Consider the following 57,671-nt stretch of genomic DNA (forward strand, 5'->3'; position numbering starts at 1 on the left):
ATCACCATGGGTAAAGGATGTTAAAAAGTGTTCACCATGTCCCCGAACACCTGTCTACCATGTCCCCGGACTGTACACAGGGAGAGGGTCGGGCTGATGCCTTCACCCATTCACAATCGCCAGCGTAAACCCATCCCATCCCTTAACCCCCACCGTTTGCAGTGCGGTGGCGGTTAAGCGTGGGTTATCCCCCGTCATCTCTATAAAACGCCGCACGCCCAGCACGCGCGCGTCGTCGCTTTGCCCGTTAATGACCTCGCCGTCGCGGACCACGTTATCGCCGATAATCACCGTGCCGGGACGGGAATAGTGCAGCGCCCACTCCAGATAGCCGGGATTGTTTGGCTTATCGGCATCAATAAAGATCAGGTCGAACGGCGGAACGTCACCGAAATTCTCCAGCGAGTTCAGCGCCGGGCCTTCTATTAATTCAATACGATCGTTCAGCCCCGCGAGGCGAATATTCTGGCGGGCAACATCGGCATGCGTTGGGTCCGCCTCGAGCGTAATCAGCTTTCCGTCCGGCGGCAGGGCGCGCGCCATCCAGATAGAGCTAAAGGCACCCAGCGTACCGATCTCAAGAATGCGTCTTGCCTGCGTCATGCGCACGAACAGCGCCAGCAGCTGTCCCTGATTGGCCGCAACATCGTGTTCGGGTAGCCCGGCGCGTTTGTTGTTCTCAAGAACCTTCTGTAGAACCTCATCCTCAGGGATAAGCGAAGAAATCATGTAATTATCTACTGCAGACCATTGTTGTTGCATAGATTGACTCCTTTAGAGGGATTGCCGGGTGGCGGCTACGCCTTACCCGGCCTACGGGTGCGAAATGCAGGTCCGGTAAGCAAAGCGCCACCGGGCAGGTTTTCAGGCACTGACCCATCCTCCGCCCAGCGCTTTATACAAATCAATCTGCGCCAGCAGCAGGTTATTTTTGACCTGCACCACGCTGGTCTGGACCGAGTACAGCGTGCGCTGCGCGTCCAGCACGTCAAGATAGGATGAATAACCGTTGCGATAGCGGTTCTGCGCAATGCGCAGCGTCTCCCGGGCCACATCCTGCTGGGCAAGCAGCTCCGTCAGCTGTTCCTGATAGCGCGTAATGGCATCAAGGCTGTTGTTCACTTCGGCAAACGCGTTACGCACGGTTTTTTCATACGCATACAGCGCCTGGTTACGCTGGGACTGGGAAATATCCACCTGCGCGTTCAGCGCCTGGCGGTTCAGCAGCGGGGCGAGAATGCTGCCGCCTGCGCTCCAGAGCTGGAGCGGGTTGTCCAGCAGGCCGGAAAGGGTGCGATCCTGGATCGATCCGGTTGCGGTCAGGTTGATCGACGGCAGCAGGCTGGCGCGTGACGCGGCAAGCGAGGCATCAGCCGCAACCAGCTGTCGCTCAGCCTGCACGATATCCGGCCGACGATTCAGGAGCGTGGAGGGCAGCTGTGACGGCAGCGTGAGCGGCGTCAGCGTCGCAAAGCTTTCGCTACGCGCTACCGCACCGGGATTGCTTCCCAGCAGCAGGCTCAGGGCATTCTCCTGCTGCGCAATCTGATGCCGCAGCACGGGCACCTGCGCTCGCGTTGAGCGAAGCTCGGAATCCGACTGCATCAGCTCCAGGCGCGAACTGTAGCCCGTCTCAAGCTGGCGTTTGGCAAGATTAAACGCCTCTTCGCGTGATTTCAGCGTGGATTCGGTCACGCGCAGCTGTTCATCAAGCGAGAGCAGGGTGACGTACCCGGAGGCAACGGACGAGGCGACGGTGAGATCCGCAGCCGCGGCGGCGGCTTTTTGCGCCTCCAGCGAGGCTTCGGCGGCATTGGACGTGCTGCGGTTGACGCCCCAGATATCAACGTCATAGCTCGCCGTCAGGCTGCCTCTGTACAGCGTGCTGTAAACCGGAAGCCCAGTGGCGGCGGATTGAGAACGGGCGCGCGTCCCGGTTACGCCCGCGTCGAGCGAAGGAAACAGGCTGCCGTCGGCGGCAAAGACCCGCGCCTGATACTCGTTAATTCGTTCCCGCGCGATCAGCACGTCGCTGTTGTTTTTTAGCGCCTGGTCCACATAGCGGTTGAGGTTGTTGTCATGAAAATTGCGCCACCAGAGCTGTTCCGTCGGGCTGGTTGGCCCTGAGACGGCGCGCCATTGAGCCGGAATTTGCAGGGTCGGCTGCGCCGGCTTGACGTCAACGGACTGGCATCCGGCCAGCATGAGCGCCCCCACCAGCGCGGCTATCGGGCGAAGGATCATCACTTCGCCTCCCGCGTATCAATCGTCACCTGTACCGACATACCCGGACGCAGCAGCGCAGACTCTTCAGGCTTACCGAGCACCTCAATGCGCACCGGAATACGCTGGGCGATTTTGACAAAGTTGCCGGTGGCGTTGTCCGGCGTGATAGCGCTGAATTCAACCCCGGTCGCCGGCGAGATGCTCTCTACGCGGCCCTGATACGCTTTGTTGTTTAAGGCATCGACGGTAAACTTCACCGGCTGACCGACGCGCAGCTCCGCCAACTGGGTCTCTTTGATGTTGGCAATCACCCAGTGCTGCGGCGGCACCAGCGTAGTGAGGTGCGTTCCGGCGGTCACGTACGCGCCGAGACGCACGGCAATCTGGCCGAGCTGGCCGTCGCGCGGGGCGATAATGCGGGTGTTTTGCAGGTCAATCTGCGCCAGCTCCAGCGCCGCTTTGGCGTTTTCAACATCTGCCTCCAGCGCGCCGCGGTTCACAATCACCGTCTGCAGATCCTGACGCGACATCTCAAGCGTGGCTTTCGCCTGGTCGATATCTGCGCTGCCCTGAGCCGCACTGGCCAGCGCGGCATCGCGCTCCCGAATGGAAAGCGAACCATCCGCCGTCAGATCCTTCACGCGCTTTAAATCCGCCTGGGTTTTCAGGCTCTGGGCGCGGGCATTTTTCAGCGCGGCTTCATTTTTGGCAATGGTCGCTTCGGCGCTTTTCCGCTGCTGCAGGTTGTTATTCAGCGCGGCAATTTTCATCGCCAGCTGCGCCTCGGCCTGATGGACGCGCTGGCGATAGATGCGGTCATCGATCTGCAGCAGCAGATCGCCTTTTTTGACCTGCACAAAGTCCTGAACCTTCACCTCGGTGATATAGCCGTTAACCTGGGGGCTAATGAACGTCGTCTGGCCGCGCACGTAGGCGTTGTCGGTAAACTGCGCGTGGCGGGTAAACGGCGGCAGCTGCCAGGCGTAAAGAATGACCAGCACGCCGACAATACCGATGGCAGCGGCGGTGAAAACGGAAACAATGCGCACATTTTTGCGGGTGTTGGCCTGCTCTTTGGCGGCATCCTGCTGACTCATAAACTCTCCAGAAATATTACAATTATTTGTTGCCGGTGGCGTTCTTCAGCGCCATACGGGCAGTAATGCGCAGGCGCAGCAAGCGCCATAAAATCCAGACCAGCGTGGCGGCAGCGATGCTTGCCGTCAGCAGATAAGTATCGTTGTAGGCCAGAATATTTGCCTCAAGGCTGGTCACCGTCTGTAGCTGGGTAATGGCCTGCGTTCCCAGCAGCGTACTGTCGCCAATCAGGCTTTTATACATCTGGGTATAAAGCTGAATCCGCTCGTTGACCAGCGGGTTAAGCGTGGTGAGCTGATCCGCCAGCAGGCTGGAGTGGTATTTCTCGCGCCAGGTCTGGAAGGTGCCGAGAATCGCCGATCCCAGCAGGCCGCCGAGGTTCTGGCTCATGCCAAACATGACCGAAAAGCTGACCAGGTTACGCGGGTCGGCAATTACCCCGCCAATGGCGGCCAGCATGGCGGGCGCCAGGAAGAAGGCGCTGCCGAAGCCCAGCAGGAATTGGCTGACCATCAGCTGATCCGGGCGGGTCAGGTTATTGGACTGGCTGTCCAGCAGCGAGGCAACAATCATCAGCGCCAGAGAGGTGATAATCGGCCACGCCAGCTTTGTGGGCTTGATGGTGAGGCAGCTGGTGACGATCCCGCAGACGATCCCGGCGAAAATGGACCACGCCAGATGGGTCATCTGCTCATTCTGTAACCCCACGTACTGCAGCCAGCCGATGACGCCGGTATTTTGCTCCGCCAGCACGATGCGGATCAACAGCATGATCAGCCCCAGGCGAACGATGCTGCCGCTCGACAGCCAGCGGGTGTTCAGCAGCGGGTTGGCGCGGTTATGTTCAAACACGATAGCGGAAACAATCAGCACCAGCGATAGCGCCAGCGACCAGCCGATCCACGGCGCCTCAAACCACCAGTCAAGACGGCCTAAAGAGAGCACGGCGCAGAGCAGGGCCATTCCGGGAGCCAGTAAAAAGAAGGTGACAAAGTCTTTCTTCTCGAAGACCTTGCGTCGGTCACCCGGCGGCAGTTTTAAGGCGATTACGCAGGCCAGGGAGATCAGCGCCAGCCCCAGTTCAAAGAAATAGAGCCCGCGCCACTCGTCCAGCTGGAGAAGCTCAGTGGAAAACAGACGCGCCAGCGGAATAGCGAGCGACGATCCGGTGATCCCGATGGTAAGCGCCTTCAGGCGATGCTTCGCAGGCCAGGCCTGGATTTGGTAGTAAATCCCCAGCGAGCTGAGCGCGGCGGCCACCATCCCGTGCGCGGCGCGTACCATCAGCGCGGAGCTGAGGTCGTTAACGAACAGGTGGAAAAAGGTGACCAGCACGTAGAGCACCAGAAAACCTTCCGTAAAGGCGCGCAGGCCGTACTGTTGACGAAATTTGACCAGCAGCAGGTTAATGGAGATGTTGGTCATCACATAGACTGCGGGCAGCCAGGCGATTTCGGTCGACCAGGCCCCGAAGGTCCCCTGCAGGTTTTGCAGGTTGGCGGTGACCACCGCATTGCCCAGCGCCCCCGTCAGGCAAACCAGCAGCCCAACGACGCCATAGGCGACGCGTTTTGGCGTACTGTGCTCGGGAGTGGAAGGCGAACCCAGCAGGGCGGGTTTCTCATGGGGCTGCCACTCGCGAGGAGCATAAGGGTCGCGTTCGGGCAGGCGCATAACGTCATTACCTTAGAAATGATTGAATAATTAGCGGGCTAGCGATTCTACGTCTGCCGCAAATGATAATTCAAGTGAATATGATTTGCGCATGTTAATCAAATGTACGAAAGAAATTTAAGGAAAAAGAGCGGCCCGATGTCGCCGTTGTGTTGAGAACCTGAAGTCGCTACCCTGCAGGGATAGCGAGAAGGAGTTCATCATGGAACAGACCCATTTTCCCATCCTGCCGGATGCCACGCTGGCGGCCATTAATACTGTCGGTGAATGGCTGGCGCAGGATGACCTGAGCGACAGCCGCCTGTACCCGGACGTCGATGCGGTAATTCTGGCAGGGAACGCGGTGATCCCGACCATTGATGCAGCCTGCCGTATTGCCGCGCAGCGAGAAATCCCGCTCCTGATTAGCGGAGGTATTGGTCATTCAACCGCGTTTTTATATTCAGCTATCGGAAATCATCCGCGTTATCACACCTTACAAGTCGAAGGGCGGGCCGAAGCAAGCATTCTTGCCGACGTTGCGCGGGCGTTCTGGCAGATCCCCGAGGCGCGCGTGTGGGTTGAAGATCGCTCCACCAACTGCGGTGAAAACGCGCGCTTTAGCTGGAACATGCTGAAAGAGCGTCAGCGGACAAGCGGGCGCGTGCTGGTGGTGCAGGACCCAACGATGCAGCGCCGCACGATGGCGACGTTTGCCCGCGTGTGCCGCGATGAACCCGCATCACCGCAGTGGATCAGCCATCCCGGGTTTACGCCAGTGCTGCAAAACGGCACAGAGGGCGTGGAGTTTAGTGGGGTCAACGCCGGGCTGTGGCCCGTTGACCGGTATCTGTCGCTGGTTCTGGGTGAACTACCGCGGCTGTATGATGACGCCAACGGCTATGGCCCGGCCGGGCGGGATTTTATCGCCCACGTTGAATTCCCTGAAACCGTCACCGCCGCATGGAGACAGCTTCAACAGGACCCAGTCCTGAAGGTGGCGCGTAAAATCATCTAATCCCCTCGCCCCATTGGGGAGAGGGTTAGGGTGAGGGGAGAATCACAGCGCCGCAAACTTATCCAGCGTCCGCACCAGCTGCGTCACAAACCCATACTCGTTGTCATACCAGGCAACGGCTTTCACCAGCTGCAGGTCTCCCGCTTCTGACACCTCCGTCTGCGTGGCGTCAAACACCGAACCATAGTGCGAGCCAATCACATCTGACGACACGATCTCGTCATCGGTATACCCGAACGATTTATTCCCCTGGGTCGCCTTTTTCAACGCGGCGTTGATCTCCTCGACCGTCACCTTTTTACCCAGAATCGCTACCAGCTCGGTTACCGATCCGGTTTTCACCGGCACGCGCTGGGCGTGACCCTTTAGTTTGCCGCTGAGCGCGGGGATCACCAGGCCGATGGCTTTCGCCGCACCGGTGGTATGCGGAATAATATTTTCTGCCGCCGCCCGCGAGGCGCGCAAATCTTTCCCGCGCGGGCCATCCACCAGCGCCTGGGTGCCGGTATAGGCATGAATGGTGGTCATGGTGCCCACTTTAATTTCAAACGCGTCGTTCAGGGCTTTTGCCAGCGGGGCGAGGCAGTTGGTGGTGCAGGACGCGACGGAAATAATAGTATCACTGGCGTCAATGGTATCGTCATTCACGCTATAGACGATGGTCTTCATCTCACCCGCGGGCGCCGAAATCAGAACTTTCTTCGCACCGGCGTCCAGGTGCGCCCGCGATTTTTCTTCTGAGGTATAAAAGCCGGTGCACTCCACGACGATATCCACGCCCGCGGCTTTCCACGGAATGTGCTTTGCCTCCTTTTCGGCGTACACCGCGATGGTTTTACCGTCGACAATCAGCGCATCCTCGGTGAAGTCCACGCTCCAGGGGAAGCCACCGTAGTTGGAATCATGCCTGAGCAGGTAGGCCAGGACTTTCGGGGAGGTGAGGTCGTTGATGGCGACGACGGTATTGCTGTCCTGGGTTTCAAGAAGGCGGCGCAGCACAAGGCGTCCAATGCGTCCAAATCCATTAATGCCAATTTTACTCATGGTGTTCTCCTGTGAACGTGTCGATACGACAGTTTGAACTCATCCAGGCTTAGACCATCACGGGCAGGGCAGCAATTGAAGATGCTTCATGCGAGGGGAAGTATTTGAAAAACCATACAGAAAAGTTAATGAATTTTTAAGGAAAGGAGATTATGTTGGCGCGGTGACTGTTTATTTCAGGAAATCCCATGCGCACTAAATATACAAGCCTTCAAATCACGATTCACTGGCTGGTGTTTTTGTTAATCGTTGTCGCCTACTGCGCGATGGAATTCAGAGGCTTTTTCCCGCGTTCCGATCGACCGCTTATTAACATGATCCACGTCTCCTGCGGCATCTCGGTTCTGGTGCTGATGGTGGCGAGATTGCTGATCCGCCTGAAGTTTCCCGCACCGCCCATTCAGCCTAAACCCAAAGCGATGATTACCGGTATGTCCCACCTTGGGCATCTGATCGTCTATCTGCTGTTTATTGCGCTTCCGCTGATTGGCATTGTAATGATGTATAACCGTGGAAACGACTGGTTCGCCTTTGGTCTGGCGATGCCTCACGCGGCGGAGGGGAATTTTGACCTGGTGGATGTGCTGAAGGAGTGGCACGTTACGCTGGCAAATCTGGGCTATTTCGTGATTGGTCTGCACGCCTTTGCGGCGCTGATGCACCACTATTTCTGGAAAGATAATACTCTTTTGCGCATGATGCCGAATAAGCGTCAGTAGTCTTAAACTCGTGCCGGGCGGCGCAGCGCCACCCGGCTTGTTTTTTAACCCACAAGAACACGCTCTTCATCAGTTAACGCCAGCGTCTGCGTTGACCCCGTCTCTGACGATTTCACCGCCGCTTCCAGAACAGCCATGACCGCTAACGCCTCGACAGGATGAACGGGATTGGCGATCTTCCCGAGCATCGCATCCCGCACGTTGATGTAGTACTGCCGCTGATCGCCCTTTGGCGTGGCAATCGTTTGGGGTTCACCATCAGCTCCGAAGAACACCATGCTGTCGTCGTCTTCGCCCCAGGCGTCGCTGCCGGGGATTACGCCAGCCAGCAGCTGCGCTTCCTGGCGATCGATTCTGGCTTTCACCACGCTGCCTTTGTCCCCGTGAACGGTAAAGCGCGCCGTACCGCCAGCCACCAGCATGCTGGCGTGCAGAACCACCTTATGATCCGGGTAATTGAGGACCACGTGCGCCCAGTCGTTAACCTCTGCGCCGTCGCGCAGCGTGGCAATATTTCCCTGAACAGACTCTGGCAGGCCAAACAGCTGAAGCGTCTGGTCGATCAGGTGAGGGCCCAGGTCAAACCACAGACCGCTGCCGGGGACGTTCTGCTCGCGCCAGCGCACGCGCACTTCCGGGCGGAAGCGGTCAATATGCGACTCCAGATGTTTAACCTTGCCAACCGTGCCTTGCTCAATAATCTGCTTAATGCCGAGGAAATCACTGTCCCAGCGGCGGTTGTGGAAAACGGAGAGCAGAAGCTGCTTTTCATCCGCCAGGGCAATCAGGTCCCGGGCTTCCTGCAAATCCAGAGTGAAAGGCTTATCCACGACCACGTGTTTTCCCGAGTTCAGGGCCAGCGTCGCCAGCGGCGCGTGGGTGGCGTTAGGGGAGGCAATAACCACCAGGTCAACATCAGGATGTTGAATGGCTTCTTCGGGCGTGGCTACCACCAGCACATCCGGAAGATCGCGCTTCACTTTCTCTTCATCACGGGAAGAGACCACCGCCAGCTTGAGCCCGTCCACGGACTGGATCAGCGGGGCATGGAAGGTTTTACCGACAAAACCATACCCGATCAGCGCAATGTTGATTGTTTGAACTTTACTCATGACCTTCTCCACGTTATTGCGCGCACACCGTGACCCGTAATGCGCCAGGGTCCCCAAGCTCAGGCCAGGGACGATCTAAAAAGAGTTGATGAATATCGGTGAGCCCGGAGACCAGATACGGCTCGCAGCGGTTAACTTTCAGGTGATCGGCAACAATCCAGTGCGCATGGCTTGCGGCGAGCATCGCGCGTTTCACCTCGGCATCCGCTTCTTTACCGGCACTCAAACCGAGTTCGGCATGAAGGGCGCACGCCCCAAGAATGGCGATATCGGCCCGATAGCGTGACAGCAGGGACAACGTGGCGCTGCCGGCAAACAGGCGCTGCTTCGGGTCCCATTTTCCACCGAGCAGAATAAGCTCAATGTCTTCCCGGTCGCTAAAATGCTGGGCGATATCCAGCGAGGTAGTGATCACGGTGTGAGGTCCCTGCAGAAAAGTAGCGACGGCCATCACCGTACTGCCGGCATCCAGAAACAGGGTGGAACCCGGCGGAACCGCCTGCGCAACCTGTTTCCCCAAGCGCTGCTTGGTTTCCGGCAACAGGGTATTGCGGCCCTGACGATTCATGGCCGAAAGATTCAGAGCAATAGCCCCGCCGTGATTCTTCTGGGCAAGCCCCTGATTTTCCAGATCGGTCAGATCCCGACGAACGGTATCCGCCGAAACCTGCAGCTTTTCTGCCAGCTCGGTGATGCTGGCCTGACCTTGTTCACTGAGAATATCAAGGACATAGCGTTGACGTGCGGTTTTGTGCATGGGCAGCAATCCTGCAAAATGTCGCAATAAATCGCATAATACAGCATTTTGACGCAGAAGGAAGGAGTATCGTAAACCAGGTTGATGTTTAATTATTGGAATTATATTAAGCGGATATCATTAAGCCGTTCTGAATGTTAACCACAGTGTTAATGTTATGTTTTAATCAACGATTTGGGTTATGTAACCAACGCATTGTCATTAACTGGTGGAATATGCTGATATGTAATTAAAATAAAGCATTTAATGTCTGATTTATGTTTTTTATTAGAATTATTTTTCAACAAATCGATGGCTCTTACTTAAGTTGACACTTCTTTGAAAATCTTTGTGTCTGACCCACTCAGAAATTAACGCAAAAATGTGCGCAGAGGAGATTAAGAATTTTCCTTAAATTACAGTGTGTTTTGATGTTTCATCTGAAAGGCTACTTTCGGAGTTTTGTCCAGAAACCCCATGTTTTTTCTTATATGTAACACCGCATTAACATTGTGGGTGTAGTGGCCTATACCACATTTTGTTATGCTGCAAATCAACTTATGAAATAAGTAATTTCTTAAATTTAATAAGACAAAGGCGGATCTCATCTCCATCGGAAATGGGTATGGGGAGCTTTACCTGAAATTTAGCGAGGAAGTTAAATAAGATATTTGTCTAATTATCTGTACCTCTTTTTGGGTAATTGCTTGAGTATCACTCAGAGTCAGGGAGATAAAATGACGATATTACGCAAGCCTGTTTCACGCCAATTTATAGCTACGCTGGCGTTAATTTCATTAGCCCTAAATACGGCTTATGCCAATAGTGGCGCGGTAGGTATTGCCCCGATGGCAACGACGACCTTAAAGGAAAGTATTCTTTTCGCTATCGATCGCGATCCGTCAATTAGCCAGCAGGCCGCGCAGTTAGGTATTGGTCAGGCGCAAATAGACGAGGCGCGCAGCGGCTGGATGCCGCAAATAGCGTTGAACGGGAGTACGGGGCATAGCCAGACCACCGATTCCAGCGGTTCGCTGAAGAATTCTGCGGCCTGGGGGGTGAGCCTGACCCAGCTGATATACGATTTTGGCAAGACCAACAACAGCATCAGCCAGTCTTCCGCACAGCGCGATAGCTACCGCTACCAGCTGATGAGCACGCTTTCTGACGTGGCGGAAAAAACGGCGCTCGGCTACGTGGAGGTCAAACGTTATTCCGACCTGCTACAGGCGGCAAAAGAGAATGTTCAGGCACTGAAAAACGTGGAGCAGCTGGCAAAACTGCGCGCCGATGCGGGCGTGAGTTCCACCTCCGATGAACTCCAGACCCGCACGCGTATTGCCGGCATGCAGGCGACGGTGGCGCAGTATAACGCCGCGTTGAACAGCGCCCGCGCAAGGCTCGCGGTATTAACCGGAATGCAGGCAGATCATTATTCGCCGGTACCCGCAAACCTCGCCGTTGAGCCGGATTCGCTCAACCGCATTGATTATTCGTTAATACCGGCGGTAATGGCCGCGCAGAATATGGAACGTTCGGCCCAGTATGGTGTTGAAACGGCGAAGTCCCAGCACTGGCCAACCCTGAGCCTGAAGGGGGGACGCACGCGTTACGAGTCGGACAACCGCTCATACTGGGACGACCAGATCCAGCTCAATATTGACGCACCGCTTTATCAGGGCGGCGCGGTATCCGCACGCGTGCGTCAGGCTGAGGGTGCACGGGCGATGGCGTCATCTCAGGTCGATCAGGCGCGTTTCGACGTGCTGCAAAAGGCCTCCGTCGCGCAAGCTGACTGGACCGGCGCACGGGGAAGAATGGAGGCCGGGAAGCGGCAGCTGGAAAATGCGCTGCGGGCCCGCGAGGTTTATAAAAATGAATACACCCTGAGCAAGCGGAGCATTAATGATTTGCTCAGCGTTGAGCAGGATGTCTGGCAGGCCACGTCGGCGAAAATAATTGCCGAGTATGATGGCTGGAGTTCGGCAATTAATTATGCTTCCGCGGTTGATAATTTAATGCCGCTTATTGGAATAGAGAAAAACGCTGCCGCAAAATTACCCGATTTGAGTTAACAAAAGCCACGCATAGCTGCACGAAATAAGTCTGAAAATAATGGGTGTTTTTTCCCAGGGATAGCTACATCCGTCTGGTGGATATATCCACAGGGATCCGTACACCTGCAAGGAGAGGAATATGAGTAACGTAAAGGTTGTTGATGTCATCATTCGCAAAACGGCGGAGAAAACGAAATTAACCGGCGAAGGAAATCTGTCGGTCTCTATTTCATCGCCGAGCGTGATTGAAATTCAGGGCTCTGCTCAGGACGTGGTGCGTTATGTCCGCCAGGGTAAAGACCTTCTCATTTATATGAAGGACGGCAGCGTTATTCGCTGCAATAACTATTTTGTTGAAGATCCTGAAACCCAACATCAGTCAGAGCTGGTGTTCAACGACGGGCAGGAACTGACTCATCTCTCTTTTGCCGATGCCGGGGAAGCATCAGGCGTTGCCGCTACTGAATTAACCGCGCAGGCCACACCCATTAGCAGCATTGAACCCTTCCTGGAGCAGGGAAGCGCCCTGAGCGATGCCCCGTGGGGCTGGATTGCAGGGGCGGCGTTAGGCGGCGGTGCTATCGGCGCACTGCTGGCCCACGGCGGTGACGGCGAAACCAAAACGAAAGTCATTGATAACACAAAAGAAGTGGAAAGCGCCACGCCGACCTTCCTGCTGTCGGACAAGGTGGGCGACAAGCAGGGAGTGCTGAGCGCAAACGCCCTCACGGACGATAACGCGCCGACCTTCAGCGGTACCGGTCAGCCGGGCGCGACCATCCAGATTAAAGACGGCAGCGGCAGCACCATCGCCAGCGCGATGGTCGGTAAAGACGGCACCTGGACGGTAAAACTCCCGACCCAGGCCGACGGAGAGCACACCTGGTCGGTGGTGCAGATCGACGGCAGTAAAACCACGTCAGCGGGCAACATCACCGTGACCGTCTCTACGTCCGAGGCCACGCTTACGCTGGCGACAACGGCGGGTGACAACGTGATTAACGCCAGCGAAAAGTCCGCAGGCTTTACGCTGTCCGGCAGCAGCCAGCATCTGGCGCAGGGAACCGACGTTTCCGTAACGCTGAACGGCAAAACCTACACCGCTCAGGTGGGAGCAGACGGCGCGTGGAGCGTTAACGTGCCTGCGGCAGACGCGCAGGCGCTCAGCGACGGTACCTGGACCGTCAGCGTCAGCGGCAAAGACGCGGCGGGTAACACCGTGAGCGTAAGCCAGACGATTGGCGTGGATACCGCTGCGCCAACGCTCTCCGTCGATACGCTCGCGCAGGACAACATCATTAATGCCGCTGAGCACAACCAGCCGCTGACGCTGAGTGGTAAAACCAACGCGGAAGCCGGGCAGATTGTGACCGTGACGCTGAACGGCAAAAATTATAACGCCACGGTGGGCAGCGACGGCACCTGGTCCGTCACGCTGGCGGCCAGCGAGGTGCAGGCCCTTAATGAGGGTCACCACAGCCTGACGGTGAACGTCAGCGACAAAGCAGGCAACGGCTCGTCCGTGACCACGGATTTCACGGTAGATACCAACGCGCCGGTCGTCATCATCAACACCGTCGCGGGCGACGATATCCTCAACACCAGCGAGCAGGGACAGGCGCAGATTATTTCCGGGCAGGCGAGCGGCGCGGCGGCAGGCGATGTCGTCACCGTGACCGTTGGCGGCCAGACCTTCACCGGCGTCGTACAGGCAGACGGCAGCTGGAGCGTGGGCGTTCCTGCCTCCGTCGTCGGCGCGCTGGGTGAGGGCAACCACACCATTGCCGTCTCCGTCACCGACGCAGCGGGGAACACCGGTAGCGCCACGCACGGCATTGCGCTGAGCGGTAACCCACCGGAATTTACGATTGACGCCATCAGCCAGGACAACGTGCTGAATGCCCGGGAGGCAATGCAGCCGCTGAGCCTGAGCGGCACCAGCAACCTGCCGGACGGCAGCGCCGTTACCGTGACGCTGAACAACGTCAGCTATCAGGCGACCGTCGAAAACGGTATCTGGGCGGTTCAGGTGCCGGTATCCGACGTCCTGAATCTGGCGAACACCCTTTATAGCGTCAGCGTCAGCGGCACCGACAGCGTGGGTAACAGCGGCTCCGCAGAGGCGAATCTGCTGGTCGATACCGTGCTGCCGAAGGTGATCATTAACACCTTTGCGGGGGATAACCTGGTTAATAACGCCGAAGCGGGCGTGGACCAAACCCTCAGTGGCCGCGTTACCGGCGCGGCGGCGGGCGATACGGTGTCTGTTAGCGTCGGCGGTAAGAGCTACAGCGCCACGGTGGGCAGCGATCTGACCTGGAACGTCACAATCCCTTCAGCGGATCTTCAGGCGTTTGGCGACGGGGATTTGACCTTTACCGCCTCCGTGACCAACGGGCACGGTAATACCGGCACCGGCGAGCGCGATATCAATATCAACGCGGAACTGCCGGGTCTGCGCGTAAACACCATTTCCGGCGATGACGTAATCAACGCCATCGAGCAGCAGCAGGATCTGACCGTCACCGGCGCCAGCACCCATCTGGCCGCAGGTACGCCGATTGTCGTCACCATCAACAACGTCGACTATCAGGCCGTGGTGACCGCCAGCGGCGGCTGGAGCATTGGCGTTCCTGCTGCGGATTTGCAGGCCTGGACGGCCGGAGGTATGACGGTCAGCGTCAGCGCAGAAGATGCCTGGGGCAACACCGTTGCGGCTGAACACCCGATTGAACTCGATCTCAACGCCGTGGCGGTCACCATTGATACCGTCTCCGGCGATGACCTGCTGAACGCGGCAGAAAAAGGGAGCGATTTAACCCTTTCCGGCCAGACGCAGGGCGTGGAGGCAGGGCAAACCGTGGTGGTGAAATTTGCCGACCAGACTTTTACCGCGCAGGTGCAGCAGGATGGCTCCTGGAGCCTGACCGTCCCGGCGAACGCCATGGAAACGCTGATTGACGGGCGGGCGCAGGTAAGCGTCAGCGTGACCAACGTCAGCGGCAACAGCGCGGACGCCTCACGCGTGGTGACCGTCGATACGCAGCCGCCGACCATTACGCTCGATAATCTGACCGACGACAACATCATCAATGCGGCAGAAGCGCAGCAGGATCTGGTGCTCAGCGGCAGCACAACCGCTGAAGCGGGCCAGACGGTCACCGTGACGCTGAACGGCAAAAACTATCAAACTACCGTGCAATCTGACGGCACCTGGACGCTGAACGTGCCTGCCGCCGACGTTGGCGCGCTGGCAGACGGCACTGTTACCGTGACGGCCTCCGTCAGCGACGTGGCAGGTAACAGCAGCAGTGCGGACCGCGTTGGGCTGGTGGATGCCACCGTGCCGCAGGTGACCATTAATGACTTTGTTACCGACACCAACACCGTTAACCAGCTGGCCCATTCTCAGGCGCAGATCCTGAGCGGCTCCGTCACCGGCGCGGCGGCGGGCGATTTGGTCACCATCACTATTAATAACGTGGACTACACCACCGCGGTGGACGCGGCGGGCAACTGGAGCCTCGGCCTGCCTGCATCCGTCGTTCAGGGGCTGACGGACGGCACCTGGACCATTAACGTCTCCGTGACCGATCGCTCCGGCAACACCGGCAGCAGTTCTCTGGATGTGGTGGTGAATACCGTGACGCCTGTTATCGGTATTAACACCCTGGCCGTAGATGACGTGATCAATGCGGCAGAGAAGGGTGAAGATCTGCTGCTTTCCGGTACCAGCAACCAGCCGGAAGGGACCACAATCACCGTAAACCTGAACGGTATCAACTACACCGCCACCACTAACGCCAGCGGCAGCTGGAGCGTAACCGTGCCTGCCTCTGCGGTGAGCGCGCTGGGCGAAGCCAATTACACCGTGACGGCGAGCGTTACCGATAATGTGGGCAACAGCGCCTCAACCTCGCACGATGTGCTGGTGGACAGCGCGTTGCCGGTAGTCACTATCAACACTTTCGCGACCGACAATATCGTCAACGCGGCGGAAGTCACCGCAGGGCAAACCCTGACCGGGAAGGTCTTTAACGCGGCATCGGGCGATACCGTCACGATTATCCTCGGCGGTCAAACATACACCGCTACCGTGCAGGACGATCTCTCATGGAGCCTGCCGTTAACCGAGAGCCAGTTAACCGCGCTCGGCAACGGCGAACTGACCGTATCGGCCAGCGTCACCAACGCACACGGCAACACCGGTTCGTCTTCGCTGGACTTTACCATCGACGCCCAACTGCCGGGCCTGCGTATTGATACCGTGGCGGGTGATGACGTCATAAACGTCATTGAGCACGCTCAGAACCTGATTGTTTCCGGTTCAAGCACCGATCTGGCAGCGGGCAGCACCGTCACGGTGACCATTAACGGTAAGATCTATTCCGCAACCATACTGGCGGACGGTACCTGGCAGGCGGCGGTTCCGGCAGCGGACGTGTCCCAGTGGGCGGACGGTTCGCTGGATATCAAGGCAAGCGCGCAGGACCCTTCCGGCAACCCGGTGACTATCGGCACCGTCGTGGACGTCGATCTCGCGCCGGTCGCCGTCAGCATCAACAGCGTGACCGCGGACAACGTGCTCAACGCGGCAGAAAAAGGTCAGGATCTGGTGCTTTCCGGCTCCTCCGCAAACGTAGAAGCGGGCCAGACCGTCACCATCACCTTTGCGGGTAAAACCTACACCACGACGGTGAACGCCAACGGCGACTGGACGTACACCGTACCGGCAGCCGATTTGAGCGGCCTGAAGGACGGCGACGCCAGCGTGCAGGTCAGCGTGAGCAACGTGAACGGCAACGCGGCGTCGTCTGCGCAGGAGTTCAGCGTCGATACCGCCGCGCCAACGGTGACCATCAATACCATCAGCGGCGATAACATGCTGAACGCGGCTGAGGCAGCGCAGGATCTGACCCTGAGCGGGACGTCCACTGCCGAAGCAGGCCAGACGGTCACCGTAACCTTCAACGGCAACCAGTACACCGCGCAGGTGCAGGCCGACGGCAGCTGGACGCTGGACGTGCCGGCAGCCGATCTGGCGGGCATTACCGACGGTAACGCCACGGTCACGGCTTCCGTATCCGACAAAGCCGGCAACCCGGCCAGCGCGGATGCCTCCGTGCTGGTGGATACCACCGTGCCGCAGATTAGTTTTAACATCGTTGCGGGCGACGACATCGTGAATATTGCCGAGCACGGCCAGGCGCTGATCGTCTCCGGCAAGGTCACGGGCGCGCAGGCGGGTGACGTCATTACCGTCACCCTGAACGGCAAAGACTACACCGCGATGCTGGACGCGTCCGGAAGCTGGAGCGTGGGCGTTCCGGCGGCAGACGTGGGCGCGCTGCCTAACGGCGAGCAGACGATTTCCGCGATCCTCACCGACAAAGCGGGTAACAGCACCACCGCCACGCATGAATTTGACGTCTCCCTGGCCGCGCCGGAGATTGCCATCAATACCCTGGCGCTTAACGACGTGATTAACGCGGTCGAGAAAGGCCAGGATCTGCTGATTTCGGGCACCAGCAACCAGCCGGAAGGTACAGCCATTACGGTGATCCTGAACGGCATCAGCTACGCCGCGACCACCAACGCCAGCGGCGGTTGGAGCGTGACCGTTCCGGCGGCGAACGTCTCTGCGCTGGGCGAAGCGACCTATACCGTCACGGCAAGCGTGACCGATAGCGCAGGCAACGGCGCGAACGCCAGCCACAGCGTGCTGGTCGACAGCGCGCTGCCGCAGGTTACCATTAACGCAATCGCCATCGATGACGTGATTAACGCGGCGGAAGTCGCTTCCGGACAAACCCTGAGCGGGAAGGTGAGCGGCGCTGCGAGCGGTGACACTGTCACCCTTTCAATCGGCGGCAATACGTATACCGCGACGGTTCAGGACGATCTGAGCTGGTCGGTCAACGTGCCTTCCGCGGTCTTAACCGCTATCGGTAACGGCGATCTGACGGTGTCAGCCAGCGTCACTAACGGCCACGGCAACACCGGCTTCGGCGAGCGCGACATCACCATCGACGCCAATCTGCCGGGCCTGCGCATCGATACCGTGGCGGGCGACGACGTGATTAACAGCATTGAGCATGCGCAGAACCTGATTATTACCGGCTCCAGCGACGGCCTGGCAGCGGGCGCGGCGCTGAGCGTGATCGTCAACGGCAAAACCTACGCGGCCACGGTGCTGGCAGACGGTACCTGGACGGCGGCCATTCCGGCGGCAGACGTCAGCGCGCTCGGCGCAGGCACGGTCACCGTGAAGGTCGAGGGAAATAGCGCGGCAGGCAACCCGGTCTCCATCAGCCACGACGTGAAGGTCGATCTGGCGACGGTTGCTATCAGCATTGACGCGATTGCCACCGACGACGTGATTAATGCGGCAGAAAAAGGCGCAGATCTGGTGCTTTCAGGTTCCACCAGCAACGTGGAAGAGAACCAGACGGTTTACATCACGTTCGGCGGCAAGTCCTACACGGCGAAAGTGGATGCCAGCGGCAACTGGACGGCGACCGTGCCGTCGGCAGATCTGGCTGGCCTGAAGGATGGCGACGCCAGCGTGCAGGTGAGCGTCACCAACGTAAACGGCAACAGCGCCTCGGCGGGACGCGAGTACGGCGTGGACGCCACCGCGCCGACGGTCTCCATCGAAATCGTCAGCGACAACAACATCATCAATGCCGCCGAAGCGCAGCAGGATCTGGTCGTCAACGGCGTCTCTAACGCCGAAGCGGGCCAGACCGTGACCGTCACGCTGAACGGCGTGGATTACACCACCACCGTGCAGGCAAACGGCAGCTGGAGCGTGACCGTGCCTTCTGCGGATGTGGGCGCGATTACCGACGGGAACTATACCGTCAGCGCCGCCGTGTCGGACAAAGCGGGCAACCCGGCCTCCGCTGCTCGCGATGTGCTGGTCGATACCACCGTGCCACAGCTGACCATCAACACCGTTTCCGATGACGACGTGATCAACAGCGCCGAGCATGGGCAGGCTCTGATCGTCACCGGCTCAGTGACCGGCGCGGCGGCGGGCGACGTGGTGACCGTCACCATCAATAACAAAGATTACACGGCGACGCTGGATGCGTCCGGCAACTGGAGCGTGGGCGTGCCTGCGGCGGACGTCGGTGCCCTGACCGCCGGGGATTACACCATCACCGCGGCGCTGACCGACAAAGCCGGAAACAGCAACAGCGCGACGCGCAAGGTGGAAGTCAACCTGAGCGCGCCGGTGCTGACCATCGACACCGTCTCCGGTGACGATGTGATCAACAGCAGCGAGAAAACGCAGGATCTGACCATCACCGGTACGGCTTCCGGACTGGCGGCGGGCGCGGTGGTGACCGTGATGCTCAACGGCAAAGCCTACAGCGCCACGGTTGAGGCCAACGGTAAATGGTCCACGACGGTTCCGGCGAGCGAAGTGGGTCAGTTGGGTGAAGCGCTTTACACCGTCACTGCCTCGGCAACGGACAGCGTCGGCAACGGCACCAGCACCTCGCACACCGTCAACGTGGAGTCCGTTCTGCCGGGGGTGATTATCAACACCGTCGCCGGTGACGACGTGATTAACGCGGCGGAGCTGGCTGCTGGCCAGACCATTAGCGGTAAGGTGGTGAATGCCGAGGCGGGCAACACCGTGACCGTAACGATTGGCGGCAACAGCTACACCGCAACGGTACAGAGCGATCTGACCTGGTCCGTCGATGTACCGGAATCGGTCCTGACGGCGCTGGGCAACGGCGATCTGACTGTAACCGCCAGCGTGACGAACGGCGTGGGCAACAGCGGCAGCGGCGAGCGTGAGATCGCGATAGACGCCAGCCTGCCGGGCCTGCGCGTGGACACCGTGGCGGGCGACGACGTGATCAACAGCATCGAACACGGACAGAACCTGATTATTACCGGTTCCAGCAATGGTCTGAGCGCAGGCACGGCGCTGACCGTTACCGTCAACGGCAAAACCTATCCCGCGACGGTACTGGCGGATGGTACATGGAGCGCGGCTCTCCCTTCTGCGGACGTAAGTGCCCTGGCAGCGGGCACGGTCACCGTGACCGTTGAGGGCCAGAGCAGCGCGGGCAATCCGGTTTCCATCAGCCACGATGTGACGGTGGATCTGGCGAACGTCGCTATCAGCATCGACGCCATTGCCACCGACGACGTGATTAACGCGGCGGAGAAAGGGGCGGATCTGGTGCTCTCCGGCACCACCTCAAACGTGGAGGAAAATCAAACCGTCACCATCACCTTCGGCGGCAAGAACTACACCGCCACGGTGGACGCGGCGGGTAAGTGGACCGCCACGGTGCCGGCTGCGGATCTGGCGGGCCTGAAGGACGGCGACGCCAGCGTGCAGGTAAGCGTCACCAACGTCAACGGCAACAGCGCCTCTGCGGGCCGCGAGTACAGCGTGGATGCCACCGCGCCGTCCGTCACCATTAATACGATTGCGACTGACGACATCCTGAACGCCACGGAAGCGCAGTCTGACCTGGCGATTTCCGGCAGCAGCACCGCCGAAGCGGGCCAGACCGTGACCGTGACGCTGAACGGCAAGGACTACACCACAACCGTCGGCGCGGACGGCAGCTGGACGCTAAACGTTCCGGCGGCGGATCTGGCGGCGCTTAATGACGGCAGCGTCACCGTTACCGCGAGCGTGAGCGACAAGGCGGGCAACCCGGCATCCGTAAACCATAACCTGACGGTGGACGTGACCGTCCCTGCGGTCACCATCAACGCCGTGGCGGGCGACGACGTGATTAACGTCGCCGAACACGGTCAGGCGCAGATTATCAGCGGCACCGCCACCGGCGCGGCAGCGGGCGATAAGGTCACCGTTACCATCGGCGGCCAGACTTACACCACCATACTGGACGCGGCGGGTAACTGGAGCGTGGGCGTCCCGGCCAGCGTGATTTCCGGCCTCAGCGACGGCACCGTGACCGTCACTGCGTCTGTTACCGACGCGGCGGGCAACACCGGCAGCGGCACCCATAACGTGACCGTCGATACCGGGCTGCCGTCCGTGGGCTTTAACGCCATCAGCGGCGACAACGTTCTGAATGCGGTGGAAAAAGGTCAGGATCTGAGCGTCAGCGGCACCAGCGCCAACCTGGCGGAAGGCACCGTGGTGACCGTGACCCTGAACGGTAAAAACTACACCGCAACGACCGCTGCGGACGGCACCTGGAGCCTGACGGTTCCGGCTGCGGATCTGGCCGGTCTCGGTCAGGCCAGTTACACCCTCAATGCGACCGCCACCAACGGCGTGGGCAACAGCGTGAGCAGCGCTGCGAACCTGCTGGTCGACACCGCGCTGCCGACCGTCACCATCAACACCGTGGCGGGCGATAACGTTATCAACGCGGCGGAAGTGGCGGCAGGCCAGACCCTGAGCGGTACCGTGGCGAATGCCGAAGCGGGCAACACCGTAACCGTGACCGTTGGCGGCAACAGCTATACCGCAACGGTGCAGAACGATCTGAGCTGGTCCGTGAACGTGCCGTCTGATGTGCTGACCGCACTCGGCAACGGCAGCCTGAGCGTGACGGCAACCGTCACCAACGGCCACGGCAACACCGGCACCGGTGAGCGCGATATTACGATCGACGCTAACCTGCCGGGCCTGCGCGTGAACACCGTGGCGGGCGACGACGTGGTCAACAGCATTGAGCATGCGCAGAACCTGATCGTTTCCGGCTCCAGCGACGGGCTGGCGGCGGGCACTACGCTGACCGTTACCGTGAACGGCAAAGACTATTCGGCGACGGTGCTGGCGGACGGCACCTGGAGCGCGGCGGTTCCGTCTGCGGACGTGAGCGCGTGGCCGGAAGGCACAGTAAAAATCAGCGTCACCGGCGACAGCGCGGCGGGTAACCCGATCACCATCAGCCACGACGTGACCGTGGATCTGGCTACCGTTGCCATCAGCATCAACGCCATTGCCACCGACGACGTGATCAACGCGGCGGAGAAAGGGGCGGATCTGGTGCTGTCCGGCGCGACCACCAACGTGGAAGCCGGGCAGACCGTCACCCTGAGCCTGAACGGTAAAATCTACACCACTACCGTAGAAGCAGACGGCAACTGGACCTATACCGTGCCGGCTGCGGATCTGGCGGGCCTGAAGGACGGCGACGCCAGCGTGCAGGTGAGCGTCACCAACGTGAACGGCAACAGCGCTTCGGCGGGCCGCGAGTACAGCGTGGATGCCACCGCGCCGTCCGTCACCATTAATACGATGGCGACTGACGACATCCTGAACGCCACGGAAGCGCAGTCTGACCTGACGGTTTCCGGCACCAGCACCGCCGAAGCGGGCCAGACCGTGACCGTGTCGCTGAACGGCAAGGACTACACCACAACCGTCAGCGCGGACGGCAGCTGGACGCTGAACGTTCCGGCAGCGGATCTGGCGTCGCTCAGCGACGGCAGCGTCACCGTGACCGCGAGCGTAAGCGACAAGGCGGGCAACCCGGCATCCGTAAACCATAACCTGACGGTGGACGTGACCGTCCCTGCGGTGACCATCAACACCGTGGCGGGCGATGACGTGATTAACCTCGCTGAGCACGCGCAGGCGCAAATCATCAGCGGCACCGCCACCGGCGCAGCAGCGGGCGATAAGGTCACCGTCACGATTGGCGGCCAGACGTACACCACCGTGCTGGACGCGGCGGGTAACTGGAGCGTGGGCGTCCCGGCCAGCGTGATTTCCGGCCTCAGCGACGGCACCGTGACCGTCACTGCGTCTGTTACCGACGCGGCGGGCAACACCGGCAGCGGCAGCCATAACGTCACCGTGGACACCGGGCTGCCGTCCGTGGGCTTTAACGCCATCAGCGGCGATAACGTCCTGAACGCGGTGGAAAAAGGTCAGGATCTGAGCGTCAGCGGCACCAGCGCCAACCTCGCGGAAGGCACCCTGGTGACCGTGACCCTCAACGAAAAAAGCTACACTGCAACGACCGCCGCAGACGGCACCTGGAGCCTGACGGTTCCGGCGGTGGATCTGGCGGGTCTGGGCGAAGCGAATTACACCCTGAGCGCAGCCGCGACCAACGGCGTGGGCAATAGCATCAGCAATACGGCGAACCTGCTGGTCGACACCGCGCTGCCGACCGTCACCATCAACACTGTGGCGGGTGATAACGTCATCAACGCGGCAGAAGTGGCGGCAGGCCAGACCATCACCGGTAAGGTGGCGAACGCGGAAGCCGGTAACACGGTGACGGTGAACATCGGCGGCAACAGTTACACCGCGACGGTGCAGAGCGATCTGACCTGGTCCGTGAGCGTGCCGGAGTCCGTCCTGACGGCGCTGGGCAACGGCGATTTGACCGTGTCGGCGACCGTCACCAACGGCCACGGCAATACCGGCGCGGGCGAGCGCGAAATCGTTATAGACGCCAGCCTGCCGGGTCTGCGTATCAATACCGTGGCGGGCGATGATGTGATCAACAGCATCGAGCACGGACAGAACCTGATCGTCACCGGTTCCAGCGACGGGCTGGCGGCGGGCACCACGCTCACCGTGACCGTTAACGGCAAAACCTATGCGGCCTCCGTGCTGGCGAACGGTACCTGGAGCGCGGCGATCCCGGCCGCAGACGTGGGTGCCCTGGCAGCAGGCGCGGTGACCGTCACCGTGGCAGGCCAGAGCAGCGCGGGCAACCCGGTCTCCATCAGTCACGACGTCACCGTCGATCTGGCGGCCGTGGCTATCAGCATCGATGCGATCGCCACCGACGACGTGATTAACGCGGCGGAGAAAGGCGCGGATCTGGTGCTCTCGGGCAGCACCTCGAACGTGGAGGAAAACCAGACCGTCACAATCGCCTTCGGCGGCAAAACCTACACCGCGAAAGTGGATGCCGACGGCAACTGGACGGCCACCGTGCCTTCCGCGGATCTCGCGGGCCTGAAGGACGGCGACGCCAGCGTGCAGGTGAGCGTCACCAACGTGCACGGCAACAGCGCGACGGCGGGCCGCGAGTACAGCGTGGATGCGACCGCGCCGACCGTGACGATTGATACGGTGGCAGGTGATAACGTGATTAACGGCAGCGAAGCGGCTGCGGGCGTGGCCATCTCCGGCACCACCACGGCGGAAGCCGGGCAGACGGTCACCGTGACGCTGGGCGGCAAGAGCTATACCGCTCAGGTGCAGCAGGGTGGTATCTGGAGCGTCAACGTACCGGGCACTGACCTCTCCGCACTGGCCGATAACGGCTACACCGTGCAGGTCAGCGTGAGCGACGCCGCGGGTAACCCGGGCAGCGCGGGCAAAGCGATTACGCTTGATACCACACCGCCGTCCGTCAGCTTTAACGTCGTGGCGGGCGATGACGTCATCAACAGCGTGGAGCACGGGCAGGCGCAGATCGTGAGCGGCACGGCAACCGGCGCGAGCGTCGGCGATAAGCTGGTCATCACCATCGGTTCAAACCAGTACACCACCACCGTTGACGCCAGCGGCAACTGGAGCGTGGGCGTTCCGGCCAGCGTGATTTCTGCCCTGACCGACGGCACCGTGACCATTAGCGCGACCATTACCGACAGCGCGGGCAACAGCAGCACCCAGACTCACGATGTGGTGGTGAATACGGCTTCCGTGGCGCTGACGGTGAATACCCTCAGCGGTGACGACGTCATCAACGCGACAGAAGCGGGTAGTTCGCTGGTGATTAACGGCTCCAGCGCCCAGTTCGCCAGCGGGACGCAGGTCACCGTGACGCTGAACGGCAAGACCTATACGGCCGCCATCCAGAACGACGGCAGCTGGACGACCACCGTTCCGGCCGCAGACGTGGGTGCCCTGGCCGATGGCGCGAGCTATCAGGTATCCGTGTCGGCGCAGGACAGCGCGGGCAACAGCGCCTCGGCGACGCACGGCATCAGCGTGGATACCACCGCGCCTGTCGTGAGCATTGCGACACTGTCGGGTGACGACATGCTGAACGCGCTGGAAGCGCAGCAGCCGCTGACGGTACACGGATCGTCCAGCGCGGAGGCGGGCCAGACCGTCACCGTGACGCTGGGCGGCAAAACCTACACTGCGCTGGTGGGCAGCGACGGCACCTGGACGCTCGATGTGCCGGCGGCAGATCTGGCTATCCTGAGCCAGGGGGCGCTGACGGTCACCGCGTCGGTCAACGACAAAGCCGGTAACGGCGGCCAGACCACGCACACCTTAACGGTGGATACCGCTGCGCCGACCGTGACCATCAGCACCGTGGCGGATGACGATATCGTCAACAATGCGGAGCAGCTGGCGGGTCAGACCATCCGCGGCACCACCACGGCAGAACAGGGCCAGACGGTGACCGTTTCCTTCAGCGGGCACAGCTATCAGGCGACCGTCGGGGCGGACGGAACGTGGTCGGTCTTCGTGCCGGGGCGTGATTTCCTCGGCCTGAGCGACGGGGATTACACCATTACCGCGTCGGTAAGCGACAGGGCGGGCAACCCGGGTAGCGCAACGCATGACGTGACGCTGAACGGTGATGTCCCAACCATCACCATTAACACTTTTGCGCAGGACGATATCGTCAACGCGGCCGAACACGGCACGCCGCTGGTCGTCAGCGGCACCACCGACGCGCCTGCGGGCCAGACGGTGACCATCACCCTGAACGGCAAAACCTACGCGGCGACCGTGCAGAATGACGGCACCTGGAGCTACACGGTGGGCAGCGCAGACGTCACCGCCCTGGCAGACGGCGGTTCGTACGTGATTAAGGCGCAGGTCAGCAACGCTATCGGCAACAGCGCCAGCGATAACCACACCGTCACCGTCGATCTCACCGCGCCGTCGATGGGCATCAGCATTGATTCGCTGCAAAACGACACCGGCCTGAGCGCGACGGATTTCATCACCAACGATAAGCAGGTAGTGGTCAACGGCTCCCTGACCGCGCAGCTCGGCAATAACGAGAAGGCGCAGATCAGCCTCGACGGCGGCACCACCTGGATTGACCTGACGGTGACCGGCACCACGTGGCGCTACACCGATGGCCGCACCCTGACGGACGGTTCGTATCAGTACCAGGTGCGGGTGATCGATAGCGCGGGCAACGTGGGGGCAACGGACAGCCAGGACGTGGTGATTGACCTGACGAAGCCTGCGGCAACGACCATTACCGTGGATTCCGTCACCCAGGATACAGGCCTGTCCGGCAGCGACTTTATCACCAGCGACAACCAGATCAGCCTGAAAGGGACGCTCGGCGCGGCGCTGGGCAGCGGCGACCACGCGCAGATCAGCCTCGACGGCGGCGTCACCTGGACCGACGTCAGCGTGAGCGGTCTGACCTGGACCTACGTGGACGGTCGTACGCTGGCCGACGGGGATTACAACTACCAGCTGCGCGTGATTGACGACGCGGGCAACATCAGCGCCACCGCCAGCCAGGTCGTGACGATTGATACGGTTGCGCCGGACGCCAGCAAAACGATCGCTATCGACAGCATCAGCGACGATACCGGCCTGAGCAGCAGCGACTTTATCACCAACGATACGTCACTGACGCTGCACGGCTCGCTCGGCGCGACGCTGGCCGACGGCGAGTATGCCCAGATCAGCATCGACGGCGGCGTCACCTGGCAGAACGTGATTGTCACCGGCAACAGCTGGTACTACGTGGACGGACGTACGCTGGGTAACCAGACCTATGACTACTACGTGCGCGTGGTGGATGCGGCGGGCAACGTGGGCGCCAGCGCCCATCAGCAGGTGACCGTCGATACGGTCGCCCCGGATGCGGCGATTACGGTGACGGTGGATAACATCACCGTGGATACCGGCTTCGACAATAACGACTTCCTGACCAGTTCGACCTCGTACACCCTGCATGGCACGCTTGGCGCAGAGTTAGGGGCGGGTGAGTACGTGCAGGTGAGCATGGACGGCGGCAGCACCTGGGTGTATGCCACGATAAGCGGTACCCAGTGGCGCTATAACGACACGCGCACTCTGGCCGACGGGGATTACAGCTATCAGGTGCGGGTTGTCGATCAGGCGGGCAACGTCGGTGCCACTACCACCCAGACCGTGACGGTGGATACCCAGGCGCCGCAGTACGGCATCACCATCGACAGCATCAGCGATGATACCGGGCAGTCCGGGAGTGATTTCATCACTATGGACACCACCCTGACCATCAACGGCTCGCTGGGCAGCGCGCTGGCGAGCGACGAGAGGGTGCAGATCAGCCTTGACGGCGGAAACACCTGGGTTGACACCACGGTGACTAATCAGCGCTGGACCTACACCGATACCCGCGATCTGCCTGACGGGGATTACACCTACCAGGTGCGGATTATCGACCAGGCGGGCAACGTCGGCTCCACCGCCTCTCAGGTGGTGACGGTGGACACCACGCCGCCAGCTACGGTAGGCACGGTAGTGAGCTATACCGACGGTGAAGGCGAGCGTCAGGGCACCTTTGGCAGCACGGTGGCCACGGACGATAACGCACCGCTGATCAACGGTACGCTCAACCGCGCCCCTGAAGACGGCGAGATCGTCCAGCTATACCGCGACGGCGTTCTGCTCGGTCAGGTGACCATGAACGGCAGCGCAAGCTGGTCCTTCCAGGATAACGGCCTGAGCGATGGCAACCACACGTACATCGTGCGTGTGACCGACAAAGCCGGTAACTACACGGAATCCGACGGCTTCGTGCTGAACGTTGATACCAGTATCCCGACCACCACGGCGGCGATTACCGCCCAGACCACGTCAGATACCACCCCAATCGTCAGCGGTACCGTCTCCGCCGACCTGGTGAATGGCGAGTATCTGGTGGTGACGGTGAACGGGAAAACCTACACCTCCCAGACGGGGGGGGCCGTGGTAGTCGACCCGGATCACAATACCTGGTACCTGCAGATCCCGGACGGCGATGCCCTGAGCGTGGCGGGCTACAGCGTGACGGCGCAGGTGAAGAGCAGCGCGGGTAACGGCAATACCACCGGTACGGCGACCGGCAGCCTGGTGATTGATACCACCACGGTGAATACCGACTGGGCAACCACGGCGGGGAACAGCAACAACTCCACCATGACCCTCGGCATGAACAGCAGCGGTCTGTGGAATATCATTGCGAACACTCAGGCTTACTCCAGTAGCGATAGCTCGACCTATGCCGGCAATACGCTGACTAACACCCGCGGCTACTACGTGGTGAGCCAGACCGCCGCCGACTTTGACCGTAACGGCACGCAGGATATCTTCGCGACCGAGAATACCTACGCCGGGTCTACTCAGGTGATGTGGACCTACGATGGCAGCACCTATAACGCCAGCCAGCTGGCGATGGGGACCACTATCTGGTACGGCGGCGTGATTGCGTACGATAAAACCGGCGATGGCTATCTGGATCTGGCGTACGGCGATGCCGGTATGGACTCACTGACCTACCTGGTGAACAACAACGGCGTCCTGTCGCCGGACGGCACCGGCGGGGAGGGCGGTTTCTACGGTCAGTTCGACTCCGGGCGTGAAATCTCCGGCGTCGACCTGAACAACGACGGTACGGTGGATATTGTCCAGCACACCAACCGCAGCGGCGCGTACTCGTTAACCGTGATCAACAACAACGGCAACGGCACGCTCTCCATCGGCCAGAACCTGACCAACGTGTTTGTGGTAAACGCCGCGAATACCACCACGGCGGCGTCCATGACGTGGGCGGATTTCAACGGCGATGGCTACATGGATCTGTACCTGGGCAGCAGCTACAACAACAACGGCGGGGTGATCTACTACAACGACGGTACCGGGAAGCTCTCGACCACCAAGAGCGCGGTGGAAGCCTCTAACGCCACGGCGGGGTATCTCTCGGTGGCGGTGGACTGGAACGGGGACGGGCAGATGGACATCATCAAGCTCAGCACCTACGGCGGTTCACAGACGGCGACGCTGTTCACCAACAACGGCTACGGTTCCAGCTGGACCGCCAGCCAGCTTAAAACTGGCCTGGCCTACGCCACCGGCGTGGCGGCAGTGGACTACAACTGGGACGGCGCGAAGGATCTGCTGGTGTCGCAGCAGAACGGCAAGGTGGTGCTGGTGCAAAACAGCGCCAAAATTGCCGACGGTACCGCGATGCACCTGCACATTGTCGACAGCGAGGGCATCAATGCCTTCTACGGCAACACGGTCAATCTGTACAACGCCGCGGGCGTGTTGGTGGCTTCGCAGATCATTAACGCCCAGTCTGGTATTGGTTCGAACGATACCTCTGCGCTGGTGAGCTTCTACGGGCTGGATCCGAATGAAACCTATTCGGCCGAGATCCTGAAGATCACCAACGGCGTGTCGGATAACGTCACCTGGAGCGGTCTGGAGGCGGGCAACGGCAAAGAGGGCTACGTTCTGACGGCCGAAGCGGCCACCGGCGGCCACAGCGGGACCCTCACCGGGACCGGGTATAACGACACCTTTATCGCAGAGGATGGCACCTATACCTACAACGGTTCCGGCGGCTGGAATACCCATTCCGACTACGACACCTGGAGCAACACCGGCGGGATGGACGTGGTGGATTACCGCAATGCGACTTCCGGCGTAACCGTTGATTTGCGTCTCTCTACCGCGCAGGACACCGGGTTCGGTACGTCACGACTGCTCAACATTGAGGGCATCAACGGCTCGAACTTCGACGACGTCATTACCGGCAACAGCGGTGATAACCAGTTCGAAGGCCGCGGCGGGAACGACACCTTCAACATCGGCAGCGGCGGTCACGATACGTTGCTCTACAAGCTGATCAACGCGTCGGACGCGACGGGCGGTAACGGTCACGACGTGGTGAACGGCTTCACAGTCGGCACCTGGGAAGGGACCGCGGACACGGATCGTATTGACCTGCGCGATCTGCTCTCCGGCAGCGGCTATACCGGCACGGGCTCGGCGAGCTATGTGAACGGCGTGGCCACGCTGGACAGCAGCGCGGGCAACATTACCGATTATGTCCGCGTGGTGCAGAACGGCAGCAATACCGAAATCCAGGTGGATCTGGACGGTACCGGCGGCCAGTTCTCACCAACCACCCTGGTGACGCTGAACGGCGTGCAGACGGACCTGGCGACGCTGCTGGCGAATCATCAGCTGTTAATTGCGTAAACCAACGCCGCGGGGAGTAATCCTCGCGGCCTTTTGGCGTTTCTTTACACGAATGGCGTTAACCCGGAGATTATGAAGACACATCCACAGTACGAACCCTGGCTGCAGGGCATGCTCATCATCGCGAAGCACTACCGGCTGGACTTTTCGGTGGAGCACGTTCGGGTCACGATTAACCATGAAAGTCAGTCTCCGCGCCAGCTGGTGCTGGAGGAGATGGCGCGCCAGCTAGGGCTGGGAATGCGCGTGGCGACGGATGCAACATCTCTCGATCCGTGGCGCCTGCCGCTGCTGGCGGAATTCACTGGCGGTCAAATCGCGGTCATTAACCGCATGGATAACGAAGGCAACGTCAGCCTGCAGTTCAGCGGCGACGGCGGGCTGGAGACGACGCTAACGCGGGACGCGCTCGGCTCACGGTTGAAAACGCTGCTGGTACTGCGCCCGCTTGAGTCCACGCCGGATGCCCGCGTGGACGACTACATCAAACCGTATGAGAAAAACTGGTTCTGGCAGCTGGCGCTGAAGGACTGGCGCCGCTACAGCGACATCATGCTGGTGGCGCTGGTCGCTAACGTGCTGGCGCTCTCCGGCATGGTCTTCTCCATGCAGGTGTACGACAGGGTGGTGCCGTCGCAGTCGGAGGCCACGCTGTGGGTACTGTTTGGCGGCGTCATGCTAGCCATCGTGTTTGAATTCATCATGCGCATGCTGCGCGTGCATATTTCGGACGTGGTGGGGAAACGCGCCGACCTGCGCATCTCAGAACGCGTCTTTGCCCACGCGCTGCGGATTAAAAACGGGGCGCGCTCCAAATCAACCGGATCGTTTATCGCCCAGATCCGCGAGCTGGAGTCGGTGCGCGAGCTCATCACCTCGACCACCATTGCGGCGATCTCCGATCTGCCGTTCTTCCTGCTGTTCGTCTTTATTCTGTGGATGATTGGCGGCCCACTGGTGCTGGTGGTCCTGCTCGCCGTGCCGCTGCTGCTCATTCCGGGCCTGCTGGTGCAGCGCCCGCTGGGGAAACTCTCCAGCGAAGGGATGCGTGAATCCGCCATTCGTAACGCGACGCTGGTGGAGGCGGTGCAGGGTATTGAAGACATCAAGCTGATGCGCGCCGAGCAGCGTTTCCAGAACCAGTGGAACAACACCAACGACGTGGCCGCCAGCGTCGGCATGAAGCAGCGCTGGCTGACGGGGCTGCTGTTGACCTGGACCCAGGAGGTGCAGTCCATCGTCTATGCGGTGGTCCTGCTGGTGGGCTGTTACCTGGTCATCAGCGGCGACATGACCACCGGTGCGCTGGTGGGAACCTCGATTCTGGCATCGCGTACCATCGCGCCGCTGTCGCAGATCTCTGGCGTGCTCTCGCGCTGGCAGTCGGCAAAAGTGGCCCGCAAGGGGCTGGATGACCTGATGCAGCGCCCGATTGACGATCCGCAGCACGGGAAGAAGGTGCATAAAGCCCACCTGCGCGGGGATTACCGGCTGGAAGACGTCGGCTTCTACTATGACGAGGAAGAGAAACTCACCGTGCTGAACATCAGCAAACTGCAGATTCGCGCCGGTGAGCGCGTGGCGGTGCTCGGGCGTAACGGCTCCGGTAAAAGCACGCTGCTGCAGCTTCTGGCGGGCATGCAGGAGCCGCAGCAGGGGAGCATTCTGCTGGACGATATTGCTCTCAATCATCTGGACCCGGCCGACCTGCGTCGCGACATGCAGCTGCTTAGCCAGCAGGCGCGGCTGTTCTTTGGCTCCGTGCGGGACAATATCCTGATGGGGAACCCACTCGCCACTGACGATGAAATTCATCAGGCGCTGGTCAATAGCGGCGCGCTGGAGTACGTGCGTAAGCAGAAAATGGGGCTGAACACCATCATCAACGAGGGCGGAACGGGCCTCTCCGGCGGACAGCGTCAGGCGCTGCTGCTGGCGCGCGCGCTGATCACTGCCCCGAATATCCTGCTGCTGGATGAGCCTACCGCCTGGCTGGACGAGATGAGCGAGAAGCAGTTTATTCAGCATCTTCACAAATGGCTGGGCAAGCGCCGGACGCTGGTGGTGGCAACGCATCGCCTGCCGATTCTGGATTTGGTCGACCGCATTATTGTACTGGAAAACGGCAAGGTGGTGATGGACGGTCCGCGCGACGCGATCCTGCATCAGCACGGGCTGGCGCCGCAAAAGGCGGCACAGCGCACCGTGACCATGAAGCCGGCGGCTGTAGCAGAGGAGGGTGCGGCATGAACGATTTCTCCCGTTATAACAGCCGTCTGAAAGAGCCGCGCCTGCCGCGATCCTCGCTGGTGGCATGGTCGCTGTTCGCCCTGCTGGCGGTGTTTATCGCATGGGCGAGCCTGTTCCAGCTGGACGAAGTCACGACCGGCAGCGGCAAGGTGATACCGTCCTCCCATGAGCAGGTGATTCAGTCCCTGGAAGGGGGGATTATCCACAGCCTGCTGGTTCGCGAAGGCGATATCGTTGAGCGCGGTCAGCAGCTGGCACAGCTTGACCGGACTAAAACCGAGTCCAGCGTGCTGGAGAGCGAGTCTCGTCTGAACGCGGCGCTGGCAACGGCTGCGCGACTGAAGGCCGAAGTTAACGACACGGAACTCGCGTTTCCCGAGGAGCTGGACGATGACGTTGAGCTGGTCAAACAGGAAACGGCGCTCTATCAGTCCCGTCGCGAGAGCCTTGAAAAAGGGCTGAACGGCTTACGTCAGGGCGCCGAGCTGGTGCAGCGCGAGCTGTCGTTAACCCGTCCGCTGGTGACCCAGGGGGCGGCCAGCAAGGTTGAGGTGTTACGTCTTGAGCGTCAAAAAAATGAGCTTGAGAATAAAATCACCGAGATGAAAAATCAGTATTACGTCCGCGCCCGCGAAGAGCTGGCGAAAGCCAACGCGGAGATTGAAGCCCAGCGTTCGGTGATGAAAGGGCGTGAGGACTCCCTGACCCGGCTGACCTTCAACGCGCCGGTGCGTGGGATTGTGAAGGATATTGACGTGACGACCGTGGGCGGCGTTATTCCCCCGAACGGCAAGCTGATGAGCCTGGTCCCGCTGGACGACCAGATGGTGGTTGAGGCGAAAATCTCGCCGCGCGATGTCGCGTTTATCCACCCCGGCCAGAAAGCGCTGGTGAAAATTACGGCCTATGACTACTCCATCTATGGCGGGCTGGAGGGCGAGGTGACCATGATTTCGCCGGACACCCTGCAGGACGAGGTGAAAAGAGATGTCTACTACTACCGCGTCTATATCCGCACCGACAGTAACCACCTGACCAATAAGCAGGGCAAAGACTTTCCGGTCTTTCCAGGGATGATTGCAACGGTAGATATTAAAACCGGCAGCAAAACCATCCTGGATTATCTGTTGAAACCGCTGAACAAGGCAAAAGAGGCGCTGCGCGAGAGATAAAGATTGGCGTTCGGGATACCGAACGCCATTTGTATTATACCGTTGACGTTACGTTGTTTGGGTGGCGTCGCTCCTTCGGCACCACGTTAATGTAATGAGTAACATAGGCGAAATATAATCCGGCATAGTTTTCGACCAGTTCGAAAAACGCCGGATACACCGACAGGCGACCGTCACCGCGATCTTTAAGATAACCTGCCTCATGCGCCGATTTGATAATCCGGTTGACGTGGATCCGGGAGACAAAGAATTCTTTAGCGAGCGTGCTGGCGGAGTATTGAATAACCGCGCCGTGGGCGGATTTGTTTTTTATGGCCTGCAGGTAAAGATACAGCATAATCATGCGGCCTCCATCCTTATCAATAAATAACCCCACTTCCGGTAAAACTTTTCTGAACGTTAATCCCCGAAAAAGATATTCTGCCGCGCGGCGGAAGAAATTATTTCTCAATGTGTCATTATCCAGCAGGTTAACATCAATATTAAACGTCGGGTAAAGAATGCTGACGGGTAAAAATGCACCGGACATATAGCGTTTGAGTTCATTCAATCCTTTTTCGGTTGGGGCAATTCTCGTTTTTCGCCGGTCTTCCGTACAGCGCCAGGTCCTGATGCGTCCCGTGGTTCTGAGTAACGTAATGATCGCAATAACGCTGTTGGGGCTGGCTATTTTATAGCGGGAACATAACTCTTTTATCTCTGAGACGGATTCGGCCTGATTGCCAAATATAAAACAACACATGGAAAGAATAATGTTAAACCGTGATTCCTGAAGCATTGTCTTGTAGAACAAGGGTTGTTTTTTGTAGATGGCGTCATTGATTGTGTAGTGCTCTAATATTGCCTCACTAAACCGCGGGTTGCTTTTTATAACATCCCTTCGATGTAGCAAGGCCCTGGATGAGATGTGATTATCCATAGCATTTTTCTCGTATTTGATGAGCCGATAGATGAAGTATCCAGCCTTCTTTTTCGGAATTTTCATTATACCTGAGAAAAAGTGGCTTGCGGTCGGTATTTTAAAAGAAATATAGAGTTATATTTATGCGTGGAAAAGGGTGATTAACGCAAAGATGTTACAGTGCATGGCGTTGATAACAGTATCTTAACCTGATGGTGTATTGTAAAATTATTATACACACCGCTGTTGGTTTACATACTCATAATAATAATGGCGCTTTCGTGCCCAGGAGCAGGTTATGACCCACCAAATTTCTCTCAGGAATGATGCGCGCAACGAGCAAAGATTTGTCATTTCAACCTGCGGCTTTACGTTTCAGGGATATCACCTGCTGCTCAAAAAGTACGGCATAGAGACTGCGCATATTCACTTTGATGGAGATGAGTTATCTGATCCTGACAAGGAAAATATCCTTATTCATCAAAACGCTCACATCGTAGTGTTCCTGGGAAAAGGTACGGTAGCTCTCCTGGAGAGCCTGACGCGACTGGCATCCGTACTCAATGCACTTCCTGTTATTCGTCGTGTTACCCTGTATGGTGATATACCGGACAGCTGGCTGTATCGAACCCTGGGTAGTCTTCTAAATAACAGTCATCAATTATCATTGATTCGCATAGCCAGCGTATCTGATGTAATAACCTGTTTCCACACCCACAATAATGGTTTTAAAGACCGCTCGCGCTTATTACGCGATTACTATCTGCACTGTTCCTCGTCAGAAAAGCTCAAATGGCTGACAAGAAGAGAGGTTGATGTTTTATTGAACTTCTATCGCGGCATGTCTATAAAAGACCTGTGCGACAAACTGAGGCTTTCTAATAAAACGGTTTACACCCATCGTAAAGAAGGTCTGCAGAAATTACATTGTATCAAGCGATGGTTGAATGAACCGCGCAATGTAAAAGTGGAAAGGCGGATTAAAAACCAAAATCAAAGAGTGGACTTCACGGATAAAGAAGCGGAAGTTTTTAATGCGCTGGTGAAAAGGGAGATATTCCCCGCCTACCAGATCATTACCGATCGTGACAAGAAAGGAGTGGGGTTTGAGATACTTATTCGCTGGAATAAGAACGGTAAAATAGTCAAGCCAGCCCGTTTTCTGAATGACATCGCTAATTATGAAGTATGGCTAAAGATTACGGCTATGGTGATCCACGCCGCCGTGTCCGGGATTAATAAATATAACGGTAAATTCTATTTTTCCGTTAATATACCGCCTCGCCTGGCGTCCGGGAACGCGCTGCCAGAGATGGCCAGGAAAGCCATCGGCATGCTGCTTAACCCCCAGTGGGCAGAAAAGCTGGTCTTTGAATTCGCGGAAGATATTGATGTAACGAAAGATAAAAGCATCCCAGAAACCATGCGGCACCTGCGTAATACGGGGTGCAAACTGTTTCTTGACGACTGCTTCTCAAGCCATCATGCCATGTTCCCCGTGAGGCAGGTGCATTTTGATGGGCTGAAACTGGATCGGGACATCGTCGATCATTTTGTGGCGAACGACAACGATTATAATTTGATTAAAGCGATACAGATTTACAGCGACATGACCGGAACAGCTTGCATTGCAGAGGGCGTTGACAGTGAGGAGAAGTTTGAAAAATTAGTCGAGCTGGGTGTGAAAAACTTTCAGGGATATTATCTCTCGCGCGCCGTGAAAGAGGAGGAATTAGACCGCATGGTGAGATTGTTCAGCTAAAAAATAAAGCCCCGAAGGGCCTTGTTTATTTGCGTCCCAGCAACAGGCCAAGCACAATACCGACCGCACCTGCGGCGATAAGACCGGTGAGCGGGTTATTTCTGACCGCTTCAGTCACGTCAGAGACAGCATCGCTGGCCTGTGCGGCATATTTTTTCGCAGCGCCTTTTACCTGATGCTTCGGTGAATCAACGAATTCACCGAACTGCTGCTGGGCTGAACCTGAAAGTTCATCAAATTTATTTTTTGCTTTGTCTTCAGCAAACTGGGTGTTTTTATCAGTACCGAAATCAGACATTTTTGCCTCCTTTTGTTGATAGTTAAAGGATAGCCTCTCTTTGAAAAGATGAGAGGCGGAACGCTAAATTTCGGAGGGAATTGGCCGGTTTTCGGATATATCTACACCAGAAGAGGGCGTTATTTTTCGTTCTCATCCTGGCCGTAATACAGCTTGCCAATGCGGATAAGCGGGCGGCCCTGCGACTTGCGGTGCAGGTTGCTGTCCCGAAGGGAATACACGCAGCCGCAATATTCCTGCTGGTAAAACTGTTCCCGCTTGCTGATCTCAATCATGCGTGATGAGCCGCCCTGTTTGCGCCAGTTGTAGTCCCAGTAGATCATCCCCGGATAGCGCGCTGCCGCACGCTGGCCGCAGTCATTGATCTGCTGCATATTCTTCCAGCGAGAGATCCCCAGCGAGCTGCTGATAACGCTGAAACCATTTTCCGCCGCGTAGAGCGCCGTACGCTCGAAGCGCATATCGAAGCACATGGTGCAGCGGACGCCGCGCTCGGGCTCCCACTCCATGCCTTTTGCACGCTCGAACCAGTTATCGGTATCGTAATCGGCATCAACAAACGGCACGCCGTGTTTTTCTGCAAAACGAATGTTTTCTTCCTTACGGATGAGGTATTCCTTTTGCGGATGGATGTTGGGGTTATAGAAGAAAATGGTGTAGTCAATGCCCGAGGCCTGAATAGCTTCCATGACTTCACCGGAGCAGGGGGCGCAGCAGGAGTGCAGCAGAAGTTTATCGGCGCCGTTTGGCAGGGTGAGCTGCGGGCGGATGAAGGGGGTTGTACTCATGTTGTTCTACAATATGTTGATGAAATTTATGGAATTGTAGCACAAGTTATTAATGTCTTCTGACTGTACTGGTGGGAATCGAGGATCCGCCTGGTCGGGATCCTCGCGCTGAGCGGTGCCGCTATTCGGCAAATTTGAGCAGCGCTTCGCCGTCAAGACGGTAGCGCACCCATTCGGACTGCGGCAGCGCGCCAATGCTGAGATAAAAATCAATGGCGGGCTGGTTCCAGTCCAGCACGCTCCATTCAAGGCGGCCACATTGCCGTTTTACCGCGAGTTGAGCGATATGTTTCAGCAGCGCTCTGCCCGCGCCTTTACCGCGGTAGTCCGGGGAAATGTACAGGTCTTCCATATAAATCCCGTTGCGTCCAAGCCAGGTCGAATAGCTGGTGAAGAACACGGCATAGCCGGCGATCCTGCCGTCAAACTCAGCGATCAACGCCTCGGTTTTACTGCCCGCACCAAAGAGGGTTTCCCGGATCTCGTCCGGCGTGGTTACGACCTCTTCGGGGGCTTTTTCATATACCGCCAGCTCATAGATCATGGCGTAAATAGCCGCTGCATCTTCGGGACGGGCCTGACGAAGGGTTATGCTCATTGTTTTTCCTGTTATTTGCACGGTTCGCGATTGATGGCGTTAAGCATACGGAGTATTGTCCGAAGAATTAAGTGCAATGAAATCAACAAATGATGAATATTATGCATCCGGCGCTGAGACGTCTTGATTTAAACCTGCTGCCCGTTTTTGACGCCATTTACCGCCACCGTTCTGTTCGCCTCGCAGCCGACGAGCTGGCGATGAGCACCTCGGCGCTGAGCCATGCGCTGTCGCGTCTGCGCACGGCCCTTAACGATCCGCTCTTTTTTCGGGAAGGGCATCGTATGTCCCCCAGCGTGTACGCCTCTCAGCTTGCGCCTTCTATTGCTTCCGCATTGTCGTTCCTTAATCAGGAGCTGACCCCGCAGCCGGAGTTTGACGCCGCCAGCAGTACCGAAAGCTTGCAAATTGGGATTACGGATTTTACCGCGCTATGTATTTTTCCCGCTCTGATGCACAAGCTGCAGACTGCTGCCCCGGGCTTGCGTTTCGAATTGCGCTATCTGCCGCACAGCCCGGCGCTGACGGAGCTGCTGGCGGGCGAGGTAGATCTGGCGCTGGGTTTCAGCACCGAGGACGATATCCGCCATCCGGAACTGGAAGAGATCGGCTGGTTTGAGGATGAGTATGTGGTTATCAGCAACGCAAGCCGGACCCGGCTAACGCTGGAGGATTATCTCGCGGCCCGACACCTGGTGGTGACGCCGTGGAATGAAAAGCAGGGCGTCCTGGACGTGCGGCTCGAGCAGCTGGGCTATACGCGGCACATTGCGATCAAAACGCCGTCGATGCTGAGCGCGCCATTTATCGTTGCGGAAAGCGACCTGCTGATGGCCATTCCTCGTTACGCCGCCGAGAAGCTGGTGGCGGCGGCGGAACTGAGGATTTTTGCCTTGCCGTTCTCTATTCCCAAATTTGAGGTGAAAATTTACTCGCATAAGCGCAGCGGCCAGCGGGGGGCGACCCGATGGCTCCAGGAGGAGCTGCAAATGCTGGCGCAAGATGGCAGGGGGATGAGTGCCGGATAAGCTCAGCGCGATTTAGATTTCACGTTAAAAGTAAGTTTACATATGTAAGATAACTCATATACCATACCCCCCTATAGTATCAGGAGGGCATATGCCGCACTCACCCGAAGATAAAAAACGTATTCTTACCCGCGTCCGCCGCATTCGCGGCCAGGTTGATGCCCTTGAACGCGCGCTGGAGTCGGGCGACCCCTGTCTGGCCATCCTGCAGCAAATTGCCGCCGTGCGCGGCGCTGCCAATGGCCTGATGGGCGAAATGGTTGAAATACATCTCAAAGACGAGCTGGTGACGGGAGACACAACGCCGGATCAGCGAGCCGTACGCATGGCGGAAGTCGGCCATTTGCTGCGCTCTTATCTAAAATAAATCCACACACCTGACAAAAAGGGAAGACATGATGAAATCTCGCGCAGCTGTTGCATTTGGCCCCGGCCAGCCGCTGAAAATCGTCGACATCGACGTCGCTCCGCCGAAAAAAGGCGAAGTGCTGATCAAAATCACCCATACCGGCGTGTGCCATACCGATGCATTTACCCTCTCCGGTGACGATCCGGAAGGCGTCTTCCCGGCTGTGCTGGGTCATGAAGGCGGCGGGATTGTGGTGGAAGTGGGCGAGGGCGTGACCAGCCTGAAGCCAGGCGATCACGTTATCCCGCTGTACACGGCGGAATGCGGAGAGTGTAAGTTCTGTAAATCCGGCAAAACTAACCTCTGCCAGGCCGTGCGCGCCACTCAGGGGAAAGGGCTGATGCCGGACGGCACCACCCGTTTCTCCTACAACGGTGAGCCAATCTATCACTACATGGGTACCAGCACCTTCAGCGAATACACCGTTTGCGCGGAGATCTCGCTGGCGAAGGTCAACCCGCAGGCGCCGCTGGATAAAGTCTGCCTGCTGGGCTGCGGCGTAACCACCGGCATTGGCGCGGTGCATAACACGGCAAAAGTCAAAGAGGGCGACACCGTGGCGGTGTTCGGTCTCGGCGGCATTGGTCTGGCAGTGATTCAGGGCGCGGTGCAGGCGAAGGCCGGGCGTATCATCGCGGTCGATACCAACCCGGAAAAATTCAAGCTGGCGGGTGAAATGGGCGCGACCGATTTCGTGAACCCGAAAGATCACGAGAAACCGATTCAGGACGTCATCGTTGAGATGACCGACGGCGGCGTGGACTTCAGCTTCGAGTGTATCGGCAACGTCAACGTTATGCGTTCTGCGCTGGAATGCTGCCACAAGGGCTGGGGTGAGAGCATCATCATCGGCGTGGCCGGGGCAGGACAGGAGATCAAAACCCGTCCATTCCAGCTGGTGACCGGACGCGTCTGGCGCGGCTCCGCCTTTGGCGGCGTGAAGGGGCGTACCCAGCTTCCCGGCATGGTGGAAGACGCGATGGTCGGTAAAATTCAGCTCGACCCGTTCATCACCCACCGTTTGCCGCTGGAGCAGATCAACGAGGCGTTCGATCTGATGCACGAAGGAAAATCCATCCGCACCGTCATTCATTTCGGCGACAAGTAACTCTTCTGCCAGCGGTTTTTAGCCGCTGGCATTTCTTTAATAATCTTCTCTAAAGTGTGACCAGTGCGGCGTTTTTAGCCGTAATCTAAATCTCTGCCGTGCCGATGACTATCTAACAGGCGTGTTTTTGCGCATCTTACCTATAAGAGAGTCGACGGTCATGGACAACACTTCTTCGATGCAGGCGCAGCGCAAGCTGAGCTTCCTGCATCACATCAGGCTGGTTCCGCTGTTTTCCTCCATTCTCGGTGGCATTATTCTGCTGTTTGCCTTGAGTTCGGGTCTGGCGGGGTATTTCCTGCTACAGGCCGACAACGATCAGCAGGACGTTACGTCCGAAATTCAGGTGCGTATGGGGCTATCGAACAGCTCAAACCATCTGCGCACCGCGCGTATCAATATGATCCACGCCGGCGCGGCAAGCCGTATCGCAGAGATGGAGGCCATGAAGCAGAACATCCGTGAGGCGGAAACGCGCATTAAGCAGTCCCAGGATAGCTTTACCGCCTATATGCATCGTTCCGTGCGCAGCGCTGCGGACGAAGCGCTGGATGCAGACCTGAAGGCACGCTACGACGCCTATATCGCGGGCCTCCAGCCGATGGTCAAATTTGCCAAAAACGGCATGTTCGAGGCGATCATCAACCACGAAAATGAGACCGCGCGCCCGCTGGACGACGCTTACAACGCCGTTCTGCTGAAGGCGATTAAGATCCGGACCGACCGCGCCAATGCGTTGACGGCGCAGGCGCACAGCCGCACGCAGCTGGGTCTGATGTTTATGGTGGGCGCGTTTGCGCTGGCGCTGGTGCTGACCGCGATGACCTTCGTTGTGCTGCGCCGCACGGTCATTAATCCGCTGCAGCGTGCAGCGAAACGTATCGAGAATATCGCCAAAGGCGACCTGACGATGCCGGACGACGTGGCCGGACTCAGCGAAATTGGCCGCCTGACGCGCGATCTGCAAACCATGCAGCACTCCCTTGAAACAACGGTCGGCACCGTCCGTCAGGGAGCGGAGGAGATCTACCGGGGTACAAGCGAGATCTCTGCCGGTAACACCGATCTCTCATCACGCACCGAGCAGCAGGCCGCGGCGATTGAACAGACCGCCGCCAGCATGGAGCAGCTGACCGCGACGGTGAAGCAGAACGCCGATAACGCCCATCATGCCAGCAAGCTGGCGGAAGATGCCTCCGGGAAAGCCAGCCGCGGCGGCCAGATGGTCTCCGGTGTGGTGAAAACCATGGGCAATATCTCAAGCAGTTCGAAGAAAATCTCTGAGATTACCGCCGTGATCAACAGCATCGCCTTCCAGACCAACATCCTGGCGCTTAACGCGGCGGTAGAAGCGGCGCGGGCGGGCGAGCAGGGACGCGGGTTCGCCGTGGTGGCCAGCGAAGTCCGTACCCTGGCAAGCCGCAGCGCCAACGCCGCAAAAGAGATCGAAAGCCTGATCAACGAATCGGTCTCGCTGATAGACCAGGGTTCCGGTGAGGTCGTTGCCGCTGGCAATACCATGAATGAGATCGTCGAGGCGGTGAAGCGCGTCACCGACATCATGCTGGAGATTGCCGCCGCGTCTGACGAGCAGAGCCGCGGTATCGTGCAGGTCAGCCAGGCTATTTCGGAGATGGATAAAGTGACCCAGCAGAACGCCTCGCTGGTGGAAGAGGCCTCCGCGGCGGCCGCGTCGCTGGAGGAACAGGGCGCGCGTCTGACAGAGGCGGTCGGGGCGTTTCGTCTGAGCGGCAAGGCTCAGGGGCGTACTCAACAGCAGAACTCTGCGGCAGTAAAACCTGCTGCACTACGTCCGGCGGTAGCGAATAACGGTGATAACTGGGAAACGTTCTGAGTCGCCGGCCGTGTCGGGTGGCGCTTCGCTTACCCGGCCGACAAAAAAAGGGACCTTTCGGTCCCTTTTTTCATCCGTTACTGCTTATCGGGTAACGCGTACGCGATAACGTAATCACCGCGATCCGGCGACTGGCGAGCGCCCCCGGCGTTAATGACGATGTACTGCTTACCGGTTTTCGGCGAGACGTAGGTCATCGGGCCGGACTGGCTGCCGACCGGCAGGCGGTCCTTCCAGATCTCTTTCCCGGTGGCGGTATCAAACGCGCGCAGGTAGAAATCCTGGGTGCCGGCGAAGAACAGCAGGCCGGACTGGGTTGACAGCGACGCGCCCAGCGTTGGCATCCCGATTGGGATTGGCATGTGCATGCGAATGCCCAGCGGGCCGGTATCTTCCACGGTACCAACCGGTACCTGCCACACCAGCTTGCCGGTTTTCAGGTCAACGGCCGACATGGTTCCGAACGGCGGCTTCTGGCACGGAATGCCCAGCGGCGACAGGAAGCGTTCGCGCATTGCGCCGAACGGCGTGCCGTCCATCGGGACAATCCCCATCTCAATGCCGCTGGCGTTTTTCGCCACGTTCGCGCGCGGCACCATGTAGTTTGCCAGCCCCAGACGCATATCGTTGACGAACATCAGGCTGTTGTTCGGGTCAACGGAGACGCTGCCCCAGTTCATCCCGCCGAGCGAGCCGGGGAACTGCAGGGAACGGTCGAGACCCGGCGGGGTGAAGACGCCCTGATGACGCATTTCTTTAAACTGAATGCGGCACAGAAGCAGGTCGACAGGCGTCGCCCCCCACATGTCGGACTCGGTCAACGTCTGGTTGCCAATCATCGGCATGCCCACGGAGTACGGCTGGGTCGGGGAGTAGCGTTCACCTTCAACGTTACCCGCCGGAACTGGACGTTCCTCCACCTTCGCCACCGGCTTGCCGGTTTCACGGTTGAGCATAAAGATCATGCCCTGCTTGCTGGTCTGCACCAGTACAGGCGTGGTGCCGCCTTTGCCGTCCGGCAGGTCGTACAGCAGCGGCTGGGAAGGCAGGTCGAAGTCCCACAGGTCGTGGTGGGTGGTCTGGAAATGCCAGCGCACCTGTCCGGTGGCAGCGTCAACGGCGACGATGGAGGAGCTGTATTTATCGTCCAGCGGGGTGCGCTCGCCCGCCCAGAAGTCGGGGGTGGCGTTGCCGGTTGGCAGGTAGATCAGGTTCAGCTTAGCGTCGTAAGACATCGCAGACCAGACGTTCGGCGTACCGCGGGTATAAGTCTGGCCTTCCGGCGGCAGGCCGGTCAGGTTCGGGTTACCCGGATCCCACGCCCAGGCCAGTTTACCGGTGTGAACGTCGTAGGCGCGCACCACGCCCGGCGGCTCGCCGGTAGAGTAGTTATCCGCGACGCGACCGCCGACGACAACAACGTTTCCGGCAACCAGCGGCGTGGAGGTCTGCTGATAATATCCTGGCTTGATCTCGCCCATGCCGATGCTCAGGTCAACGGTGCCATGGTCACCAAAGTCGTCGCAAACCTTGCCGGTATCCGCGTTGATGGCAATCAGACGGGCGTCGGTGGTCGGCAGGAACAGGCGGCGAGGGCATGCCGCTGGCGATGTTTCGGTCTGTGACACTGTCACGTTTGCATGATCTTCAAAGTAGCCCAGACCACGACAACGCTGCCAGTTCGGCGCGGTGGCTTTCGAATCATAACGCCATTTTTCTTTACCTGAATCCACGTCCATCGCCAGCACTTTACTGTACGGCGTGCAGACATAGAGCGTGTCGCCAATTTGCAGCGGCGTGTTCTGATCTTCCGCACCGGAGCCGTTGCTCTGCGGAATATCCCCGGTGTGCGCCACCCAGGCGACTTTCAGATCGCTGATGTTTTGCTTGTTAATCTGGTCCAGCGCGGCGAAGCGGTCGCCGTGGGTGGTGTTGCCCCAGTGTTCCCAGTTTTTTTGCTGTTCGCCGGGAGCAACGGGTTTCACCGGAACGGGCTCGTTCGCCGCCACGAGGGTTTGCGGCTTAAACATCCAGCCGAGGCTGACCAGCATCGCCAGTGCGAGAACCGCCGCAACGCCATTAGCCGGGGCTTTATTCGCTGCGCCGCGGTTTGCCGCGCGCAGGAAAGGCCAGACGATGGCGCAGAGGAAGGCCAGTACGGCAAAGGTGAACAGGCGCGAGAAGAGCGGCCAGAAATCCCAGCCCGCATCGCTTACCGCCCAGAACAGCGAGGCAATAAACGCGATGCCGTAAAGCACGATCCCGCTGCTGCGATTGAGGAAAATCAGGAGCGCGGCAATGACCATCACCACGCCCATTATCACGAAGTAAAAACTTCCGCCTACGGCGGCGAGCTTGAAGCCCAACCCGCCAACCGCCAGACCGATGAGCAACATCAGTCCGGCAAGGAGCCACTGCAAAATACGAGGTATCCCGCGCGGCGCGCTGCCAAATGCCATTTCTGTCTCCTTTGAATCTCTCCGCATTGCCGGGTGTGTACCATCTGGATAATAAATGCGGGTAGAGCAATGATTAAAACGAGTGAATTATTGTTTATATAACGATTCGCGAACCAAATGGTGAATCCGCCGTTATGATAAAACTGTTAATTTGTTTTACGCAATTGTTAATGAATCATTCCGCATTATTTGATTAACGCACAGCCCAGTTCCCTCTCTCTGTGGGAGAGGGAACTGGGTGAGGGGTGAAGGGAATCAGACAGGCATAGATTTACGGATAGCGCTCAGTAGCGTTTGTGCGCCCGTGGAAAGGGGAGTATCCACCCGGGTCAAAATACCGATGGGTTCACCCGCACCCGGGGAGGCGATCGGCAGGGCGGTCAGCGTGCCCTGACGCAAATCATCTTTTACCGCACCGGAGGGGACGAACCAGACGTAGTCATAATCCAGGGTAAGCTGGCGCGAAAGAGAAGCCGAAAGCGTTTCGATGCACCCTGAGGGTAGCGTACACCCCTGCATCTGCAGCAAGGTTTCGGCGGCCTGGCGCGGGACGGTCCCTTTCGGGCAAACCACCACCGGCCACTCCATCACCCGGCTTAACGTCACCGTGTCCTGCAGCAGGGGATGATCGGGTCGAACCACCAGCTTCAGGGATTCCAGGAACAGCAGTTCATAATTGAGACCGCCCATCAGCTCGGGGTCGGACATTCGACCGATACCGAGATCAAGCTCACCCGATTTCAGCCCCGCGAGCAGCATGGTGTTATTCATGGTGGCAACCTGAATAGTGGTATTTCGCTGCTGCTTATGGAACTGACCAATAACGGGCGGTAGGATCCCCAGCGCCGCGGTTGGCAGGGCGCCGACGCGCACCACCTCGCTGGTCTGCTCTTCTTTTCGGTGCAGGGACTGGCCTGCGGTGTTGAGCGCATCCAGCACCTTCACGGCGTGCGTCAGGAACTGTTCGCCCACCAGAGTCAGCTGTGCCCCCAGCCGACCGCGGTCAAATAGACGGGCGCCGGTCAGCTGTTCTAGCTCGTTAAGGGTTTTCGAGAGCGCGGGCTGGCTCAGGTTAAGAGTTTCAGCCGCGCGCCCCAGCGTTCCCTGTTGAGCGACGGCCACAAATGTATGCAAATGGCGCAAGCGTATGCGCTGACTGAACAGACCATTTTTTTCCATAGGCGATGTTAAAAACAGAGCGATGCGGGTGACAAGTTAAGTTGTTTAATTTTGATAACTTGATAGCAAAATATTTTTAACATTTGATCTGTTTGAGTTACAACATGTTTTTCAGGCGAGGTGGGTGATGAACGTCCTTGTTCATTTATTGCTCACTGCGGAGGGATAAGCTGCAAACCGGTTTAGATCACGCCGTCGCCGCCGTCAGAGCACCATACCTGACCGGAGGTAAAGGAACACTCATCCGAGGCCAGTGTGACGTACAGCGGGGCAATCTCGACGGGCTGTCCCGGACGACCCAGCGGGGTATCCCCCCCGAACTCCTTCACTTTCTCCATCGGCTGGCCGCCGCTGGACTGGAGTACCGTCCAGTACGGGCCGGGGGCGACCGCATTGACGCGAATGCCTTTCGGACCCAGCTGTTTGGCTAAGGATTTAGTAAACACCGCCAGACAGGCCTTCGTCTGAGCATAGTCCAGCAGTACGGGGCTGGGCTTCACCGCCTGAACGGAGGAAGTGTTAATGATCACGGACGACGCTTTCAGATGGCGCAGGGCGGCCTTGGTGATCCAGAAGGGGGCGTAAACGTTGGTTTTAAACGTCGCGTCAAAATCTTCAGTGGTCAGCTCTTCAAGGGATTCCCGGAACTGCTGGCGGCCTGCGTTGTTGACCAGAATATCCAGCCCGCCCAGCTTCGAAACGGCTTCTTCGACCAGATTCTGGCAAAAGGTCTCGTCCCGGACGTCTCCGGGCAGCGCGATGGCCTTGCGGCCTTCCGCTTTGATCAGGTCGATGACCTCGGCGGCATCTTTCTCTTCTTCAGGCAGATAGTTGATGGCGACGTCTGCCCCTTCACGGGCGTAGGCGATAGCCACTGCGCGTCCAATCCCGGAGTCACCACCGGTGATCAGCGCTTTTTTGCCGGCAAGGCGGCCATGCCCTTTATAGCTTGTTTCACCGTGGTCGGGTACAGGCTGCATTTCAGACGCCAGTCCCGGCGGCGTTTGCGGCTGTTCCGGGAACGGGGGTTTCGGGTAAGCGTTCGTACGTTGTGTAGTATCACTCATAGCTGACTCCTTAAGCCAAGGGGTGAGATTTGATGGATAGTTGCAGCGTTAACGCTTCGCTGAATTATTTCTGCAAACGATCAACACGAACGACGGCAGGCGATGATTTTTTATCAAGCGAACCGTTGATACTGATCATCTGATCGGGTTTTACCGTTCTGCCGTCGAAGACTGCCTGGGGAATAATAACGTCGATTTTTCCGGTTTTATCCTGGAATACAAACTTATCGCCGCTACCGTCAATAAGATTACCGCGCAATGAAATTGTCGCGCCATCGTGCAATTGTTTTGCCTGATCGATGGTCATAATACGCGCGTCATCGGTTCCACGATATCCGCTGTCCAGCGCGTGGGGCGGTGGCGGTGCTTCACCTTTTTGTAACCCGCCGTTATTATCTGCCCATGCAACTGGAACCAGAAATATCAAAAAAGCGGAAATAAGTGATAATTTCATCTGATATCCTTCATTTTTGAGTGTCTTGACATATTAAGTATTGTTGCTATTCCTTTATGTGGCAAATGTGATAAGTCTTAAAAACATTTTCTTTGGAAATCAAAACTATCTTGAAATAAGCGAAACGGTGACAACGACTATGAAGCATGAAAATGAAAAGTTACCCGGGATAGATGAGAGTTATCGCTTGTTGAGGTTTGAATATTCATTTCGCCAGGTGGGTTTTGTGGTCCTTCTGGCTATTATCATCGCAGCGGTTGCTGGTCTGTTTTCCAGCGGAGTGGTGAGCGATACGGCCAAAACCAATTCCGCTAACTCCTTGAGCATAAACTATGAACGCTTCGGCCGGCGGGAGACGGAGTCAAGAATGCAGGTCACCTTCCCGGTGAAGACGGAGGGCAGCTATACCCTCAGCCTGACCACCGACAGCAGCGACGTGTACGAGCCCGGCAGCGTCTGGCCGCAGCCAGACAAAATGTATAGCCACGGCAAAACCCTCTATTTGGTCTATGACGACCTGCAAAAATCAGACAACTTCTCTGTTTTATACTTCACGACACCTTCCAGAGCCGGTAAATGGAACACCGTCATCCGCGTCAACAACGAGCCGGAGATTAACCTCTGGCAATTTATTTACCCCTAGGAGGCTGATATGGATATGGTCTTTCGCGCGCTGGCGATTTATCTGTTTCTCGTGGTGGTATTTAAAGTGGCAGGGCGACGGGCGCTGCTGCAGATGACCAGCTTTGATCTCATCCTCCTCTTAATTATTAGTGAGGCGACGCAACAGGCGCTTTTGGGGCAGGATTTCTCCGTTACCGGTGCAATGATTACCATTACCACGCTGGTGGTCGTTGACATTATATTTGGCCTGATGAAGAAATATTTTTCCCCGGTGGAGAATATTCTTGATGGGACCCCTGTGATTCTGGTTGAGAATGGCGTTCCATTAGCGGATAAGCTAAAAAAAGTCGACGTATCTTGTGATGATATTCTGGTGTCAGCGCGTCAAAATAATGGCATTACAGAACTTAGCGAAATTAAATATGCCATACTTGAGCGCAATGGACATATTTCAATCATTCCTGTTGAAAAATAAGAGGCGGCAAGATGAGCAATCTTTTACACGACAGTCATTATACCGTGAGTGAACTCACCAAAAAGCTGGCGAGTAAATTAACCGATGCCGGGCTGCGCTTAACCACCGCGGAATCCTGCACGGGAGGAAAGCTCTCGGTGGCGCTGTGTGCAGAGGAAAACACGGCCGATTTTTATGACGTCGGGCTGGTTGTGTTCAGCGATGAAGCGAAATCGCGGATCCTCGGCGTGCGTCAGGAGACGCTGGCGCGCTATACCGCCGTCAGTGAACAGACGGTGACCGAGATGGCCGCCAGCATCCGCGACATTGCCCAGGCGGATATCAGCATCGCCATCAGCGGCTACGCGGGCCCGGAAGGAGGCGATGACGGCACGGCGGCGGGAACAGTCTGCTTTGCCTGGAATATCTGCGGTGAGACGAAAACCCGCACCGTCCTTTTCTCCGGCGACTGCCAAGATGTGGTGGAAAAAGCGGTGCAATTTTCGCTCGCTGAACTGGTGACAACATTGTCGGACGGCAATAACGGCTAAATTCACGCGGAGGTTCTATGGCGGTCATAGTGATTACCGGCGGGACGGCGGGCGTGGGAAAAGCCACGGCGCTGAAATTTGCAAAGGCAGGTTACGATGTGGGGCTTATCGCCCGCGATGAAGCCAGCCTGCACTCTACCCAGGAAGAGCTGCGCCGCTTCGGCGTTAATGCCCACGCGGTGCAGGCGGACGTCGCCGACAGCCAGGCGGTGGTGGATGCGGCTAACGAGATCGAGTATCGCCTCGGGGCGATTGATGTCTGGGTCAACAATGCGATGGGGGCCGTGCTGGCGCCGTTTCGTACCCTGACGCCGGATGAGTTTCGTCGCGTGACAGATGTTACCTATCTCGGATTTGTTAACGGCACCCGCGCCGCGCTGGAGCTGATGGTACCCCGCGACAGGGGGGTGATTATTCAGGTGGGGTCCGCACTGGCCTACCGTTCCATCCCTTTGCAGTCGGCCTACTGCGGGGCCAAAGCGGCGATCCGCGGATTCACCGATGCGGTGCGCACGGAGCTGATGCACGAGAACAGCCGGGTTCAGCTTTCCATGGTGCAGATGCCGGGACTCAATACGCCGCAGTTCGAATGGGCAAGGAATAAGTTCGCCTGGGCGATGCGACCGGTGCCGCCGGTCTTTGAGCCTGAAGTGGCCGCCAGCGCCATCTTTAAGGTTGCGCAGAAACCGGTGCGCGAGCTGTGGGTGGGCAGCAGCACTATCCAGTCCATCGTCGGGCAATTCTTCTTTCCGGGCTACCTTGACCGTCTGATGGTAAAAAAAGCCTGGGAAGGCCAGATGACCGACGATCTGAACGCAGCGGATCGGCGGGACTATCTCGACCAGCCGATTGACGACCTGCACAAAATCCATGGTCGTTTTACCGACGAAGCGAAGAACCGCGCTACTTCCGTCACCTCCGGTATGCCGGGCAAGGTGGCGCTGGGGGCCCTCGCGGTGGCGGGGATTATGCTGACGCGTCTGATAACCTGCCGGAAACGCTAATCAGCGCAGCGCGCTGCGGTGCGTCCAGAACCAGCGGTAGCCGTAGGCGCCAATACTGAGTTCGACGGTTTTGCCGCAAACCAGCGCGTCGTCGTAGCGTTTGTCCGCGAGGCAGGCGGTCCAGGTGGCGTTGCGGATCCCTCTGGCGGTGAACTGCACCGGCTGGTCGCTGAAGTTTACGAAGGTCAGAATGCTGCGCTCGTCGGTCTCGTAATAGATCCCCAGCACCGCGTCATGATTGAGGGTGATGAGGCGAAAGGGCGCCACGGCAATTTCGGGGAACTCCGAGCGGGTATTGGCAATATCAATAATCCGGTGCAGGAGCGAGTTGCGGTGGAGCAGCGAATCGGCGACGTTGATTTTCTGATAGCGGTAGGGCCCGTGGTCGATTATCGGCGCAATAAATTTTTCAGGATCGGCTGCCGAAAACCCGCCGCCCTGTGAACCCGCCCACTGCATTGGGGTGCGAACGGCGTAGCGCTCCTCCAGTTCAAGGTCGTCACCCATGCCGATCTCATCCCCGTAGCGCATCACCGGGACGCCCGGCAGTGAAAAGAGCACCGCGTGGCAGAACGCCAGCCGCTTTGGATCGCCATTCAACATCGGAGCCAGACGTCGGCGGATCCCACGCTGATAGACGTTCATCTCCTCGTCAGGGGCGAAGGTGTCGAGCACGAACTGTTTATCTTTCTGGCTAATCCCTTCCAGATCCAGCTCGTCATGGTTGCGCAGCCAGTTGGCAAAACAGCATGAATCTGGCGGGACGATCATCTTCTTCACCGCGTTGCGCAGCGGGCGGGCGCTTTTTCTGGCCAGGCTGACGTAGAAATACTTGTTGAGCCAGAAGTTGAGCACCAGATGCAGGCGGTCGTTATTGCCGAAATAGTCTTTATAAACCTCAACGTCTACGTCCACTTCGCCGAGCAGGATCGCGTCCGGATTACGCTGCTCGATAAGACGGCGCATGTGCTCCAGGATCCACAGGCCCTTTTCCTCGTCACCGCTGCCCGCCTGCTTCGTGAGGTGTGATGCGGCATCCAGCCGAAATCCCGATACCCCCAGTTTGAGCCAGAAGAGGATAATATTCTCAATCTCCTTAAGCACGGCGGGCGAGGTCAGGTTCAGGTCCGGCTCGTGGCGGTAGAACATGTGCCGGTAATACTGTCCCGCCTCGTCGTCCCAGCTCCAGACGCTCTTTTCCACGCCGGGAAACATGGGGGGCGTATCGTCGTCGTCGTTATCCGACCAGATATAGTAATCGCGATAGGGCGAGGCGGGGCTGCGGCGGGCCTGCTGGAACCAGGGATGGGCGTCCGAGGTGTGCTGGATCAGCAGCTCAATAATAACCTGCATGCCCAGCTCCCGGGCCTGTTCGATAAAAGCGATGATATCGGCCAGTTTTCCGAAGCGGGGGTCCACCTGCAGATGGTCGCTGACGTCGTAGCCCTCATCGAGAAAGGGCGTGAGGTAAAACGGGGTGATCCAGATAACCGTCGCCCCCATGCGGCGAATATAGCGCAGCTTGGCCGCGATCCCGGCGATGTCCCCGCAGCCATCGCCGTTCATATCGTAAAAAAGCGCGGTGTCAATCTGGTAGATAATGGCCCGTGTATGCCAGTCCGTCATAGCGTTCCTCAGTGATAGCCTTCAGTATCCGAAACCTTGCCCCGGAAGACGTAGTAGCTCCAGGCGGTGTACACCAGAATCACCGGAATTATCAGCAGGGTCCCGACCAGCATAAACAGCTGGCTGGCGGGGGGCGCCGCGGCTTCCCACAGGGTGATGCGCGGCGGAATAATGTTTGGCCACAGGCTGATACCCAGGCCGCTAAATCCGAGGAAGATCAGCCCCAGCGTCAGCAGGAAGGGGCGCGAGTGGCTGGCCGGGTTGCGGGTCAGCCGCCAGATCAGCACGCTAAACAGGCCTACCAGCAGGGGAACCGGCAGGAACCAGAAGAAGTTGGGCAAGGTAAACCAACGGTCGGCCACGTACTGCCAGCCGAGCGGCGTCCAGACGCTGACAACCGCGATCACCACCATCAGGGCCAGCAGCACGTGGCGGGTTAGCTCGCGCATGCGGCGTTGCAGGGCGCCTTCACTTTTCATGATAAGCCAGGTGGTGCCCAGCAGCGTGTAGGCGACCACCAGGCCGATACCGCAGAAAAGGTTAAAGGGCGTCAGCCAGTCAAGCGGCGAGCCCACAAAGCGTCTGCCCTCTACCTCAAAGCCGTTGATCACCGCCCCCACGACGATCCCCTGGCTGAAGGTGGCGAGCAGAGAGCCACCGGCGAAGGAGTAGTCCCAGAACTTGCGGTGCGAAGGCGTCGCTTTAAAACGAAACTCAAAGGCGACGCCGCGAAAGATGAGGCCGATCAGCATCGCGGTAAGGGGGATAGTGAGCGCATCAATGATCACCGCGTAAGCCAGCGGGAACGCGCCGAACAGCCCCGCGCCACCGAGCACCAGCCAGGTCTCGTTGCCGTCCCATACGGGCGCTACGCTGTTGACCATCACATCGCGCTCTTTCGCATCGCCCACGAAGTTAAACAGCAGGCCGATGCCCAAATCAAAGCCATCCATAATGATGTACATCAGCGTGGCAAAGACGATGATGGCAAACCAGATAACAGAGATATCGACGCCCATCAGTTTCTCTCCTGTTCCGGAACAGACTCCGCGGCAGACAGCGGACGGGCGGGGGTGCCCGACGTGTTTGACGTCAGCGTATCGACGGGCTGCGGGCCTTTCTTAATCAGCCGGATGAGGTACACATAGCCCACGCCAAACACCGACGAGTAGACAACGAAGAACGCCAGCAGGCTGATGCTCATCTGCAGGGTGCTGTGCAGGGAGACCGCGTCAATCGTGCGCAGATAACCGTAAACCACCCACGGCTGGCGGCCCACTTCGGTGGTCACCCAGCCGGCGAGCAGCGCCACCAGACCCGCGGGCCCCATGCAGAGGGCAAACCACTGGAACGGACGCGAGTGGTAGAGCCGGTGGCGATAGCGTAGCCAGAGGCTGACCAAACCGAGGGTAATCATCAGCAGGCCCATTCCGACCATGATGCGAAACGACCAGAAGACGATGGTCGAGTTTGGGCGATCCTCTTTCGGGAAGTCCTTCAGCGCCGGAACCTGCTTATCGAGGCTGTGCGTCAGGATAAGGCTGCCGAGCGCGGGGATTTCAAGACCGTATTTGGTGCGCTCCTCGTCCATATCGGGCAGGCCAAACAGCAGCAGCGGCGTGGCCTCGCCGGGCGGATTTTCCCAGTGCCCCTCTATGGCGGCAATTTTGGCTGGCTGATGCTCAAGCGTGTTAAGGCCGTGCATATCGCCCACGACGGCCTGAATGGGGGCAACCAGCAGCGCCATCCACATCGCCATGGAGAACATGGTGCGTATGGCAGGGGTATCGTTACCGCGCAGCAGGTGCCATGCGCCTGACGCGCCGACAAACAGCGCGCTGCTCAGAAATGCGGCGATGGCCATATGAATCAGGCGGTAAGGGAAGGAGGGGTTAAAGATAATCGCCAGCCAGTCCTGCGGAATGACCTGCCCGTTCTCGATAGTAAAACCCTGCGGGGTGTGCATCCAGCTGTTTGAGGCGAGGATCCAGAAGGTCGACATCAGCGTGCCGAGCGCCACCATGCAGGTTGAAAAGAAGTGCAGCCCAGGGCCGACCTTGTTCCAGCCGAACATCATTACGCCAAGAAAGCCAGCTTCCAGGAAGAAGGCGGTTAACACCTCGTAGGTCAGCAGGGGACCGGTAATACTGCCTGCGAACTGGGAGAACCCGCTCCAGTTGGTGCCGAACTGATACGCCATGACTAGCCCGGAAACGACACCCATCCCGAAGTTAACGGCAAATATCTTGAGCCAGAAGTGGTACAGCGAGCGCCAGACGTCGTTTTTGGTGCGCAGCCACATGCCTTCGAGCACGACCAGATAGCTGGCAAGACCGATGGTGATCGCCGGGAAAAGAATGTGAAACGAGACGGTAAAAGCGAACTGAATTCTGGCGAGATGAAATGCATCAAGTTCGAACATGGTCCGTACCTCTGAAGCGATGGGGCACGAGAATTGCCGGGCAGGTCAGAATGCCCGGCAAAACCGATTACGGTTTACTCTTTCCGGCACCCAGCTCGGCACCGGTCAGCGGGTCGGAATGGGGATCGGACTTGGTGCGGGCAGACATCGCCTTAACCAGGGTTGCCTGTTCAGCTGTGAGCGTCACGCTGGCGCTACCGTCTCCGCCATCAACCGCAGGCTGGGGGGACTCAACGTAATCAAAGTGCTTATCGCTGTTCCAGCTTCCGCGAACCTCTCCACCTTCAGACATATTGTAGTACTTGTTGGTGAATTCCTCGATTGGCGGCAGTTTTCCCGGCGGGAAATTATTACGAATGGACTGCAGCGCCTTCTCAAAGGAGAGCTGATGCGCCGCCTCACGCGTCATCAGAAACGCCAGCGCATCCTTCACTCCGGGATCGTCAGTGACGTTAATCAGCCGTTCATAGATGATTTTCGCCCTGGCCTCTGCCGCCACGTTCGAGCGCAGATCCGCCGTCGGCTCGCCGATGGTATCGACGTAGGCTGCCGTCCAGGGCACGCCCGCCGAGTTAGTGAGCGGGGTACCGCCGCCGTAGAGGAGGGAGGTGATGTGGCTGTCGTTACCGTTTTCGGTCATGGACCGATACAGTTCAGCCTCATTTTCCACCCCTTCCGCCAGCGCGCCTTTGGCACCTTTGTTCAGCATACCAACCAGCGTACCGATGATTTCGAGGTGGCTTAGCTCCTCGGTGGCGATATCCATCAGCATATCCTTGCGGCCCGGATCGTCATCGCTCAGGCCCTGAGTGAAGTAACGGCAGGCGGCAGCCAGTTCGCCCTGCGGCCCGCCAAACTGTTCCAGTAAAAGGTTAGCAAGACCGGGGTTGGGTTCGGCGACTCGAACCGTATATTGCAGCTGTTTGACGTGTCGAAACATAGGCACTCTCCTGTGGATTATTTTTTCGCTTCGACACCGTCTGCGTCTGAACGCAGCAGGAACTGTTCCGTCGTTTGCGGGATATGGCGAATCAGCCAGTCGGCCATTTCGCGCTCTTCTGCGAGGATCGTCTCAATGGCTGGCACAGAGGCGGTATCGCCCGCTTTTTTCGCCGCAGCGAGCAGGGAGGTGTAGCAGGCGATTTCAAACTGTTCGAAGACATAGCCGCTGATCGAGCCCTTAACGATCTCATCGGACGGGAACATACCGCCGATGGATTGACCCAGGGCCGCCATTTTGCTCATCGAGTCTTTTAAGACCGAACGAGAAATATCATTACGGTCGAGGATTTCCTCCAGCAATGTAATTTGCCGTTTTGTCTCATTAATATGTTGCTCAATTCTGGCGCGAACATCAGGATAATTATCAATACGGCTGGCCATGGATTCCAGCATAGATTCGGCTTGCTTTTCCATTGCATGGGCATCGCGTAGCCAGTCATGGTAGTGTTCTACGTGATTCATCATTGTATCCTCATTAGGGGTTCGCTTATTTGGTCTCACTTTCAGCAGCCTGATCGGCACGTGCGGCACTGTAGCCAGATAAGTGGCCGACAATATTGGCGTAAATGCTGATGATAATGACCCATAGGACGCTATTCTTCCACCATATTACGGAAGGGATAGCGAGAATGAACCATATTATTGCTGCCGCTAAATGGCACCGTTTAATTGTCCTGGGACTGATGCTCATTTTATTTAACCTGTCTTATCGCGTCATTTCTGCGCTTTTTGGTTAATATTGCCAACGGCCAGGTCGGTGAGTTTAAGGTCGGTCTCTTTCTCTTCTTCCAGCGTTTCGGCAAGAAGTTTAACGGCTTTTTTGTAGCCCAGTTGTTCTGCGAGGGTCGCAAGGGTACCGTAGCTGGCTATTTCGTAATGCTCCACTTTTTGCGCAGCGGCAATTAACGCGGCATCACGCACTTCATTTTTTTCCGTACTTTCGATAACTTCGTTGGCTTCTTCAATTAAGCCTTCCATTGCCACGCACTTCATGCGCTTGAGCTTAATACCGTCTTCCTGTTCGACGATCTGGTCAATACGTTCAATCTGACCCTGCGTCTCCTCCAGGTGCGCGGTGAAGGCGGCGCTCAGCTTCTCGCTGGCGGCGGCGCGAGCGAGTTTGCTTAACGCTCGGGTAAGTTGTTTTTCAGCGCTGTAGGTATCGGACAGAAGATGAATAAATACATCCTCAACACTTTTCATATTCATAATAATTACGCTCCGGTAAAATAAGGAAAGGGTACTGCGAGCTTTTCAGCCCGCAGCATGCTCTCAGGTTTTATTAAAAGAGTACTAAATAAGATCAGGAATTATCAGATTTACGGCCTCCGCCGTGACTGTTCTGTCCCCCTTTCTTACCCGCTTCAGATGCGCGTTGCGGATCGTTTTTGAAATTACCACCGCTGTGCTGGCCGCCTTTACGTCCAGCTTCTGATGCTTTTTCACGGTCTTCAGCGAAATTACCGGAACCACCACGATGCTCTGCCATATTAAACCTCATAGTCATATATTGGTTATGTCAGTACGATACGAAAAATATTCCGTATCACTCGTCGTTCGAGTAATAACTCTAGTCGCTGTGAGGCATACGTCAAATTCGTTTCGCCATTAGCGGTTGCGTTATATTTAATTATTGCTGCGTTTGCGCTTCGCTTGGTTTGGAAATATGGAGGTGTGGGAAGGACTTGTAAAAAAATGTTCAGATTAGTCCTAAGTTTCATTTAAAAAGCGGAAGGTTGAGGCCAATAATAATGGCGTAGCAAAAACGAATAATTTGCTAGCGGTGATTTGGGGAAAATTACCCCTTTAGGGCTAGAGAAAATAGCCGCTACGAATTATAAGGAAAATCCTGGAAAAAATGACGAGGCGGCTGATAGGGGGCGGTAGCACACGGTTTAACCACTGGCGTCTTAAGATCACAAATCAGAAATTCTTCCCCCCGGAAGGAACGGCCTTCTCTACACTCCAGGTAATATTCACTGGAGGCATGACATCATGGCGAACACCATCACGGCTGATGATATTCGGGAACATTTTTCGCAGGCTATGTCGGCGATGTACCAGCAGGAAGTTCCGCAGTACGGCACCTTGCTTGAGCTGGTCGCGGACGTAAACCTGGCGGTTCTGGAAAATAACCCACTATTACATGAACAACTAGCGAACGCCGACGAGCTGGCGCGCCTGAACGTAGAGCGTCACGGGGCGATCCGCGTCGGTACGGCACAAGAGCTTTCCACCCTGCGTCGTATGTTTGCCATCATGGGCATGTTCCCGGTCAGCTATTACGATCTTTCTCAGGCGGGGGTACCGGTCCACTCAACGGCGTTTCGTCCGGTTGACGATGCGGCGCTGTGCCGCAATCCGTTTCGTATCTTTACCTCACTGCTGCGCCTTGAGCTGATTGAAAACGTGGCGTTACGCGAGCGGGCGGCAGAAATTCTCTCTCAGCGGAACATCTTTACGCCGCGCTGTCTGGAACTTATTGACCTCCATGAGTCGGAAGGGCACTTTACCGAAGCGCAGGCGCGCGAGTTTGTGCAGGAAGCGTTAGAAACCTTCCGCTGGCACCGTCATGCAACGGTCGACCAGGAGACCTACCTGGCGTTAAGTAACGAGCACCGCCTGATAGCTGACGTGGTCTGCTTCCCGGGGTGCCATATCAACCACCTCACGCCGCGCACGCTGGACATTGATCGGGTGCAGGAGCTGATGCCGAAGTATGGGATTGAGCCCAAAATTCTGATCGAAGGGCCGCCGCGTCGTGAAGTGCCGATCCTGCTGCGTCAGACCAGCTTTAAAGCCCTCGAAGAGCCGGTGCTTTTCGCCGGGGAACATAAAGGCACCCACACCGC

General features: G+C 58.0%; 39 protein-coding genes (1 of these 39 running past the window's edge). 16 read left to right on the forward strand and 23 right to left on the reverse strand.

The window, feature by feature from the left end; all coding sequences use genetic code 11:
* Nucleotides 1–102: 102 nt before the first annotated feature.
* The 4 genes from IM291_RS11200 to IM291_RS11215 form a co-directional block, all read right to left on the reverse strand.
* Nucleotides 103–762 carry an O-methyltransferase gene (locus tag IM291_RS11200; protein ID WP_192986875.1) on the reverse strand — a complete coding sequence of 220 codons (660 nt, stop codon included), beginning with the start codon at nucleotides 760–762 and terminating at the stop codon, nucleotides 103–105.
* Nucleotides 763–864: 102 nt separating this feature from the next.
* Nucleotides 865–2,244 (reverse strand): efflux transporter outer membrane subunit, encoded by a 1,380-nt coding sequence (locus IM291_RS11205; RefSeq protein ID WP_048999255.1) that lies wholly within the window; start codon nucleotides 2,242–2,244, stop codon nucleotides 865–867.
* Nucleotides 2,244–3,323 carry an HlyD family secretion protein gene (locus IM291_RS11210; RefSeq protein WP_028013076.1) on the reverse strand — a complete coding sequence of 360 codons (1,080 nt, stop codon included), beginning with the start codon at nucleotides 3,321–3,323 and terminating at the stop codon, nucleotides 2,244–2,246. The genes IM291_RS11205 and IM291_RS11210 overlap by 1 nt, the downstream gene beginning before the upstream one ends.
* Before the next feature lie 22 nt (nucleotides 3,324–3,345).
* Nucleotides 3,346–4,998 (reverse strand): MFS transporter, encoded by a 1,653-nt coding sequence (locus IM291_RS11215; RefSeq protein WP_032644875.1) that lies wholly within the window; start codon nucleotides 4,996–4,998, stop codon nucleotides 3,346–3,348.
* A gap of 202 nt (nucleotides 4,999–5,200) precedes the next feature.
* On the opposite strand from IM291_RS11215, the gene IM291_RS11220 reads away from it, so the two are divergent.
* A complete protein-coding gene (locus IM291_RS11220; protein WP_192986877.1) occupies nucleotides 5,201–5,995 on the forward strand; it encodes a YdcF family protein in 795 nt (264 codons plus the stop codon).
* Nucleotides 5,996–6,037: 42 nt separating this feature from the next.
* On the opposite strand, the gene gap is transcribed toward IM291_RS11220, so the two are convergent.
* Nucleotides 6,038–7,039, reverse strand: a complete 1,002-nt coding sequence (gene gap, locus IM291_RS11225) for a type I glyceraldehyde-3-phosphate dehydrogenase (RefSeq protein WP_028013079.1) — start codon at nucleotides 7,037–7,039, stop codon at nucleotides 6,038–6,040.
* A 188-nt stretch (nucleotides 7,040–7,227) separates the two neighbouring features.
* Here gap and cybB point away from each other — a divergent pair, with 188 nt between their 5' ends.
* Nucleotides 7,228–7,758 (forward strand): cytochrome b561, encoded by a 531-nt coding sequence (cybB, locus tag IM291_RS11230; protein WP_032644876.1) that lies wholly within the window; start codon nucleotides 7,228–7,230, stop codon nucleotides 7,756–7,758.
* 44 nt (nucleotides 7,759–7,802) lie between these two features.
* Here cybB and IM291_RS11235 read toward each other — a convergent pair whose 3' ends face one another.
* Both IM291_RS11235 and IM291_RS11240 read right to left on the reverse strand, forming a co-directional pair.
* Nucleotides 7,803–8,870, reverse strand: a complete 1,068-nt coding sequence (locus IM291_RS11235; RefSeq protein WP_192986878.1) for an oxidoreductase — start codon at nucleotides 8,868–8,870, stop codon at nucleotides 7,803–7,805.
* 13 nt (nucleotides 8,871–8,883) lie between these two features.
* Nucleotides 8,884–9,627, reverse strand: a complete 744-nt coding sequence (locus IM291_RS11240; RefSeq protein ID WP_028013082.1) for a DeoR/GlpR family DNA-binding transcription regulator — start codon at nucleotides 9,625–9,627, stop codon at nucleotides 8,884–8,886.
* A 716-nt stretch (nucleotides 9,628–10,343) separates the two neighbouring features.
* Here IM291_RS11240 and IM291_RS11245 point away from each other — a divergent pair.
* The 4 genes from IM291_RS11245 (at nucleotide 10,344) to IM291_RS11260 (ending at nucleotide 33,230) form a co-directional block, all read left to right on the forward strand.
* The gene (locus tag IM291_RS11245; RefSeq protein ID WP_041910078.1) at nucleotides 10,344–11,681 is read left to right on the forward strand and encodes a TolC family outer membrane protein; all 1,338 of its coding nucleotides are present in this window, start codon (nucleotides 10,344–10,346) and stop codon (nucleotides 11,679–11,681) included.
* Between the two features lie 121 nt (nucleotides 11,682–11,802).
* The gene (locus IM291_RS11250; protein ID WP_192986880.1) at nucleotides 11,803–29,808 is read left to right on the forward strand and encodes an Ig-like domain-containing protein; all 18,006 of its coding nucleotides are present in this window, start codon (nucleotides 11,803–11,805) and stop codon (nucleotides 29,806–29,808) included.
* 72 nt (nucleotides 29,809–29,880) lie between these two features.
* Nucleotides 29,881–32,058 (forward strand): type I secretion system permease/ATPase, encoded by a 2,178-nt coding sequence (locus IM291_RS11255; RefSeq protein WP_047368514.1) that lies wholly within the window; start codon nucleotides 29,881–29,883, stop codon nucleotides 32,056–32,058.
* Nucleotides 32,055–33,230: an HlyD family type I secretion periplasmic adaptor subunit gene (locus tag IM291_RS11260; protein ID WP_192971043.1), complete on the forward strand. Its 1,176-nt coding sequence runs from the start codon at nucleotides 32,055–32,057 to the stop codon at nucleotides 33,228–33,230. The genes IM291_RS11255 and IM291_RS11260 overlap by 4 nt, the downstream gene beginning before the upstream one ends.
* A gap of 34 nt (nucleotides 33,231–33,264) precedes the next feature.
* Here the strand turns inward: IM291_RS11260 and IM291_RS11265 are convergent, their stop codons facing one another.
* On the reverse strand, nucleotides 33,265–34,149 hold the full coding sequence (locus IM291_RS11265) for a hypothetical protein (RefSeq protein WP_028013087.1): 885 nt from the start codon (nucleotides 34,147–34,149) through the stop codon (nucleotides 33,265–33,267).
* Nucleotides 34,150–34,429: 280 nt separating this feature from the next.
* On the opposite strand from IM291_RS11265, the gene IM291_RS11270 reads away from it, so the two are divergent.
* Entirely contained in the window at nucleotides 34,430–35,893 is a 1,464-nt protein-coding gene (locus tag IM291_RS11270) for an EAL domain-containing protein (RefSeq protein WP_192986883.1), read from the forward strand.
* Nucleotides 35,894–35,918: 25 nt separating this feature from the next.
* On the opposite strand, the gene IM291_RS11275 is transcribed toward IM291_RS11270, so the two are convergent.
* The 3 genes from IM291_RS11275 to IM291_RS11285 all read right to left on the reverse strand — a co-directional run bounded on the left by IM291_RS11275 (nucleotide 35,919) and on the right by IM291_RS11285 (nucleotide 37,577).
* Nucleotides 35,919–36,191 carry a YqjD family protein gene (locus IM291_RS11275; protein ID WP_028013089.1) on the reverse strand — a complete coding sequence of 91 codons (273 nt, stop codon included), beginning with the start codon at nucleotides 36,189–36,191 and terminating at the stop codon, nucleotides 35,919–35,921.
* Between the two features lie 119 nt (nucleotides 36,192–36,310).
* Nucleotides 36,311–36,979, reverse strand: coding sequence for an epoxyqueuosine reductase QueH (locus IM291_RS11280; protein WP_192971045.1), 669 nt, complete (start codon nucleotides 36,977–36,979; stop codon nucleotides 36,311–36,313).
* 121 nt (nucleotides 36,980–37,100) lie between these two features.
* On the reverse strand, nucleotides 37,101–37,577 hold the full coding sequence (locus IM291_RS11285; RefSeq protein WP_045260478.1) for a GNAT family N-acetyltransferase: 477 nt from the start codon (nucleotides 37,575–37,577) through the stop codon (nucleotides 37,101–37,103).
* Between the two features lie 89 nt (nucleotides 37,578–37,666).
* Here IM291_RS11285 and IM291_RS11290 point away from each other — a divergent pair, with 89 nt between their 5' ends.
* The 4 genes from IM291_RS11290 (at nucleotide 37,667) to IM291_RS11305 (ending at nucleotide 41,977) form a co-directional block, all read left to right on the forward strand.
* A complete protein-coding gene (locus IM291_RS11290; RefSeq protein ID WP_192971046.1) occupies nucleotides 37,667–38,605 on the forward strand; it encodes a LysR family transcriptional regulator in 939 nt (312 codons plus the stop codon).
* Nucleotides 38,606–38,696: 91 nt separating this feature from the next.
* The gene (locus IM291_RS11295; protein WP_028013093.1) at nucleotides 38,697–38,972 is read left to right on the forward strand and encodes a metal/formaldehyde-sensitive transcriptional repressor; all 276 of its coding nucleotides are present in this window, start codon (nucleotides 38,697–38,699) and stop codon (nucleotides 38,970–38,972) included.
* A gap of 31 nt (nucleotides 38,973–39,003) precedes the next feature.
* The gene (locus IM291_RS11300; RefSeq protein ID WP_041910069.1) at nucleotides 39,004–40,122 is read left to right on the forward strand and encodes an S-(hydroxymethyl)glutathione dehydrogenase/class III alcohol dehydrogenase; all 1,119 of its coding nucleotides are present in this window, start codon (nucleotides 39,004–39,006) and stop codon (nucleotides 40,120–40,122) included.
* Nucleotides 40,123–40,282: 160 nt separating this feature from the next.
* On the forward strand, nucleotides 40,283–41,977 hold the full coding sequence (locus IM291_RS11305) for a methyl-accepting chemotaxis protein (protein WP_192986885.1): 1,695 nt from the start codon (nucleotides 40,283–40,285) through the stop codon (nucleotides 41,975–41,977).
* Nucleotides 41,978–42,054: 77 nt separating this feature from the next.
* Here the strand turns inward: IM291_RS11305 and IM291_RS11310 are convergent, their stop codons facing one another.
* The 4 genes from IM291_RS11310 to IM291_RS11325 form a co-directional block, all read right to left on the reverse strand.
* Nucleotides 42,055–44,436, reverse strand: coding sequence for a glucose/quinate/shikimate family membrane-bound PQQ-dependent dehydrogenase (locus tag IM291_RS11310; protein ID WP_192986887.1), 2,382 nt, complete (start codon nucleotides 44,434–44,436; stop codon nucleotides 42,055–42,057).
* A gap of 255 nt (nucleotides 44,437–44,691) precedes the next feature.
* Nucleotides 44,692–45,615, reverse strand: a complete 924-nt coding sequence (locus tag IM291_RS11315) for a LysR substrate-binding domain-containing protein (RefSeq protein ID WP_028013097.1) — start codon at nucleotides 45,613–45,615, stop codon at nucleotides 44,692–44,694.
* A gap of 182 nt (nucleotides 45,616–45,797) precedes the next feature.
* A complete protein-coding gene (locus IM291_RS11320; protein WP_028013098.1) occupies nucleotides 45,798–46,682 on the reverse strand; it encodes an SDR family oxidoreductase in 885 nt (294 codons plus the stop codon).
* 64 nt (nucleotides 46,683–46,746) lie between these two features.
* Nucleotides 46,747–47,136, reverse strand: a complete 390-nt coding sequence (locus tag IM291_RS11325) for a YdeI family stress tolerance OB fold protein (RefSeq protein ID WP_045630393.1) — start codon at nucleotides 47,134–47,136, stop codon at nucleotides 46,747–46,749.
* A 139-nt stretch (nucleotides 47,137–47,275) separates the two neighbouring features.
* Here IM291_RS11325 and IM291_RS11330 point away from each other — a divergent pair, with 139 nt between their 5' ends.
* Genes IM291_RS11330 through IM291_RS11345 form a run of 4 tightly spaced genes read left to right on the forward strand, consistent with a single transcriptional unit; the run spans nucleotide 47,276 to nucleotide 49,769 of the window.
* Nucleotides 47,276–47,779 carry a hypothetical protein gene (locus IM291_RS11330; protein WP_048959564.1) on the forward strand — a complete coding sequence of 168 codons (504 nt, stop codon included), beginning with the start codon at nucleotides 47,276–47,278 and terminating at the stop codon, nucleotides 47,777–47,779.
* Between the two features lie 9 nt (nucleotides 47,780–47,788).
* Nucleotides 47,789–48,235: a DUF421 domain-containing protein gene (locus tag IM291_RS11335; RefSeq protein ID WP_028013100.1), complete on the forward strand. Its 447-nt coding sequence runs from the start codon at nucleotides 47,789–47,791 to the stop codon at nucleotides 48,233–48,235.
* 11 nt (nucleotides 48,236–48,246) lie between these two features.
* Complete coding sequence (locus tag IM291_RS11340) at nucleotides 48,247–48,765, forward strand: 2-oxo-tetronate isomerase (protein WP_047368522.1); 519 nt, start codon at nucleotides 48,247–48,249, stop codon at nucleotides 48,763–48,765.
* 17 nt (nucleotides 48,766–48,782) lie between these two features.
* Nucleotides 48,783–49,769, forward strand: coding sequence for an SDR family oxidoreductase (locus tag IM291_RS11345; RefSeq protein WP_048999539.1), 987 nt, complete (start codon nucleotides 48,783–48,785; stop codon nucleotides 49,767–49,769).
* On the opposite strand, the gene IM291_RS11350 is transcribed toward IM291_RS11345, so the two are convergent.
* The 8 genes from IM291_RS11350 to IM291_RS11385 all read right to left on the reverse strand — a co-directional run bounded on the left by IM291_RS11350 (nucleotide 49,770) and on the right by IM291_RS11385 (nucleotide 56,308).
* Entirely contained in the window at nucleotides 49,770–51,395 is a 1,626-nt protein-coding gene (locus tag IM291_RS11350) for an alpha-amylase family protein (RefSeq protein WP_048999540.1), read from the reverse strand.
* 8 nt (nucleotides 51,396–51,403) lie between these two features.
* The gene (gene cydB / locus IM291_RS11355; protein ID WP_028013104.1) at nucleotides 51,404–52,414 is read right to left on the reverse strand and encodes a cytochrome d ubiquinol oxidase subunit II; all 1,011 of its coding nucleotides are present in this window, start codon (nucleotides 52,412–52,414) and stop codon (nucleotides 51,404–51,406) included.
* Entirely contained in the window at nucleotides 52,414–53,817 is a 1,404-nt protein-coding gene (locus IM291_RS11360) for a cytochrome ubiquinol oxidase subunit I (protein WP_028013105.1), read from the reverse strand. The genes cydB and IM291_RS11360 overlap by 1 nt, the downstream gene beginning before the upstream one ends.
* A gap of 67 nt (nucleotides 53,818–53,884) precedes the next feature.
* Entirely contained in the window at nucleotides 53,885–54,757 is an 873-nt protein-coding gene (locus IM291_RS11365) for a manganese catalase family protein (RefSeq protein ID WP_028013106.1), read from the reverse strand.
* A gap of 17 nt (nucleotides 54,758–54,774) precedes the next feature.
* Entirely contained in the window at nucleotides 54,775–55,281 is a 507-nt protein-coding gene (locus tag IM291_RS11370; RefSeq protein WP_028013107.1) for a ferritin-like domain-containing protein, read from the reverse strand.
* 25 nt (nucleotides 55,282–55,306) lie between these two features.
* Nucleotides 55,307–55,510: a hypothetical protein gene (locus IM291_RS11375; protein ID WP_008502273.1), complete on the reverse strand. Its 204-nt coding sequence runs from the start codon at nucleotides 55,508–55,510 to the stop codon at nucleotides 55,307–55,309.
* 23 nt (nucleotides 55,511–55,533) lie between these two features.
* Nucleotides 55,534–56,028: a ferritin-like domain-containing protein gene (locus IM291_RS11380; RefSeq protein ID WP_048999542.1), complete on the reverse strand. Its 495-nt coding sequence runs from the start codon at nucleotides 56,026–56,028 to the stop codon at nucleotides 55,534–55,536.
* Nucleotides 56,029–56,122: 94 nt separating this feature from the next.
* A complete protein-coding gene (locus IM291_RS11385) occupies nucleotides 56,123–56,308 on the reverse strand; it encodes a general stress protein (RefSeq protein ID WP_004150795.1) in 186 nt (61 codons plus the stop codon).
* A 506-nt stretch (nucleotides 56,309–56,814) separates the two neighbouring features.
* On the opposite strand from IM291_RS11385, the gene IM291_RS11390 reads away from it, so the two are divergent.
* On the forward strand, nucleotides 56,815–57,671 hold the 5' portion of the coding sequence (locus IM291_RS11390; protein WP_048999543.1) for a VOC family protein. 487 nt of this gene lie beyond the right edge of the window; 857 of the gene's 1,344 nt are visible here — the first part of the coding sequence; its start codon is at nucleotides 56,815–56,817; its stop codon lies off the right edge, out of view.

The organism is Enterobacter cloacae complex sp. P27C (assembly GCF_014895705.1).
GTDB classification, from domain to species: Bacteria; Pseudomonadota; Gammaproteobacteria; order Enterobacterales; family Enterobacteriaceae; genus Enterobacter; species Enterobacter bugandensis.

What these genes read in the sequence shown, in the direction of transcription:
- IM291_RS11200 (WP_192986875.1), bottom strand. Translation starts at nt 762, where the DNA reads ATGCAACAACAATGGTCTGCAGTAGATAATTACATGATTTCTTCGCTT.
- IM291_RS11205 (WP_048999255.1), bottom strand. Translation starts at nt 2,244, where the DNA reads ATGATCCTTCGCCCGATAGCCGCGCTGGTGGGGGCGCTCATGCTGGCC.
- IM291_RS11210 (WP_028013076.1), bottom strand. Translation starts at nt 3,323, where the DNA reads ATGAGTCAGCAGGATGCCGCCAAAGAGCAGGCCAACACCCGCAAAAAT.
- IM291_RS11215 (WP_032644875.1), bottom strand. Translation starts at nt 4,998, where the DNA reads ATGCGCCTGCCCGAACGCGACCCTTATGCTCCTCGCGAGTGGCAGCCC.
- IM291_RS11220 (WP_192986877.1), top strand. Translation starts at nt 5,201, where the DNA reads ATGGAACAGACCCATTTTCCCATCCTGCCGGATGCCACGCTGGCGGCC.
- gap (WP_028013079.1), bottom strand. Translation starts at nt 7,039, where the DNA reads ATGAGTAAAATTGGCATTAATGGATTTGGACGCATTGGACGCCTTGTG.
- cybB (WP_032644876.1), top strand. Translation starts at nt 7,228, where the DNA reads ATGCGCACTAAATATACAAGCCTTCAAATCACGATTCACTGGCTGGTG.
- IM291_RS11235 (WP_192986878.1), bottom strand. Translation starts at nt 8,870, where the DNA reads ATGAGTAAAGTTCAAACAATCAACATTGCGCTGATCGGGTATGGTTTT.
- IM291_RS11240 (WP_028013082.1), bottom strand. Translation starts at nt 9,627, where the DNA reads ATGCACAAAACCGCACGTCAACGCTATGTCCTTGATATTCTCAGTGAA.
- IM291_RS11245 (WP_041910078.1), top strand. Translation starts at nt 10,344, where the DNA reads ATGACGATATTACGCAAGCCTGTTTCACGCCAATTTATAGCTACGCTG.
- IM291_RS11250 (WP_192986880.1), top strand. Translation starts at nt 11,803, where the DNA reads ATGAGTAACGTAAAGGTTGTTGATGTCATCATTCGCAAAACGGCGGAG.
- IM291_RS11255 (WP_047368514.1), top strand. Translation starts at nt 29,881, where the DNA reads ATGAAGACACATCCACAGTACGAACCCTGGCTGCAGGGCATGCTCATC.
- IM291_RS11260 (WP_192971043.1), top strand. Translation starts at nt 32,055, where the DNA reads ATGAACGATTTCTCCCGTTATAACAGCCGTCTGAAAGAGCCGCGCCTG.
- IM291_RS11265 (WP_028013087.1), bottom strand. Translation starts at nt 34,149, where the DNA reads ATGGATAATCACATCTCATCCAGGGCCTTGCTACATCGAAGGGATGTT.
- IM291_RS11270 (WP_192986883.1), top strand. Translation starts at nt 34,430, where the DNA reads ATGACCCACCAAATTTCTCTCAGGAATGATGCGCGCAACGAGCAAAGA.
- IM291_RS11275 (WP_028013089.1), bottom strand. Translation starts at nt 36,191, where the DNA reads ATGTCTGATTTCGGTACTGATAAAAACACCCAGTTTGCTGAAGACAAA.
- IM291_RS11280 (WP_192971045.1), bottom strand. Translation starts at nt 36,979, where the DNA reads ATGAGTACAACCCCCTTCATCCGCCCGCAGCTCACCCTGCCAAACGGC.
- IM291_RS11285 (WP_045260478.1), bottom strand. Translation starts at nt 37,577, where the DNA reads ATGAGCATAACCCTTCGTCAGGCCCGTCCCGAAGATGCAGCGGCTATT.
- IM291_RS11290 (WP_192971046.1), top strand. Translation starts at nt 37,667, where the DNA reads ATGATGAATATTATGCATCCGGCGCTGAGACGTCTTGATTTAAACCTG.
- IM291_RS11295 (WP_028013093.1), top strand. Translation starts at nt 38,697, where the DNA reads ATGCCGCACTCACCCGAAGATAAAAAACGTATTCTTACCCGCGTCCGC.
- IM291_RS11300 (WP_041910069.1), top strand. Translation starts at nt 39,004, where the DNA reads ATGAAATCTCGCGCAGCTGTTGCATTTGGCCCCGGCCAGCCGCTGAAA.
- IM291_RS11305 (WP_192986885.1), top strand. Translation starts at nt 40,283, where the DNA reads ATGGACAACACTTCTTCGATGCAGGCGCAGCGCAAGCTGAGCTTCCTG.
- IM291_RS11310 (WP_192986887.1), bottom strand. Translation starts at nt 44,436, where the DNA reads ATGGCATTTGGCAGCGCGCCGCGCGGGATACCTCGTATTTTGCAGTGG.
- IM291_RS11315 (WP_028013097.1), bottom strand. Translation starts at nt 45,615, where the DNA reads ATGGAAAAAAATGGTCTGTTCAGTCAGCGCATACGCTTGCGCCATTTG.
- IM291_RS11320 (WP_028013098.1), bottom strand. Translation starts at nt 46,682, where the DNA reads ATGAGTGATACTACACAACGTACGAACGCTTACCCGAAACCCCCGTTC.
- IM291_RS11325 (WP_045630393.1), bottom strand. Translation starts at nt 47,136, where the DNA reads ATGAAATTATCACTTATTTCCGCTTTTTTGATATTTCTGGTTCCAGTT.
- IM291_RS11330 (WP_048959564.1), top strand. Translation starts at nt 47,276, where the DNA reads ATGAAGCATGAAAATGAAAAGTTACCCGGGATAGATGAGAGTTATCGC.
- IM291_RS11335 (WP_028013100.1), top strand. Translation starts at nt 47,789, where the DNA reads ATGGATATGGTCTTTCGCGCGCTGGCGATTTATCTGTTTCTCGTGGTG.
- IM291_RS11340 (WP_047368522.1), top strand. Translation starts at nt 48,247, where the DNA reads ATGAGCAATCTTTTACACGACAGTCATTATACCGTGAGTGAACTCACC.
- IM291_RS11345 (WP_048999539.1), top strand. Translation starts at nt 48,783, where the DNA reads ATGGCGGTCATAGTGATTACCGGCGGGACGGCGGGCGTGGGAAAAGCC.
- IM291_RS11350 (WP_048999540.1), bottom strand. Translation starts at nt 51,395, where the DNA reads ATGACGGACTGGCATACACGGGCCATTATCTACCAGATTGACACCGCG.
- cydB (WP_028013104.1), bottom strand. Translation starts at nt 52,414, where the DNA reads ATGGGCGTCGATATCTCTGTTATCTGGTTTGCCATCATCGTCTTTGCC.
- IM291_RS11360 (WP_028013105.1), bottom strand. Translation starts at nt 53,817, where the DNA reads ATGTTCGAACTTGATGCATTTCATCTCGCCAGAATTCAGTTCGCTTTT.
- IM291_RS11365 (WP_028013106.1), bottom strand. Translation starts at nt 54,757, where the DNA reads ATGTTTCGACACGTCAAACAGCTGCAATATACGGTTCGAGTCGCCGAA.
- IM291_RS11370 (WP_028013107.1), bottom strand. Translation starts at nt 55,281, where the DNA reads ATGAATCACGTAGAACACTACCATGACTGGCTACGCGATGCCCATGCA.
- IM291_RS11375 (WP_008502273.1), bottom strand. Translation starts at nt 55,510, where the DNA reads ATGAGCATCAGTCCCAGGACAATTAAACGGTGCCATTTAGCGGCAGCA.
- IM291_RS11380 (WP_048999542.1), bottom strand. Translation starts at nt 56,028, where the DNA reads ATGAATATGAAAAGTGTTGAGGATGTATTTATTCATCTTCTGTCCGAT.
- IM291_RS11385 (WP_004150795.1), bottom strand. Translation starts at nt 56,308, where the DNA reads ATGGCAGAGCATCGTGGTGGTTCCGGTAATTTCGCTGAAGACCGTGAA.